Here is a 55,360-nt window from a genome sequence, read left to right as displayed (position 1 = left end):
TATCGGGCTCCTGTGGGTGCCGTTCTACAATGCGCGGGAGCCGGAGATCCTGGGCTTCCCGTTCTTCTACTGGTACCAGTTCGCCTGGGTGCCGCTGACCGCGCTGATCATCTGGATCGCCTATCGGAGCGTGCGCCATGACGACTGAGCTCGACGTCGTCGCCCTTTGCGTCTTCGCCTTCTTCTTCATCCTGGTCACCGTCATGGGCTTCATGGCCGCCCGCTGGAAGCGGGGCGAGACGCTGGCCCATATCGATGAATGGGGGCTGGGCGGCCGCAAGTTCGGCACCTGGGTCACCTGGTTCCTGGTCGGCGGCGACTTCTACACCGCCTACACCGTGATCGCGGTGCCGGCGCTGGTCTATGCCGTCGGCGCCTACGGCTTCTTCGCCCTGCCCTACACCATCATCGTCTACCCCTTCGTCTTCCTGGTGATGCCGAAGCTGTGGAAGCGGGCCAAGGAGCACGGCTACGTCACCGCCGGCGACGTGGTGTTCGGCCAGTACGGCTCGCGCGGGCTGGAGCTGGCGGTGGCCATCACCGGCGTCCTCGCCGTCATGCCCTATATCGCGCTGCAGCTGGTCGGCATGGCCGCGGTGATCAAGGCGCTGGGCCTGACCGGCGAGCTGCCGCTGGCGATCGCCTTCGTCATCCTGGCGCTCTACACCTACTCCGCGGGCCTGCGGGCGCCGGCGCTGATCGCCTTCGTCAAAGACATCATGATCTACATCGCGGTGCTGGCCGCGGTGGCACTGATCCCGTGGGAGCTGGGCGGCTACGGCGCCGTGTTCCAGGCCGCCGACGACGCCTTCAAGGCCAAGGGCGCGGGCGGCCTGCTGCTCGGCGACAGCCAGATGGTGGCCTATGCCACGCTGGCGCTGGGCTCGGCCCTCGCCGCCTTCATGTATCCGCATACCCTGACCGGCATCTTCGCCTCGGCCAGCGCCAACACCATCCGCAAGAACGCGGCGCTGCTGCCGGCCTATACTCTGCTGCTCGGCCTGCTGGCCCTGCTCGGCTATATGGGCCATGCCGCGCATCTGCAGGTCGCCAGCCCGAACGACGTGGTGCCGGCCCTGTTCCAGACGCTGTTCCCGAGCTGGTTCGCCGGCTTCGCCTTCGCCGCCATCGCCATCGGCGCCCTGGTGCCGGCGGCGGTGATGAGCATCGGCGCCGCCAACCTGTTCACCCGCAACTTCTGGAAGGCCTATGTCGACCCGGACGTGAGCCATGCCGGGGAGGCGCAGGTGGCCAAGGTCACCTCGCTGGTGGTCAAGGTCGGCGCGCTGCTGGTGATCGTGTTCCTGCCGACCCAGTTCGCGCTGGACCTGCAATTGCTCGGCGGCGTCTGGATCCTGCAGACCCTGCCGGCGCTGGTGTGCGGCCTGTATGTCGGCTGGTTCCGGGCCCCGGCGCTGTTCGCCGGCTGGGCCGTCGGCTTCTTCGGCGGCAGCTTCGTCGTCTGGTCCGACGGGCTGAAGCCGCTGCACGCGCTGAGCATCGGCGGCAGCACGGTCACGGTCTATGCCGGGCTGCTGGCGCTGGCCGCCAACATCGTGGTGGCGGTGCTGGTCAACCTGGTGGTGGCACCGCGGGTGGCGCGCGCCGCCTGAGGGCAGACGGTCCGAGAATAGATCGCTCCAGCGCGATCAGAAGAGGCAGTTGGATTTCGAGTTGTCTTTGCGTTGCCTCTCCCGCCTGGCGGGAGAGGTCGGGCGTCCGCAGGACGACCGGGTGAGGGCTGGTCCAGGCCTCGACGAACTCCCCTCACCCGGAGCCGCTTCGCGTCTCCGACCTCTCCCGCAAGCGGGAGAGGCAACAACTCAACGCCTTCCTATTCCGCCCGGCTCCGCCCCCGTGGCCTCGTCGCATCAGCGACCGAGGTCTTGGTGCGGCCGAGCAGCTCCATCAGCCGCTCGATCTCACCGGTCTCGAGGCCCGCCGTCATCTCGGCCACCCAGTCGCCATGCGCCGCGGCCATGGCGGCGAACTGGCGCTCACCCTCCTCCGTCAGCCGGATGACGTGCTTGCGCCGGTCTGCCCGCGACTGCTCGCGCGCCACCAGCCCGTTCTCGACCAGCCGCTCGACCAGCCCGGTCATGTTGCCGTTCGAGACCATCAGCCGCTGGCTGAGCTCGCCCAGGGTCAGGCCCTGGCGCATCTTGTACAGCTGCGCCATCAGGTCGAAGCGCGGCAGGGTGGTGTCGAAGCTCTCGGCCAGGCGGCGCCGCACCTCGCGCTCGATCATCGTGGTGCAGGTCAGAAGCCGCAGCCACAGCCGCAGCTCGACGCGGTGGTCCTTGGGCCGGTCGGCGACCGCGGTCTCGGCATCGATCATTCTGCGTCAATCCTGCACACGGGCCTTGGCCGCCCGATCTGCTTTAAGTTTAAAGTATAACCGCGGACGGCGCAGCCCCCGATGCCACGGCCTTCCAGAAGGGCGCCCGGCCGCTTCCGGAGCCAGCGGAGACCAGGGCCATGACCAGCAGGTGGATCGACATCCCGGCCGATGACGGCGGCCGGTTCCAGGGCTATCTGGCGGTGCCGGAGAGCGGCAGCGGCCCCGGCCTCCTGCTGCTGCAGGAGATCTTCGGCGTCAACGCCCATCTCCGCGCCGTGGCCGACCTGTATGCCGAGGAAGGCTATGTCGTGCTGGCGCCGGACCTGTTCTGGCGGCTGGAGCCGAAGGTCGACCTGGGCTATGTCGAGACCGACGTGGCCCGCGCCCGCGAGCTGCTGGGCCGCCTGGATATCGACCGTGCGGTCGCCGATTGCGGCGCTGCTTTAGGAGCGCTGCGCCGGCTGCCGGAATGCCGCGGCAAGATCGGCGCGCTGGGCTTCTGCCTGGGCGGGCGCCTGGCCTATCTGACCGCCGCGCGCCACCATGTCGACGCCGCGGTCAGCTACTACGGCACCGGGATGGGGCCGCTGCTGGGCGAGGCCGGGGCGATCCGCTGCCCGATGGTCTTCCACATTCCGGAGAAGGACCGCCACCTGCCGCCGCCGGTGCGCGAGGCGATCGCCGACGCCTTCGCCGGCCGCGACGACGTCCAGCTCTTCGTCTATCCGGGCGCCGAGCACGGCTTCAACGTGCCGGCCCGGGCGGCCTACGACAAGCCGGCCTCGCTGATGGCCCATTCCCGCAGCCTGGCCGTGTTCCGCGCCGCGCTGGGACCGAAATACGACCTGCCGGCGCTGTGGGAGCGGCACACCGAGCTGGAATTCGCCACCCGCGACGCCCGCGCCACCATGAAGACCATGGTGGCCGAGCCCTATGTGAACCACATCCCGACCATGACCGGCGGCGTCGGCCAGGACGACCTGTACCGCTTCTACGCCAACCATTTCATCCCGAAGACGCCGGCCGATACGAAGCTGGTCCCGATCAGCCGCACCGTCGGGGTCGACCGGCTGGTCGACGAGATGCTGTTCTGCTTCACCCACGACGTCGAGATCGACTGGATGCTGCCCGGCATCCCGCCGACCGGCCGATATGTCGAGATCCCGCTGGTCGCGATCGTCCGCTTCCGCGGCGACCGGCTGTACAACGAGCACATCTACTGGGACCAGGCGTCGGTGCTGGTGCAGATCGGCCTGCTGGACCCCGAGGGCCTGCCGGTGGCCGGGGTCGAGACGGCCAAGAAGCTGGTCGATGAGGGCCTGCCCTCCAACACCCTGATGGCCCGCTGGGCGGAGAGCGCGCCGGAGAGGAAAGCGTAGGAGGAGGGCCACTCGCCCTTCCTCCCTCCTGTCATCCTCGGGCTTGACCCGAGGCTCCGGGGGGCCGGTGCGCACCGGTCCCCGGATGGAGTCGTCGGCTTCGCCTTCGCCATGGCTGGGGCCGTATTTTCTTGACTTAATGTTCCTATTATGTTCTCATTCTGCAATGGCCGATGCCGACACCAGGACCGAGATTGTGCTCGCCGCCCCGCCGGGTCCGGACGATGACGCGATCCTGTCCGGCCTGATCGAGCTCAGCGCGGCGATGGCCCGGGCGTTCCAGGCCGAGGCCCTCGCCGCCCTGCAGGCCGACGACCTCGATCGTGCCTGCAAGGCCGAAACCCGTTTCAGCCGCCTCTTCCTCGGCATCCGCCGCGCCATTGCCCTGAGGGCCAAGCTGCGCCAGCAGCAGGAGGCCCGGCGCGCCGCCGACCAGGACCGGGACGACCAGGTGGCCCGGGCGGCCGACCGCCGCCGCCGCGTCGCCCAGGGCGTCACCGGCGCCATCGCGGCCGCGACCGCCGATCCCGACACGCGCGAACGGCTGACCGCCGATCTCTGGGACCGGCTGGCCGGCGACCATGCCGACGGCCGCGACGGGGCCGACAGGGCCCTGCCGATCGAAGACCTGATCCGCAGCCTGTGCCGCGCCCTCGGCATCCCGCCCGACCGGGCCGCGATCGCCGCGGCCGTCGCCGGGACCATGGAGGTGCCCGGGAAGGCCGGGACGGAGACCGCCGGACACGCACCCGCGCAGGGCTGGTTCCGTCCTTCGGATGCGCCCGTCGGCAGCCGGCCCCCGCCGAGTCCGGCGGGACCGGACAGCAGTTGAAGGATCAACAGCCCAAACCATAAGCCGTCATGGCGAGGCGCGCAGCGCCGTGGCCATCCAGCGGCTCGATCTCTGGATGGCCACGTCGGCTTCGCCTCCTCGCCATGACGGCTTGGGGTGGAGAGCAGGGTTGGGTTCGCTTGCCGCGAACCCAACCTCCGAATGCACCCGCCTGCCCAACTTTCCACACTCCCCTTCCCTTCCGGGAGGGGATAAGGGGAGGAGGCTGCGCGCCCCTTCCCGCCTGCGAGATTTTTCACCCTCACCTGTCATCCCCGCGAAAGGGGCAGCACGTGGATCGGGGTCGCGACGCGAACCAAGCTGCGAACGCGGCGCCGCCCGGCCCCGCCGCGATCGGCCATCGACAGCGGGACCGGTTTCGATGAGGATGGTGTGATCAGGGGGAATTTCTCGCACCGTCATTTCAGATGCGCATCCGTCATTTCATGCTGGGGATCGTTCTGGCCTCGCCGGCGGCCCTGGCCTCTCCGCCGTCCTTCATTCCGGCGGCACCTGACCGTTCCGACGATATCCTGGCGATCCGCGAGGCGGGGCCCGAGGCGGCTTTGCGGGCGCTGCGGCTGACCGCCGAATCCGGGGATGCCGAGGCGCAGATCCGGCTCGGCTATCGCACCGAGGCCGGTGACGGCGTCGACCGGGACCCGGCCGAAGCCGCCCGCTGGTACCGCCGGGCCGCCGAGCAGGGCAGCGCCCGCGGCCAGGCCTATCTCGGCGACATGTACCGGGACGGAATCGGGGTCGCCCGCGACGATGCCGAGGCGGTGCGCTGGTACCGCCTGGCGGCGGCCCAGGGCGATGATCGCGGCCAGACCTATCTGGGCTACATGTACCAGGACGGGCGCGGCGTCGGGCGCAGCGAGGCCGCGGCGGTCCGGCTGTACCGTCTGGCCGCCGAGCAGGGCTACATCCCGGCCCAGACCAGCCTCGGCTACATGCTGGAGAATGGCCGGGGCGCCGGCCAGGACTATGCCGCCGCGGCGTATTGGTACGGTCGCGCGGCCGATGCCGGATCCGCCGTCGGCCGGCGCCTGCTGGGGTCGCTGTACTATTTCGGCCACGGCGTGCCGCAGGACGACGCCGAGGCCGTGCGCCTGTACCGCCTGGCCGCCGAGCAGGGCAATGCCGAGGCCCAGACCAATCTCGGCTGGATGACCGAGGTCGGCCGCGGCACGGCGGAGGACGAGGCCGAGGCCGTGCGCCTCTACCGCCTCGCCGCCGACCAGGGGCTGGCCCGGGCGCAGACCAACCTGGCCTTCATGTACGACGCCGGCCACGGCGTTCCCCAGGACACGGCCGAGGCGGTGCGCTGGTACCGCCTGGCGGCGGCGCAGGACTACGCCCGGGCCGAGACCGAGCTCGGCGGCCTCTATGATTCCGGGCGCGGCGTGCCGGAGAACGACGCCAAGGCGATGCGCTGGTACCGCCTGGCCGCCAAGCAGGATTATGCCGAGGCGCAGAACAACATCGGCATCCTGTACGAGCTCGGCCAGGGCGTGCCCGCGGATGATGCCGAGGCCGCGCGCTGGTACCGCCTGGCCGCGGACCAGGGCTACCTGCATGCCCAGAGCAATCTCGGCTGGCTGTATGAGAGCGGCCGCGGCGTGGCCAAGGACGACGCCGAGGCCGCCCGCCTCTACCGCCTGGCCGCGGATCAGGGCCTGGCGCGGGCGCAGACCAATCTGGGCGACCTCTACCGCGACGGCCAGGGCGTGGCCCGCGACGATGCGGAGGCGGTGCGCTGGTATCGCCTGGCTGCCGACCAGGGCCTGGCCCGGGCCCAGGCCAATCTCGCCTGGATGTATGAACGCGGCCGCGGCGTGCCCGATGACGATGCCGAGGCGGCCCGCCTCTATCGCCTGGCCGCCGACCAGGGCCTGGCGCGGGCGCAGACCGATCTCGGCGACCTCTACCGCGACGGCCAGGGCGTGGCCCGCGACGATGCGGAGGCGGTGCGCTGGTACCGCCTGGCCGCCGACCAGGACTTCGCCCGCGCCGAGGCCAATCTCGGCTGGATGTATGAGCGCGGCCGCGGCGTGCCCGATGACGATGCCGAGGCGGCACGCTGGTACCGCCGTTCGGCCGAGCGGGGCTACGCCTATTCGCAGTTGCACCTCGGCCGGATGTACGAGCAGGGCCGCGGCGTGGCGCGAAGCGATCTCAAGGCCATCCGCCTGTATCGCCTCGCCGCCGACAAGGGCAATGCCGAGGCCGCCCGCAGCCTCGGCCGGTGCTTCCAGGCCGGGCGCGGCGTGATCCAGGATGACGGCCAGGCGCTGCGCTGGTTCCGCATCGCCGCCGACAAGGGCGACGCCGAGGCGCAGAACGAGCTGGGCATCGCCTATGAGACCGGCCGCGGTATCGCCCGCGACGAGACCGAGGCGGTGATCTGGTTCGCCCGCGCCCTGACCGACGGGGACGACACGCCGAAATACGCGGCCATGCTGCTCGGTGCCCGGTCGCCCGCGGCCAAGGCCGCGGCGGCGCTGCGCCTGCTGGCCGCGCTCGGCTATGCCGCCGCGGGCGGCGGCACCGGGGACGGCGTGGTCCAGGCGGCGGCCGAGGCCTTCCGCCGCGCCGAGGGCCTGCCGGCGGCCGACGGCGTCGACGACGCGCTGCTGGTGGCGCTGGCGCGGCGGGAATGGAAGGCCGCCCCGCCGTCCTGACGCACCGTTCCCGACATCGGTCGCGGACAGAATTCATGTAACCGCCGGCGCGGTCGGGCCGTACGGGTGTCGGGGGGACGTCGACGCTCCAGCGAGGACAGCATCATGAAGCGCAGCGCGATTGCGGGCCTGGCCCTGTTCGGGATCCTGTCGGCCCTGCCGGCCATGGCCCAGAGCCAGCCCCAGCAGCGCATCCGCGGCACCATCGAGGCGATGGACGGGCCGGTGATGACCATCGCCGCCCGCGGCGGCACCACCGCGACCGTCACCATGGCCGACGACGCCCAGGTGCGGACCATCGCCCCGGCCGACATCCACGACATCAAGCCCGGCACCTATATCGGCAGCGCCGCCATGCCGCAGGCGGATGGCAGCCTGCAGGCGCTGGAGGTGCAGGTGTTCCCGGAGAGCATGCGCGGCGTCGGCGAGGGCCAGCACCCCTTCGACCTGAAGCCGGGCAGCACCATGACCAACGCCACCGCCGGCGACGTCACCGGCACCGACGGGCGGGTGGTGACGATGCGCTACCAGGGCGTCGAGACCAAGCTGGTGGTGCCGCCCGACGTGCCGGTGATCACCTATGAGCCCGGCAATCGCAGCCAGCTGGTCAAGGGCGCCCATGTCATCGTCAGCGCGGTCAAGGCCGATGACGGGTCGCTGGTCTCGCACGCCGTCCAGGTCGGCAAGGACGGGCTGGTGCCGCCGATGTAAGAGACCGTCTGTAAATGCTACTGGCGCGGCCGTCTGACGGCGGTTTCTCCGCTTCCGGTGCTCACGCACCAAACGTGCGCTGCGCTCCGGTTCTCGAAACCGCCGCCAGCCGACTCACGCCAGCGCATTTCCAAACGGTCTCTCAGGCCGAACACCGCTCCCAACACCGTCATTGCGAGCGCAGCGAAGCAATCCAGGGGCCGATGCGAACCGGCCCCTGGATTGCTTCGTCGGCTTCGCCTCCTCGCAATGACGGTTCTTCGCGAGGGAGACGGGTCTGATCGTCAGCGTCAGATCAGCTTGCTGCGCCCCAGCTCGGCCTTCAGATAGGCGTAGAACACCGGGGCCGCGATCACCCCCGGCACGCCGAACGCCGCTTCCATCAGCAGCATGGCGATCAGGATCTCCCAGGCCCGGGCATGGATCTGGGTGCCGACGATCTTGGCGTTGATGAAGTATTCCAGCTTGTGGATGATGATCAGGAAGGCCAGCGACGCCGCGGCGACATAGACCGACAGGCTGAGGCTGATCACCACGATCACGGTGTTCGAGATCAGGTTGCCGATCACCGGCAGCAGCCCGACCACGAAGGTGACCACGATCATGGTCTTGGTCAGCGGCAGGTGGATGCCGAAGGCCGGCAGGACGCCGACCAGGTAGATCGCGGTCAGCACCGTGTTGAAGGCGGAGATCCGCACCTGGGCGAAGACGACGCGGCGGAAGGACAGGGCCAGCAGCCGCGCCCGCTCCCCCAGCGCCCGGGCCAGCGGGCCGCGCCCTGGCTTCTCGGTCAGGTCGGCGATGGCGATCATGCCGCCGATCACCAGCCCGATGATGATGTGGACCAGGATGCGGCCGACATCGGTGGTGATCCGCAGCAGGTCCCGCGCATGGTCGCGCAGCGACTGCGCAATCATGGTGTCGAGGTCCTGGCCGCTGTTCGGGATATAGGCGACGATCCAGGGCGGCAGCTGCTGGCTGGCCTGCTCCACCGCCTCGGCCATCTTCCGCATCACCGCGACCAGGCCCTGCGGCCGGTCGGTGAGGAACGAGATCAGCTCGATCGCGCCGAAGACCAGGGCCAGGCTGATCACCGCCGTCAGCAGGCCGAGGGCGATGATGCGGCCGATATTCGGCAGGAAGCCGAAGCGCCGGAACGCGGGCGCCACCACATGCACCAGCTCGTGGATCAAGAGCCCGGCGAGCAGCGCCGCGAGCAGCCCGAACCAGAGGGTGCCAAGCAGGGCCAGGCCGGCCAGGATCTGCGCCGAGATCTCGATGCGTCGCTCGCGCAGGGACGGGCCGGGAGCCGCAGGGACCACGGCCGCGCTTTCCTCGCTTCGGCCGGGTTGGAAATTCATGATCTCAAAGCCTGTTCTCGACGGGACTGCGCGCAGCGATAGGAGCGAGACTCCGTACCCTAACCGGACAAATGTCAATCAAACCCTTGGCGACATGATGGCGGCGCGGGATCGGAACCAAGATCAACCCGTCATGGCGAGCCCCGGAGGGGCGCGGCCATCCAGGGCCGCTCGCATCGGCCCCTGGATGGCCACGTCGCTTCGCTCCTCGCCATGACGGGTTTGGGTCGATCCATCCGTTTAAAGCTTGTACGCCGCCTTGGGCAGGCGGTAGGCGAGGTCGATCGCCACCTCCGCCGCCTCGTCCTCGTCCAGCCGGTGCTCGGCCACCAGCTGGGCCAGGTAGCGGCAGTCGATGCGGCGGGCCACGTCGTGCCGCGCCGGGATCGACGGGAAGGCGCGGGTGTCGTCGTTGAAGCCGACCGTGTTGTAGAAGCCGGCGGTCTCGGTCGCCAGCTCGCGGAAGCGCAGCATCCCTTCCGGGCTGTCGAAGAACCACCAGGGCGGGCCGAGCCGCAGCACCGGGTAATGCCCGGCCAGCGGCGCCAGCTCGCGCGCATAGGTGCTCTCGTCCAGCGTGAACAGGATCACCGACAGGTCCCGCTCATTGCCGAAGCGGTCGAGCAGCGGCTTCAGCGCGCGGACATAGTCGGTGCGGGTCGGGATGTCGGCGCCCTTGTCGCGGCCGAACTCCCGCTGCAGCGTCGGGTTGTGGTTGCGGAAGGAGCCGGGGTGGATCTGCATCACCAGCCCGTCCTCCAGGCTCATCCGCGCCATCTCGGTCAGCATCTGGGCGCGGAACAGCTCGGCATCCTGCGGCTCGAACCGACCGGAGACGATGGTCTCGAACAGCGTCACCGCCGGCACCGGGTCGAGATCGGCGGTCGCCGCAGTCGGGTGGCCATGGTCGGTCGAGGTCGCGCCCATCTGCTTGAAGAAGCCGCGACGCTGCTGCAGGGCCGCCAGATAGCCGCGCCAGGAATGCGTGTCCTCGCCGGTGATCTCGCCCAGCGCCTGCAGCCCGTCGCGGAAGCCGTCGAACTCCGGGTCCACCACCGGGTCGGGGCGGAAGGCGGTGACCACCCTGCCCTGCCAGCCGCTGTCGCGGATGGCGCGATGGTGGTCGAGCGGGTCGAGCGGCGATTCCGTGGTGGCGATGACCTCGAGATGGAAGCGCTCGAACAGCGCCCGCGGCCGGAACTCCGGCCGGGTCAGCCGGTCGGCGATGCGGTCGTAGATCCGGTCGGCGCTGGCCGGGGTCAGCCGCTCCTCCACCCCGAACAGGGTCTCGAAGGTGTGGTCCAGCCACATCCGGGTCGGGGTGCCGCGGAACAGGTGCCAGTGCTCGGCGAAGCGGCGCCAGATCGCGCGCGGGTCGGTCTCCACCGGCCCGCCGTCGCGGCGCGGCACGCCGAGATCCTCCAGCCGCACGCCCTGGCTGTAGAGCATGCGGAAGATGTAGTGGTCCGGGATGATCAGCAGCGCCGCCGGGTCCGGGAACGCCTCGTCCTTCGCGTACCAGGACGGGTCGGTGTGGCCGTGCGGGCTGATCAGCGGCAGCCCGGCGACCTCGGCATAGAGGCGCCGGGCGATGTCGCGCTGGGTCGGGTCCGGCGAGAACAGGCGGTCGGGATGGAGGCTCATGCCACGGCCTTCGGCTGCGGGCGCCAATCGGCGTATTTCGGGTGCTCCCGGCCGATCGGAAGCTCGATCGCGACGCCGGCCTCCGCGGAATGGAACAGGGCCGTCGCCAGCTCCAGCGACCGGCGCGCATCCTCCAGCGTCACCGGCAGCGGTCCGCCGCTCTCCAGCGCCGCGTGGTAGGCGCCGAGCTGGCCGGCGAAGCGCGACGGCACCGGCTGCCAATCCGCCAGGGCGCCGTCGATCCGCTGCTGGATCTCGGGCGAGGCCGGGATGATCTGCCAGGGCCCGTCGCCGGGGGCGTAAGGCTTGAGGCCGCTCTCGAAGGTCACGTTCTCGAAGCAGAAGCGCAGCCGGCTGATCTCGGCCTGCGAGCCGAGGGTGGCGGCGAGCGAGACCAGGGCGCCGTTCTGCATCACCACGCTGGCCACGGCGCAGTCCTCGACCTCGATCGGGTTCACCCGGGTCGCGGTGCGGCAGTAGACCGAGGCCACCGGCCCCAGCATCCAGGTCATGATGTCGTGCGAATGGATGGCGTGGGTCAGCAGCACGCCGCCCAGCTCGGTGTCCAGCCGGCCGCGCCAGGGCACGGAATAGTACTTCGCGCCGCGGTTCCAGTGCGTCTCCACCGTCGCCAGATAGGGCTTGCCGGCGATGCCGGCCTCGACGATGCGCCGGGCCCGCTGCAGCCCGTCGCCGTAGCGGTACTGGAAGATCGGCATCACCCGGCCGGGCGCCGCCGCCTCGGCCTGCACCACCCGGTCGAGATCCGCCAGCGACCCGACCAGCGGCTTCTCGCAGATCACCTGCTTGCCGGCCTCGAGCGCCGCCAGGATCTGGCCGATATGCACGGTGGGCGGGGTGCAGATGTCGATCACCTCGATCTCCCGCATGCGCAGGATCTCGTCGAAGCTGGTGGTCCGGACCGGGATGCCGAACTCGTCGCCGATCTCGGTCAGCCGCTCCGGGTTCAGGTCGCAGATCGCCTCGACCCGGAACTTGTCCGGATGGGCGGCATAGCCTTCGGCGATATGGCCGCGGCCGACGCCGAGGCCGATCACGGCCACGTTGTGGATCGCCATGGTCAGGCCCTCCCGCCTTCGGCCAGCGCCTGCGCCTGCAGGGCCAGCTCCATCGCCTTGAAGCAATGCGCCTGGGTCATCGCCGTCTCCGTCCGCTCCAGCACGTCGGCCACCAGCTGCCGGCCGAAGGGCAGCTCGACCTGGCTGCAGTCGATCCGCTGCATGCCCTTGCGGTCGACCAGGATCAAGTGGTCGGTGCCGTCCCGGCCGGTCGGGTCGACATATTTGCGCAGCTCGATGTATCCCTCGGTGCCGAGGATGGTCAGACGGCCGTCGCCCCAGGTCGGCAGCCCGTCCGGCGTGAACCAGTCGATCCGGATATAGCCGGTGGCGTCCGGGCTGCGCAGCAGCGCCTCGCCGAAATCCTGCAGCTCCGGGGTCTCCTGGTTGGCCCGGTTGGCGACCGCGGCCGACACCACCTCGACATCGAGCGTGCCGGCGAAGAACAGGAATTGCTCGAACTGGTGCGAGGCGATGTCGGTCAGGATGCCGCCGTAGCGGGCGCGCTTGAAGAACCAGTCCGGCCGGGTCTTGGCGTTCAGGCGGTGCGGCCCGAGGCCGACGGTGTTGATCACCTTTCCGATCGCGCCCGCCTGCACCAGTTCGCCCGCCTTCACGGTCGACCGGGTCTGGAAGTGCTCGGAATAGCAGATCGAGTAGATCTGCTTCGTCTCCGCCTGCACCCGCCGCACCTCGGCCAACTGCTCCAGCGTGGTCATGCCCGGCTTGTCGGAGAGGTAGTCCTTGCCGGCCCGCATCACGGCGATGCCGAGCGGCGCCCGGTCGGCCGGGATGCCGGCCGAGGTGACCAGCCGGATCGACGGGTCGTCCAGGATGGCGCGCGGGTCGGCGACCCGCTTCGCCTGCGGGTAGCGGGCCTGGAACGGGCCGGCGAGGTCGTCCTCCGGCGCGTGGAAGGCGACGAACTCGCCCCCCGCGCCGAGCAGCGCGTCGACCTGCCCGAAGATGTGGTTGTGGTTGATGCCGATGGCGGCGAAGCGGATGGTCATTCCCAAGTCCCGGTTCAGCGTTTCATGCCGGTGGTGGCGACGCCCTCGATCAGAAGGCGCTGGAAGAACAGGAAGAAGAAGAACACCGGCAGCAGGGTCAGGACGGACATGGCGAACAGCGCGCTCCAGTCCGACTTGCCGGTGGAATCGACGAAGTTCCTGAGGCCGAGCTGGACCGTGTAGGAGCCCATGTCGTTCAGGTAGATCAAGGGCGCGAAGAAGTCGTCCCAGGTCCAGATGAAGGAGAAGATCGCCGCGGTGGCCAGCACCGGCTTCGACAGCGGCAGGATGATCTTCCAGTAGATCTTCCACGGGCTGCAGCCATCCATCATCGCCGCCTCGTCCAGCTCGCGCGGGATGCCGCGGAAGAACTGCACCATCAGGAAGATGAAGAACGCGTCGGAGGCCAGGTATTTCGGCACCACCAGCGGCAGGAAGGTGTCGACCCAGTCGAGGCTGAGGAACAGCACGTATTGCGGGATCAGGGTCACGTGGTAGGGCAGCATCAGCGTGCCCAGCATCAGCGCGAACCAGAAGCCGCGGCCGGGGAAGCGCAGCCGGGCGAAGGCGAAGGCGGTCAGCGAGCAGGCGAAGACATTGCCGACCACCGACAGCCCCGAGATCACCGCCGAGTTCCAGAAGAACTGGCCGAAGCTGATGTCCAGCCCGCTCCAGCCCCGGACATAGGCGTCGAGGCTGAAGCTGTCCGGCCACAGTGAGGCCGAGGAGAAGATCTGGCTGTCGTCCTTGAACGAGCTGGCGAGCATCCACAGCAGCGGATACAGCATCGCCAGCGAGCAGGCGCACAGCGCGATGTGGATCAGGAGCGACCGCGACAGCGGCCGGCGGACCTGGCCGAGGGCGACGTCACTCATCGTAATGCACCCAGTAGCGCGCCGAGAGGAAGGAGAAGGCGGTGAACAGCGCGATGATCACGACCAGCACCCAGGCCAGCGCCGAGGCGTAGCCCATGCGGAAATTGCTGAAAGCCTCCTGGTACAGGTACAGCGTGTAGAACAGAGTCGAGTCGATCGGCCCGCCGGTGCCCTCGCTGATGATGAAGGCCGGGGTGAAGGCCTTGAACGCCTCGATCGTCTGGATCACGGCGTTGAAGAACACCACCGGGGTCAGCAGCGGCAGGGTGATGCGCCAGAACTGGTGCCAGCGCTTCGCCCCGTCGATCGACGCCGCCTCGTACAGGTCGCGCGGGATCTGCCGCAGGCCGGCGAGGAAGATGATCATCGGCGACCCGAACTGCCAGACGCTGAGGATCACCAGCGTCGACAGCGCGTAGCTGGGGTTGGAGATCCAGCTGGGCCCCTGGATGCCGAAGATCGCCAGCGCCTGGTTGATCAGCCCGTTGCCGGCGAAGAGCTGCCGCCACAGCACGGCGATGGCGACGCTCGCGCCCAGCAGCGACGGCAGGTAGAACAGCGCCCGGTACACCGGCAGGCCGGCGATGCCCTTGTTCAGCAGCATCGCCACGCCGAGGGCGAAGGCCAGCTTCAAGGGCACCGCGAACAGCACGAACAGGAACGTCACCTTCATCGAGGACAGGAACTTCGGATCGGCCGTGGCGATCCGGACGTAGTTCGCCGCCCCGATCCAGCGCGGGTCCTGCAGCAGGTCGAAATCGGTGAAGGACAGGTAGAGCGAGACCAGGATCGGCCCGGCGGTCAGGCCGATGAACCCGATCAGCCACGGCGTGAGGAACATGTAGCCCGAGAGGGTGCGGGACGTGAGCCGCCGCCTCCCACGCGCCCGTTCCGCCCTGCCTGAGGCCTGCACCGCAATGGTCATTGGCGTCACCCGCGATCGAGAATGCTGTTGGCTTCGTCGACGAACTGCTTCGCACCGTCTGCCACCGACGCCTGCTCGAACGAGATCAACTCGTTCACCCGCTTCTGCAGGAAGGCGATCTCGCCCGCGCCCTTGGGCGCCGAGGGCGGCAGGGGGCCGACCTTGTCGGTGATGAAGGAGATGTAGTCGAGCGCGATCTTGTTCTGCGCGTCGAGCGTCGGCCCCACCACGTCGCGCAACGCCTTCGAGGCCGGCACGCCGCGCTCGACGCCGAGCACCTTCCCCGCCTCGGGATCGGTCACGTAGTAGTTGACCACGCGCACCGCCTCCTCGGCGACCTTGCTGCGGGCGCTGATGCTCCACAGCATCGACGGCTTCAGGTACTGGCCCGGCTTGGCGCCCTGCCCGCCGCTGGGCTGCATCGTCATGTTCAGCTTGGTCTTGACCAGCGCCTGATGCGCCACGAGCTGGTTCGAGTTGGTGCTGATCGCCGCGGCCTTGCCCAGCGCCAGCATGCTGCTCTCCGGCGCGTTCTTGTCCAGCGCCTGGACGTCGGCCGGCGGCACCGCGCCCTTCTGGCGCAGCCCATGCCAGAAGCCGAACCAATCCTCCATGTCCTTGGCGTCAAAGCCCAGCCGGCCCTCGGCGGTGTACAGCGACTTGCCGCGCTGGCGGGTCCAGCAGTCGAGCGACGGCTCGACGCCGCCGGCATCCTGCATGCCCCAGTAGCCCGGCTTCTTCTGGGCGACGCGGCCGGACCACTCACCCCATTGCGTCCAGCTCCAGTCCCATTGCGGCTCCTCGAGGCCGAGCTGCTTGATGGTCTCGGCGTCGTAGACCCAGGCGGTCGAGTTGTTGCCGAGATTGACGCCGTACAGCTTGCCGTCGACCCGGCCGCAATCGATCGCGTCCTTGCCGAAATCCTCGATCTTCAGGATCGACGGCATGAACTCGTCGAACGGCAGCAGCGCCCCGCGCCGCGCGTATTCGACGATATAGCGGTAGTCCATCTGGATCAGGTCGGGGGCGTTGCGGCCCGCGGTCTGGGTGGCCAGGCGCGGCCAGTAGTCGGGCCAGCCCAGCGTCTCGCCGTTGATGCCGATGCCGCTGTGCCCGGCCTCGTACAGCTTGTTGACCGCGTTGGTGCGGTCGGCCCGCTCCTTCGAGCCCCACCAGAACATGCGCAGCCGCGTGTCCTGGGCCAGCGCCGGCATCGAAAGGCCGGAGGCGGCCAGCGCGCCCAGGGCGGCCCCCGCCTTCAGCACCTGCCTGCGATTCGTGATCAGCGTCGCCATCTCGTGTTCCTCCTCTGGTTCGCGCCCCTTCTCCCGAAGGCGCTGGTCGTTGTCCCGCGTCAGCCGCGGCCGGGCATCGCGGCCGTGCCGCCTCCCGGCGGCGGCCCGCTGCTGCCTTTGATGAAGGGAATGGTCCCGGTCCCCCGGGAGGCCCTGCGCGACGCGATCCCCGCCGCCCCCGCGGGACGGGCCAGCCCGGACACGGCGAGACCGGCGACGCCGGTCCCGACCTCCAGGGCGTGCCTGCGGGTCAACCGCAGCGGCGTCATCGCGTTCCTCCTGTTGCCCCGCCCCGTCGGTCGGCGCGGCGCTGCAAGCGGTGGTCGGTTGGTGCCTGAGGCAGGCCTTCGACCGAAGGCCGGCGAGACGATGTTATAACCAGTTGGTTACAAGCTAGATCGATGCGATGATGGCTGTCAACACGAACCCCGGCGGCGGCGCTGCGTCGCCCCCGGCCCTGACCGAGGCCGCCCAGACGTGAGCATCAGCGACGAGACCATCGACGCCCCGACGAAAGATACGCCGAAACGCACCGCCACCAAGGCCGTGCGCGACCCGGAACGCACCAGCGCGGCGATCCTCGCCGCCGCGGTGAAGGAGTTCATGGAGAAAGGGTACAGCGGCGCGCGCATCAACGAAATCGCCAAGCGCGCCGGCGCCAACAAGCGCATGCTGTACCACTATTTTGGCGACAAGGAAGCCCTGTACCTGGCGGTGCTGGAAGGCGCCTATGTCGCCATCCGGTCGGCCGAGAGCAAGCTGCATTTGGCCGACCACGACCCGGTCGACGGCATCCGCGAGCTGGCGCTGTTCACCTGGCGCTACTTCATCGAGCACCCGGAATTCCTGAGCCTGCTGCAGACCGAGAACCTGATGAAGGCCAAGCACCTGAAGCGCTCGGCCCGCATCTTCGACCTGCATTCGCCGCTGGTCGCGGTGATCTCCGACCTGCTCAAGCGCGGCGCGGCCAAGGGCGTGTTCCGGGCCGATGCAGACCCGGTGAAGGTCTATGTCAGCATCGCCTCGCTGGGCGCCTTCTACCTGTCGAATCGGTACACCCTGTCGACCATCTTCCGGCGTGAGCTGACCGAGCCCAAGGCCCTGGCCGAATGGGGTGAGCACATCGCCTCGATGATCCTGGCGTCGCTGCGCCCCTGATCCCGGCCCCGATCGGTACCGCGGCCTCTTGACGCGCAGGGCCGTTCCGTGGTCGGCTAGTAACCAGTTGGTTACAATCATGGCCGGGAATTCCGCCCGTGCCGCAAGGGGAGGGAAGCATGGCCACCCAGCGCCTCGGGCTCATCATGCACGGCGTCACCGGCCGCATGGGCTACAACCAGCATCTGGTGCGCTCGATCTGCGCCATCCGCGACCAGGGCGGCGTGGTCCTGCCGAATGGCGACCGGGTGATGCCCGACCCGATCCTGGTCGGCCGCAACGCCGAGAAGGTCGAGCAGCTGGCCAAGCGCCACGGCATCGCGCGCTGGAGCGACAATCTGGACCAGGCGCTGGCCAACCGCGACGACACGCTGTTCTTCGACGCCGGGTCGACCCAGATGCGGGCCGAGCTGCTGACCCGCGCCATCGACGCCGGCAAGCATGTCTATTGCGAGAAGCCGATCTCCGAGACGCTGGAGGTGGCGACCAAGCTGGCCCGCCACGCCGATGCCCGCGGCATCCGCCACGGCGTGGTCCAGGACAAGCTGTTCCTGCCCGGGCTGCAGAAGATCCGCATGCTGCGGGATTCCGGATTCTTCGGTCGGATCTTCGCGGTGCGCGGCGAGTTCGGCTACTGGGTGTTCGAGGGCGACTGGCAGGCCGCGCAGCGGCCGAGCTGGAACTACCGCAAGGGCGATGGCGGCGGCATCATCCTGGATATGCTGTGCCACTGGCGCTACGTGCTGGACAACCTGTTCGGCGAGGTGAAGTCGGTCAGCTGCCTCGGCGCCACCCACATCCCGGAGCGGGTGGACGAGAACGGCAAGCGCTACGCCGCCGATGCCGACGACGCCGCCTATGCCACCTTCCAGCTCGAGGGCGGCGTGATCGCCCATATCAACTCCTCCTGGGCGGTGCGGGTGCGGCGCGACGACCTGGTGACCTTCCAGGTCGACGGCACCCATGGGTCGGCGGTGGCCGGGCTGACCCGCTGCTTCACCCAGCACCGCGTGAACACGCCGCGGCCGGTGTGGAATCCGGACCAGCCGCAGACCATGAAATTCCTCGACCAGTGGGAAGAGGTGCCGGACAACACCGTCTACGACAACGGCTTCAAGGCGCAGTGGGAGGATTTCATCCGCCACGTCGTCGCCGGCACGCCCTGGAAGTTCACCCTGTGGGAAGGCGCCAAGGGCGTGCAGTTGGCCGAGGCCGGGCTGCAGAGCTGGGCCGAGCGGCGTTGGGTCGACCTGCCGGCGCTGGAGCGCTGAGCCATGGCCGCCCTCACCCTTCCCCGCTCCGGCGGCGGTCTTGAAACCTACGCGATCCGCAATGCGCCGCTGCCGATGCCGGCGCCGGGCAGCGCCCCGGCCTTCAACCGGGTGGCCTATGCCGCGGCGCATGTCGTGGCCGATCCGCTGGCCGACAACGATCCCTGGCTGGACGCCGCGGTCGACTGGGACCGCACCATCGCCTTCCGCCACTATCTCTGGGACCTCGGCCTCGGCGTGGCCGAGGCGATGGACACCGCCCAGCGCGGCATGGGGCTGGACTGGCCGACCGCCAAGGCGCTGATCGGCCGGGCCCTGGCCGGGGCGAAGGAGCGGCCGGGCGCGGTGATCGCCTGCGGCGCCGGCACCGACCACTTGCCCCCCGGCCCCGGCGTTACCATCGCCGACGTGATCGCCGCCTATGAGCAGCAGATCGAGGCGGTGGAGGGCCTGGGCGGAAGGGTGATCCTGATGGCCAGCCGGGCCCTGGCCGCGGTGGCCAAGGGTCCGGACGATTATGTCCGGGTCTATGGCCGGATCCTGGGCCAGGTGAAGCAGCCGGTGATCCTGCACTGGCTGGGCGAGATGTTCGACCCGGCCCTGGCCGGCTATTGGGGCGACGCCGACCACGACCGGGCGATGGACACCTGCCTGGCCGTGATCCGCGACAGCGCCGCCAAGGTCGACGGCATCAAGATCTCGCTGCTGTCGAAGGAGAAGGAGATCGCGATGCGCCGCCGGCTGCCGGCGGGCGTGCGCATGTACACCGGCGACGACTTCAACTATGCCGAGCTGATCGCCGGCGACGCGCACGGCTATTCCGACGCGCTGCTCGGCATCTTCGACGCCATCGCCCCCGCCGCCTCAGCCGGGCTGGCGCGGCTGACCGCGGGGGACGAGGCCGGGTTCCACGACATCCTGGCGCCGACCGTGCCGCTGAGCCGGCACATCTTCAAGACGCCGACCCGCTTCTACAAGACCGGGGTCGTGTTCCTGGCCTATCTGAACGGGCTGCAGGATCATTTCCTGATGGTTGGCGGCCAGCAGAGCACCCGGTCGCTGCCGCATCTGGCCGAGCTGTTCCGCCTGGCCGACGCCGCCCGCGTGCTGCGCGACCCGGACCTGGCGGTGCAGCGGATGCGCAAGGTCCTGGCGCTGGGCGGGGTGGAATGAGGCCGTGACCGCCCCTCGTCTGCGCGTCGTCGAGGCCCGGCTGCATGAGCGGCCGGTGCGGTTCCGGCTGCCCTTCCGCTTCGGCGCCGCCACCGTCACCGCAGCACCGCAGGCTTTCCTGCGGCTGACGGTCGAAGCCGCGGACGGCCGCCGGGCCGAGGGCCAGGCCGCCGAGCTGATGGTGCCGAAATGGTTCGACAAGGACCCGGCCCTGACCGAAGCGCAGAATTTCGACCAGTTGCGCCGGTCGCTCGCCCTCGCCCGCCCGTTCTACCTGGAGGAGCGGCCGGCCCCCGCCTTCGCCCTGAGCGCCGCGGTCGAGCCGCGCCAGCACGCCGCCTGCGCGGCGGAGGGGCTGGGCGGGCTGATCGCCTCCTTCGGCCTCGCCCTGTTCGACCGCGCCGTGATCGACGCGCTGTGCCGGATCGAGGGCATCGACGCGGTCACGGCGGTGCGCACCAACCGGATCGGGCTGACCGCCGCGACCGCGCCGGATCTCGGCGATTTCGACCTCGGCCTGTTCCTGGCCGGGCTGGCGCCGGCTGACAGCCTGCACGCCCGCCACACGGTCGGGCTGGCCGACCCCATCACCACCACCGAGATCGCCGAGTCCCTGGATGACGGGCTGCCGCAGAGCCTGGAGCAGGCGGTGGCCGCCTATGGCCACACCCATTTCAAGCTGAAGCTCAGCGGCCAGGCCGAAGCGGACCTGGACCGGCTGCGCCGCATCGCCGCCGTGCTGGACCGGCTGCCCGACTACCGCGTCACCCTGGACGGCAACGAGCAGTTCGCCGAGGCCGGGCCGGTGGCGGAATTCTGGGACCGCCTCGGCGCCGATCCCGCCCTCGCCCGGCTGCGCTCCGCGGTGCTGTTCCTGGAGCAGCCGATCGCCCGTGCCCGCGCGCTGGCCGAGCCGATCCATGCCCTGGCCGAGCGCGTGCCGGTCGAGATCGACGAATCCGACGCCAGCATCGACGCTTTCCCGCAGGCCCGTGCCCTGGGCTATCGCGGCATCTCGTCGAAATCCTGCAAGGGCTTCCACCGGGCGCTGCTGAACCGGGCGCGGATCGCCAGATGGAGCGCCGAGGACGGCATCCGCTACTTCCTGTCGGCCGAGGACCTGACCACCCAGGGCGGCGTCGCCCTGCAGCAGGACCTGGTGCTGGCCGCGCTGGGCGGCGCCGGCCATGTCGAGCGCAACGGCCACCACTATGTCGACGGCATGGCCGGCGCCCCGGCGGCGGAGCAGCGCGAATTCCTGGCCGCCCATCCGGACCTCTATGCCGATTCCCGCGGCCGTGCCCGGCTGAGCATCCGCGGCGGACGCCTGGCCATCGGCTCGGTGCTGGCCGCGCGCGGCCTGGGCACCGCCCTCACCCCCGACTGGTCGGCGATGGCCGACGGACCGACGGAGATCTGATCCATGGCTGAAGGTCTGTCGATCAACCTCGCCACCGTGCGCCAGCAATGGGACATGCGCCAGGCGGCCGAGGCCTGCCTGGGCCATGGCATCACCGCGATCGCCCCCTGGCGCGACCAGGTGCAGAAGATCGGCCTCGACGAGGCGGCGCGGATCGTGCGCGACAATGCCTTCAAGGTCACCGGCCTGTGCCGCGGCGGCATGTTCCCGGCCGGCGACCCGGAGGCGCGGAAGGCCGCGATCGACGACAATCTGCGCGCGGTCGATGAGGCGGCGGCGCTGGGCGCCGACTGCCTGGTGCTGGTGGTCGGCGGGCTGCCGGCAGGGTCGCGCGACATCGGCGCCGCCCGGCAGATGGTGGCCGACGGCATCGCCGCCATCCTGCCGCATGCCCGGGCCAGCGGCATCCCGCTGGCGATCGAGCCGCTGCACCCGATGTACGCCGCCGACCGCGCCTGCGTGAACACGCTGAAGCAGGCGCTGGACATCTGCGACCTGCTGGGCGAGGGCATCGGCGTCGCCATCGACGTCTACCATGTCTGGTGGGACCCGGAGTTGATGCCGCAGATCGCCCGGGCCGGCGCCGAAGGCCGCATCCTGGCGCATCACATCTGCGACTGGCTGGTGCCGACCACGGACCTGCTGCTGGACCGCGGCATGATGGGCGACGGGGTGATCGACCTGCGCGGCATCCGCGCCGCGATCGAGGCCGCCGGCTTCACCGGCCCGCAGGAGGTCGAGATCTTCTCGGCCGAGACCTGGTGGAAGCGCCCGGGCGACGAGGTGCTGAAGACCTGCGTCGAGCGTTATCACTCGCATTGTACCCTGTAACGGGGTCTGGAGGCGGAAATGGGCAAGACGAGGGTCGCGCTGGTCGGGACCGGCCATCGCGGCGCCGGGACCTGGGGCCGGGAGCTGCTGGCCCAGGTCGGCGACGTGGTCGAGATGGTGGGTCTGTGCGACCAGAACCCGCTGCGGCTGGAGCGGGCGCGGGCGGCGATCGGCCTCGACGCGCCGGTGTTCACCGATCTCGGCGCCATGCTGCGCGAGACCCGGCCGGACCGGCTGATGGTGTGCAGCCGCGACAGCGTGCATGACGAGCACATCGTCCAGGCGCTGGAAGCCGGCGTCGACGCGATGACCGAGAAACCGATGACCACCACGGCGGAGAAGTGCCGCCGCATCCTGGAGGCGGAGAAGCGCACCGGCCGCCGGGTCGACGTCACCTTCAACTACCGCTACGCCCCGACCTCGCAGCGGATCAAGCAGTTGCTGCTGGACGGCGCCATCGGCGACGTCGTGTCGGTCGACTTCCACTGGTATCTCGACACCAAACACGGCGCCGATTACTTCCGCCGCTGGCACGCCTATCGGGCCTATTCCGGCAGCCTGTTCGTGCACAAGGCCACCCATCATTTCGACCTGCTGAACTGGTACCTGGCGTCGGAGCCCGAGGAGGTGTTCGCCCGCGGCGAGCTGCGCCATTACGGCCGCAAGGGCCCGTTCCGCGGCACCCGCTGCAAGGACTGCGCCCGCGCGGGGGAGTGCGACTTCCACTTCGACATCTCGTCCGACGCCTGGCTGGAGATGCTGTACGAGGACCCGTCGCGCGAGGACGGCTATGTCCGCGACGCCTGCGTGTTCCGCGAGGACATCGACATCCCGGACACGATGTCGGCGGCGCTGCGCTACCGGAACGGCGTCCAGGTCTCCTACTCGCTCAACACCTTCATGCCGATCGAGGGCCACCACCTGGCCTTCAACGGCACCAAGGGGCGGATCGAGGTGCGGCAATACGAGCGCCAGCCCTGGACCGTGCCGCCGGCCGACGAGATCCTGCTGATGCGCAACTTCGGCGCGGTCGAGCACATCTGGGTGCCGCAGGAGCATGGCGGCCATTGGGGCGGCGACCCGAAGATGCAGGCGATGCTGTTCCGGCCGGGCATCCCCGACCCGCTGGGCCTGCGCGCCGACGCCCGCGCCGGGGCGCTGGCGGTGCTGTGCGGTGTCGCAGCGCTGGAGAGCATCGACAGCGGCCGCAGCGTCGCCGTGGCGCCGCTGCTGCAGGGCTGACCCGCGGCCCCTTCCCGCATGGCCGGAGTTCCGCCATCCTGCCGGCCCTGTGGGAGGAAGCGGACCGTGATCGATCTCGACACCAGGCCGGTGGGGCGCGCATGAGCCCGTCCGCCGACATCGCCGCGGCGAAGGCCTCCGGCAGCGCGCCGCTGCTGGGGCTGCTGCTGCTCTGCTCCTTCCTCTGGGCCACCGCCTATCTGCTGATGAAGGTGCTGGGGACCGACATCGCCCCGGTGCCGCTGGCCGCCATCCGCGGCCTGATGGGCGGCGGCCTGCTGGCGGTGTGGCTGCTGGCCCGCGGCCAGACCATCCTGCCGCGCGGCCGGGAATGGCGCGACTGGATCGTGCTGGGCGTCCTGCAGGGCATCATCCCGAACACGCTGACCGCCTATGCCCTGGCCGACACCGAGGCCGGGCTGGCGGCGCTGATCGCGGCGTCGAGCCCGCTGATGGTGGCGGTGCTGGCGCATCTGCTGTTCAGCGACCAGCGGCTGGCCGGCCGGCGCGCCGCCGGCGTCCTGGTCGGCTTCGCCGGCATGGCCATCCTGCTGGGCCCCGCCGCCTTCGCCGGCACCTCCGCCGGGCTGTTCGGGCCGCTGGCGATGGCGGCGACGGCCGCCAGCTACGCCTTCGGCGTGATCTATGTCCGCAGCATCCCGTCGCCCCAGCCGGTGCGGCTGGCGCTGGGCCAGCAGGTCTTCTCCGGCCTGCCGAGCATGGTCGCGGTGCTGGCCGTCACCGGCCCCGCCGCCTTCGCCGCGGTGCCGTCGCACGCGCTGGCGCTGCTGTTCTTCGGCATCTTCTCCACCGCCGTGCCGATCGCGCTGTACATGCAGATCCTGCGGGTGGCCGGGCCGACGCTGGGGTCGATGAACGCCTATCTGACCCCGGTCTGGACCGTGCTGCTGGGCGTGCTGGTGCTGCACGAGACGGTGGCCCTGAACGAGGTCGCCGGCGGGCTGGTGGTGCTGGCCGGCATCGCCATCGTCTCCTCCGCCAGCCGCCGCGGCCCGGCGGCGAGCGCCGCCCGCCCCTGACCGGCGGCGCGCATCACCGCAGCCCCCGGAGCCGCGGCAGGACGCAGAGCAGGATCGCGGCGGAGCAGAGCACGGCCACGACCAGGGTGCCCCGTTCCACCATCTCGATCACGGCGCCGAGCCAGAGCATCCCCAGATCCATGGCGGCATCTCCGACGGTGTCAGTCCCGGGCGGCGCGGCACAGCGCCCAGAGATAGGGGGCGGCACAGAGCAGGATGCCGCCGAGCCAGAGCATGGCGAAGATCATGATGCGTCCTTCCAGCATTCCGATGAAGCCGGACATGGTGGCAGCGCCCGCACCGGCGGCCGCCCCTGGCGGGCGGGCGCTCAGAACCGGTAGCCGACCGCCAGCCCGACGGAGGGCTGCACCTCGCTCTCGGTGATCGGGCTGTCCGCCGCGTCGCCGAGCAGGACGCCGACGCCGACATTCGCCGTGGCGAACCAGCTCTCCGAGATCGCCCAGTTCAGGCCGACGCGGAAGTCGACGCTCTTGAACCCGGCCCCGGCGTCGTAGCGCTCCAGCCCCGATTTCCGCGACTGCGACGACGAGACGCCGAAGAAGCTCTGCATGTAGTCGTCATTGGCCCAGGTGGCGGAGACGCTGGAGGACAGCGTCCAGCTCTCGGACAGGGGCACCTTCACCGACACGTCGGGCCGGACCAGCACGCCCTCGCTGCCGCCGAAATCCTTGCTGACGTCGAGGCCGAGCTGGACCATGCCGAAGGAATAGGAGCCGAAGACATGGCCGCGCGCGGCCGCGTCGATGTCGCCCAGCCCCCGCAGATGATCCTCGTCATCCTCGTCTCGCCCCGGCGCGAGGCCGACCGACACGCCCAGCCGCAGCGCGTCGGTGCGGACGACGTTGACGCCCAGCCCGCGCCCCATCTCGAGGAAGACCCGGTCCCGCCAGTTGATCGAGACGAAGGGCAGCGGCGATACCGAGAACTTGTCCGAGCCCTCGTAGCTCGGCCGGACCAGGGCGCCGCCGCCGAGCACGAAGCTCCAGTCGCCGCGGCCGGCATCCGGGGCCTCCTGGGCCACCGCCGGCATGCCGGTGACGGCCAGGATCACGCCGGCGCCGGCCGCGCGAAGAATTCGCCCCGAAGACGCGAGGGCGGTCAACGAAGACACTGACATGCGATTCATCCCGTGGCTCGATGGAGCCGCGAGAGTAGAAGCCGGCCGGATGGACGGGTTTTAAGTTCTGTTAAGAGATGTTGCCGCGACCCGCAGCCCCGCGAGCCAACGGATCGGTGGGCGGCAGCGAGATGCGGACGACCAGGCCGCGCGGGGCATGGTCGAGCAGCTCGATCCGGCCGCCATGGCCGCGGACGACATCGCGCGCGATCGACAGGCCGAGCCCGAAGCCCCGGCCCGCGCCCGCCGGCCGCGCGTCATCGCCCTTGAAGAAGGGATCGAACACCTTCTCGCGCAGCGGCGCAGGGATGCCCGGCCCGTCATCCGCCACCGCGATCTCCGCCGCACCACTCGTCCCGGCGCGAAGGCTGACCCGGACCGTCGATCCGTGCTGGATCGCGTTGTCCACGATATTGCTGACCGCCCGGCCCAAGGCGTTGGGCCGGCAGACCCGGACCAGACGCGACGGCCCGGCATAGGCGACGTCATGGCCGACATCGCCGAATTCGGCGCAGATCGTCTGCAGCAGGCTGGGCAGGTCGGCCCGCGACATCGGCTCCTCGCGGAGGCCGGGCCGCAGATACTCCAGCGTCTCGTCCAGCAGGCCGCTGATCCGCACCACCTCGTGCAGGATACCGTCCCGCAGCTCCGCATCGCCGATCCGCTCGGCGCGCAGCCTCAGCCGGGTCAGCGGCGTCCGCAGGTCGTGGCTGATGGCCGCGAGCATGCGGGTCCGGTCGTCGATCAGGGCACGGATGCGGGTGCGCATGTCGTTCAATGCATCGGCGACCTGGCCGATCTCGCGCGGCCCCCGGCGATCGATCAGGCGGTCATCGTCGGGCGAATGGCCGAAGGATTCGGCCGCACGCCCCAGCGCCGATAGCGGCGCGATGATCCAGCGCACCGCATAAACCGACAGGAACACGACGAAGACCAGCATCGTGATGATGATCAGGACGGTGGGCCGGAGGATGAACCGCCACAGGCTGGACAGGGTGGGGGCCGCGAACACCAGGGCGGACCGGTCGTCGAGCTGCACGATCAGGCCGTCCCCGGCGCCGGGGTGGAAGTCGGCGCTGCGCACCTCGATGTCCCAGAGGGTCCTCAGCTGAAACGCGATCACGCCGGTCGCGAACGGCATCGGCGCATCCGCGGGGCGGGCCGTGAACTCCGCCGACGGCACCCGGACGGCGCTGAAACCGGCCCGCCGGGCGACGTCGAGGATCTTGTCGAGCTCCTCCAGGGTCTCGGCGGTCTGGGCGATCTGAATGACCTTGCCGATCCCCGTCGCCGAGAGCGAATCCCCGTCCCGCGCATCGGGTTCCCGGAAGAACAGGAACAGGATGGCGCTGGTCAGCCCGATGCCCAGCAGCACGGACACGGCGAAGATCCCGGTGATCTGGACGGCGATGCTGTGCGGGATCAGGCGGGAGGGGAACCGCATCAGGCCGGCTCGACCCGCTCGGTGAACATGTAGCCGCCGAGGCGCACGGTCTTGATGAAGCGCGGATTGTCGGGATCGGGCTCGATCTTCTGGCGGATGCGGCTGACATGGACGTCGATGCTGCGCTGCACCGGGCTGGCCAGGCCGCTATGGGTCAGCTCGATCAGCTGGTCGCGCGACAGCACTTGGCCGGGGTGGCGGCACAGCGCCGCCAGCAGGTCGAACTCGACGCTGGTCATGGCCACCTGCACCCCGTCGGGGTCGTGCAACTGGCGCGAGGCGGGGTCGATCCGCCACCCGGCGAAGCGCAGGGACCGGGCGCGGCCGGCGTCGCGGCCGCCCTGGACGCGCCGGAGCAGCGCCCGGATGCGGGCCACCAGCTCGCGGGAATCGAACGGCTTGGGCAGGTAGTCGTCGGCCCCGATCTCCAGCCCGACGATCCGGTCGACCGCGTCGCCGCGCGCCGTCACCATGATGATCGGGATCGCCGAGGCGGCGCGGAGACGGCGGCAGATGCTGAGCCCGTCCTCCCCCGGCAGCATGATGTCGAGCACCACGAGATCGACCGGGACCAGGCGCAGCACCGCATCCATCTCGCCCGCATTGGCGACGGCGGAGACGGTGAAGCCGCTCTCGGCGAGAACGCCCTGCAGCATCCGCGAGATCTCGAGATCGTCCTCGACGAGGAGGACATGCGGCTGTGCCTCCGGGCGCGCCGCTGCGGCGGTCGGCATGGTCTTTTTGGGTCCGGCCATGGCCCATTGTCTCAGCGGGCCGACGGCCGATCATCCGTCCAAATGTTATTTTTTGTAAACGCCGCTTCGGGCGCCGGGACGGCGCGCGCCGCGCATTTTGCACCGTCCGCTTCACAGCCATTGAAGATTATGGGTCATTCTCTTCAGGGAAGCGGGATCGCATCCTCGGGGCCAGACACCGAGGGAACCCTCATGAAGATCATCGTCATCGGCGCCACCGGCACGATCGGGTCGGCCGTCGCCGCCGCGCTGGAGCCGCGGCATGAGGTGGTGCGGGCGTCGCGCCATGGCGTCCCGGCCGTGGACATCGAGGACCGGGGCTCGATCGCTGCGCTGCTGGCCGCGGCCGCACCGGTCGACGCCGTGGTGTGCTGCGCGGCCAGCGCCCGGATGGCGCCGATCGACGCGCCGGACGAGGCGTTCCTGGATGGCCTGCACGGCAAGCTGCTGGGCCAGGTGGCGCTGCTGCGGCTGGCCCTGCCCCGGCTGCGCGACGGCGGCTCGGTCACCCTGACCGCCGGCACCTTCGACCCGCCGATGGCCGGCGCCGCCTTCGGCGCCCTGGTCAATGCCGGGCTGGAGGCCTTCACCCGCGCCGCGGCGCTGGAGCTGCCGCGCGGCCTGCGGATCAACGCCGTCACCCCCGGCTGGGTGCGCGAGACGCTGCAGGCGATGGGCCGGGATGGCGGCACGCCGGCCGCCGAAATCGCCCGCACCTATGTCGAGGCGGTGGAGGGCCCCTTCACCGGCCGGGTCCTGGTGCCGGGCGCGCGCTGACATTACTGCCAGGATCTGGCAGCATGGCCGCCTCGACCAGGAGGGGCCGTGTCGCGATCCGAACGCCTGCTGGGGCTGATCCAGGTGCTGCGCCGTCACCGCCGGCCGGTCAGCGGGCGGGCCCTGGCGGCCGAGACCGGGGTCAGCCTGCGCACGCTCTACCGCGACATCGCCACGCTGCAGGCCCAGGGCGCCGACATCGAGGGCGAGCCGGGGCTGGGCTATGTGCTGCGGCCCGGCTTCATGCTGCCGCCGCTGATGTTCTCGGAGGACGAGATCGAGGCGCTGGTGCTGGGCTCGCGCTGGGTGGCGCGGCGCGCCGACGATCGGCTGGGCGATGCCGCCCGCAACGCCCTGGCCAAGATCGCGGCGGTGCTGCCCGAGGATCTGCGCGAGAGCCTCGACGCCAATACCCTGCTGGTCGGCCCCGGCCAGCCGATCGCCGGCGGCGGCATCGACCTCGCGACGGTGCGCCAGGCGATCCGCGGCGAGCGCAAGCTGGCCATCGCCTATCGCGGCCCGGAGGGGGCGGAGACGCGGCGGGTGATCTGGCCCTTCGCCCTCGGCTTCTTCGACCAGGTCCGAATGGTGGTGGCGTGGTGCGAGCTGCGCCAGGGCTTCCGCCACTTCCGCACCGACCGGATCGTCGAGCTGGCGACCATCGAGGCGCGCTATCCGCGCCGCCGCCAGGCCCTGCTGAAGGAGTGGCGTGAGAGCCAGGGCATCGCTCTGCGCAATTGACTGCTGCCGGAAACTGACAGCATCGGCGCGCATCCTTGGCCTGTCACCGCACCTGGAGAGCCCGATGCCGATCCCCAGCTACACCCTGCTCTATGTCGACAACCCGCCGGCCAGCGCCGCCTTCTATGCCGGGCTGCTGGGCCGCGAGCCGGTTGAATCCCAGCCCACCTTTGCCCTCTTCGTCCTCGAGGGCGGGGCCAAGCTGGGCCTGTGGTCGCGCCACACGGTCGAGCCGGCGGCGACCGCGGCCGGCGGCGGCGGCGAGATCGGCTTCAGCGTCGCCGACGCCGCCGCGGTCGAGAGCCTGCACGAGGCATGGCGCGGCCGCGGCCTGCCGATCCTGCAGCCGCCGACCACGATGGATTTCGGTCACACCTTCGTCGCCCTCGACCCCGACGGCCACCGCCTGCGGGTGTTCGCGCTGACGGAATAAAGACGCGGCATTCAGTTGCCTCTCCCGTTTGCGGGAGCTTTTCAAACGCCCCTCCCTCGCCGTCATTGCGAGGAGGCGAAGCCGACGAAGCAATCCAGGGGCCGGTTCGCACCGGCCCCTGGATTGCTTCGCTGCGCTCGCAATGACGATGGCGAGAATTCCGAAAAGATCTCGCCTGTGGGAGAGGCCACGCAAACCAAACCCTTCGCACTGGGTCTCGACAAACCCGGCGCCGGCTGGTCGAGTAGCGGATCGCACCCGGCCGGCGGCCCGCCGGGGCGACGGGATCCGGGGCCGTGGAACACGCCCGTGACCGACCTGTCCCAGCTCTCCGCCGCCGCCCTCGGCCGCCTCTACCTCTCCGGCGCCGCCGACCCGGTCACCGCGACCGAGTTCTTCCTCGACCGCATCCGCGCCTGCCCGGACAGGGCGATCTTCCTGCTGCTGACCGAGGCGCGGGCGCGGCGCGAGGCCGAGGCCAGCCTGAAGCGCTACCGCGCCGGCCGGCCGCTGGGGCCGCTGGACGGCGTGCCGCTCGCCTGGAAGGACCTGGTCGACCTGGAGGGCACGGTCACCACCGCCGGGGCCGAGGTGCTGCGGCACGCCCCGCCGGCCAGGGCCGACGCGCCGATCGCCCGCCACTTGGCCGCCGCCGGCATGGTCAGCCTGGGCAAGGTCAATCTCAGCGAGTTCGCCTTCTCCGGCCTCGGCATCAACCCGCATTACGGCACCCCGGCGAACCCGTTCGACGCCGCCACGCCGCGGGTGCCCGGCGGCTCCTCCTCCGGCTCCGCCGTCGCGGTGGCGCGCGGCCTGGCGCCCTGCGCCATCGGCACCGACACCGGCGGGTCGGTGCGCATCCCCGCCGCCTTCAACGGGCTGGTCGGCCTGAAGACCTCCGAGGGCCGGATCGACAAGAGCGCCGTCTATCCGCTGTCGCAGACCCTCGATTCGGTCGGCCCGCTGGCCCGGACGGTGGAGGACTGCATCCTGCTGGACGCGGCGCTGCGCGGCGCCGTCGCCACCGACATCCGCCGCGCCGAGCTGTCGGGCCTGCGGCTGGTGGTGCCGGAAAATGTGGTGTTCGACCAGGCCGAGGACGGCGTGGTCGCCAATTTCGAGCGGGCGCTGGCGGTGCTGGCCGCCGCCGGGGCCAAGGTCGAGCGCCGGCGCATCCCGATCATCGACGAGATGTTCGCGGCCGGCGCCGCCCATGGCTCGCTGACGGGGGCGGAGGCTTACGCCTTCCACCGCGAGCTGATGGAGGGGCCGGACGCCGCGCGCGTCGACCCGCGCATCACCTCGCGCATCGTCAACGGCAAGCGGATGACGGCGCTGGACCTGCTGGCGATCCAGGCCATGCGCCGGCGGCTGACCGCGGCCCTGGCGGCGGAGCTGGACGGCGCGCTGCTGGCCTTCCCCACCGTGGCGCATGCGGCGCCGGAGATCGCGCCGCTGGAGGCCGATGTTGACCTGTACCACCAAGTCAACCTGCGCACCCTGCGCAACACCATGATCGGCAACATCCTGACCCTGTGCGGCCTGGCCCTGCCGACCGGGCTGGACGGGCGCGGCCTGCCGACCAGCCTGCTGCTCTCCGCCCCCGCCGGCGACGATGCCCGGCTGCTGGCGATCGGCCTGGCCGCCGAGGCCGCCGGCATCGACCAGCGCGACTGAGAGATCGTTTGGAAATGCGCTGGCGTGAGTCGGCTGGCGGTGGTTTCGAGAACCGGAGCGCAGCGCACATTTGGTGCGTGAGCACCGGAAGCGCAGAAACCGCCGTCAGACGGCCACGCCAGTGCATTTCCAAACGATCTCTGAAAGGCCCGGCCAAGTCCCCCTCGGCCGGGCCCTTCTCCCCTCCTCCGCCCCCCGACGGAGAGGATCAGACCGCGCTGAAGCTGCGGTCGATGGTGGACGCGACATCGACCCGGTCGCGCAGGATGCCGAACTCCACCGTCAGGTCGGCGGCGCGCTGCAGCTCTGCCACCACCGCGTCGTCGAGGGCGACGAAGCCGACCTGCTGCTGCTCGGTCGACCGCTGCACCACCGCCTCCGGGATCTTGGAGAGTCCGGCGTAGTAGCGGGCGTATTCGGCCGGATGGGCGCGGACCCAGGCGCGGCCGGCGCTGAGCCGGCCCAGGAAGTCCTGCAGCGCCGCATGCTTGGCCGCGATCGCGTCGACATGGGCCGCGACCAGGGTGATGGTCGGCGACAGGCCGCGCCCGTCGGCCACCACCCGGGCGCCGCGCTCCAGGATCTCGGTGGAGACATAGGGCTCCCACACCGCCCAGGCGTCGATCGCGCCGGCCGCCAGCGCCGACCGCGCCTCGGGCGGCGGCAGCAGCACGATCTCGACCTCGGACGGGTCGATGCCGGCCTGCTTCAGCGTCGCCAGGATCAGGAACTGGCCCCAGCCGGCGCGGGTGCCGGCCACCCGCTTGCCCTTCAGGTCCGGCACGCCCTGGATCGGCGAGTCCGACCGCACCAGGATCGCCTGGGTGCGCGGGTCGGCCCGGTAGGCGCCGATGGCGCGCAGCGGCGCCCCGGCGGCGAAGACGGTGAAGAAGGACAGGTCGCCCATCATGCCGACATCGAGCGCGCCGGCGTTCAGCGCCTCCAGCAGCGGCTGCGCCGCCGGGAACTGCTTCCAGTCGATCCGGTAGGGCAGGTTGTCCGCCTGGCCCGAGACCTCGACCACCGAGCGGTTGCCGAACAGCTGGTCGCCGACCTGCAGCACCGTCTCCTCGGCATGTCCCGGGCGGGCCAGCGCCAGCAGCGGCAGGCCGAGGGCGAGGCGCAACAGGTCGCGGCGGCTGAGCGTGCTGTGCATCGGCATCAATCCAGCAGGTCCGGCTCGGCCGCGACGATCCAGTCCCACAGCGGCTTGAAGCTGAGGGCGCCGCCGGTCGGGCCGCCGATCCGGTCGTAAGTGAACTTCGCCGTCTCATGGTCCAGCACGATCGGCGTGCCCGCGGCCTCGGCCAGCAACTGGGCGTGGGCGGCGTTGTCCATGGCGATGTACCACCACACCGCCGCCTCGACCGACGGGCCGGCGGTGAGGAAGCCGTGATTCTGCAGGATCACGGCCTTCCTGTCGCCCAGCGCCCCGACGATGCGCTGGCCCTCCTCCGCCTCCAGCACCACGCCGTGGAACTCGCCATAAAGCCCGTGGTCGCCGTAGAAGGTGCAGGAATCCTGGGTGATCGGGTCCAGGAGCCGGCCCAGCGTCGACCAGGCCTTGCCGTAGGTCGAATGGGTGTGGGCGGCGGCGATCACGTCCGGCCGCGCCTTGTGGATCGCGGCATGGATGACGAAGGCAGCCTCGTTGATCGGCTGACTGCCCTCGACGATCTCGCCATGCTCGTTCACCAGTTGCAGGTCGGAGACGCGGATCTGGCCGAAATGCTTGCCCAGCGGATTGACCCAGAAATGGTCGGTCAGCTCAGGGTCGCGCGCGGTGATGTGGCCCGCCAGGCCCTGGTCGAAGCCGCGGCGGGCGAAGATGCGGAAGGCCGCCGCCAGGCGCTGCTTGCGGTGCAGCCGCTCCGCCTCCAGCGAATTGTGCTGCGGCAGGGTGAAGAAGTCCCGGGCCCGGGTGGCGACGGTGGCTTGGCTCATGGGGTCGGTCCTCGCGGGGGAGTCAGGCGCTCTTGGCCAGCAGGTCGCCGTAGCGGCGGTCGAACAGGGGGGCGACGTCGATCGGGCCGGGCACCAGCCCGAGCTCGCTGAAGGTGTCGGCGACGGCCTGGACCGAGGCGACGGCGTCGTCGGTCACCGGCTTCAGGTCGTTGGGCTGGCTGGCGTTGCGCAGTTGGCCCAGCACGATGTCGCGCGGCACGCCGATGGCGTCGCTGAAGATCGTCGCCCAGTCCTCGAGATGGGCCTGCTGCCAGGCCCAGGCCCGCTTGATGCGCAGCAGATAGTCGCCGATCGCGGCCGACAGCTGCGGGTCGTCCAGCGCCTCGGCCCGCGCCGCGTAGATGTAGTTGCCCGAGAGATAGCCATTGGCGGTGACCAGCACCCGGGCGCCGGAGGCGGCGATGGTGATCGGCACGGAGTAGCCGTAGATCGCCCAGGCGTCGATCGCGCCCTGGTCGAAGGCGGCACGGCCATCGGCCGGGGTCAGGGGCACGCCGGTGATGTCGGCGAAGGACAGGCCGGCCGTCTTCAGGATCCGCGCCAGGTAGTACTGGGTGGTGGTGGCGCGGACATAGCCGACGCGCTTGCCGGCGAGGTCGGCCGGCGTGCGGATCGGGCTGTCCTTCGGCACCAGGACGACCTGGTTGTTGACGTCGTCGGCGATGATCGCCACCGCCTTGATCCGGGCGCCGGAGGCGGCGGCGAAGACCGGCGGGATCTCGCTCATCGACCCGACATCGATGGCGCCGGCATTCATCGCCTCGACGATGACGTTGCCGGAAGCGAATTCGCCGAAGGTCAGCGTGTAGGGCGTGCCGATCTGCCCGGCGGCGCGCAGCAGGTTGTCCTCGCGGCCCTTGTACTTGGCGGCGCGCAGGGTGACGCCGGCCTTGGCCTGGGAAAGGCCGGGCGCCAGCGCCAGGAGGCCGGCGCCGCCGGCCAGAAGCGAGCGGCGCGACAGGAGGAAGGGCACGGGCGCTCCTTGCGGTGAGCGTGCGATGCGGCGATGCCGGGATTCGATGTGGATTATGAGAATATACAAAACTTATTGAGTCAAACTTAATTTTTTGCTTTCTACTTTTGTTATTTTGACTCGAACCAACATCTCTCCGTCATTGCGAGCGCAGCGAATCCATCCAGGGGCCACAGCGAGCGGCCCCTGGATGGATTCGTCGGCTGCGCCTCCTCGCAATGACGGCGGGGGCGTTTCCTACCCCGCCCGGAACGCACCCTCCGACACGATGCTGCCGAGGGGCTTGCGGCCGCTGGGCACTTCGCGCTCCTGCAGCTTCTCCGGCAGCGTCGCCTTGTCGCCGAGCCGGCCGATGGCGATGGCGGCGTCGGCGGCGTAGTCCGGCGGCAGGCCCAGATGCTCCCGCGCCTTGTCACGGTCGAAGCCGGACATGCCGTGGGTGTGCCAGCCGGACAGCAGGGCCTGCAGCGCGAAATTCGACCAGGCGGCGCCGGCGTCGAAGGAGTGGGTAAGAAGCTGGGTCTCGCCCTTGCCGGGCTGGTCAAACTTGGTCTTCGACGCGACGATCACCAGCGCCGCCGCATGCTGCGCCCAGCCGCGGTTCCATTCGTTCAGGATGTCGAGGAAGACCGGCCAGCGCTCGCTGCCGCGGCGGGCATAGATGAAGTGCCAGGGCTGCGAATTATACGCCGAGGGCGCCCAGCGTGCCGCCTCGAAGAAGCGCAGCAGCTCCGCCTCCGGGATCGCCTCCTCGGTGAAGGCGCGCGGCGACCAGCGCCGCAGGAACAGGGCATCGATGTCGTGCTCGGCCACGCGGCCGTCGAGACTGGTCATGGCGACTCCAAAGCCGATCCCGTTCGATCGGCGGGGCTGCGGCGGATCGGAAAAGCCCATTGTCATACCGGCCAAAGCAACGTCAAAACAAATTACTCCTGTGCAATCATCCGGCATCGCTATTGTGTGACACCGATCCGAACCACTGTCCCGGCATCGAGAGTTCGGAATAAAATCTAGCCAGATCAGCCCATTACATATTATACATATATTATATGGTATTTAATTCAGAATCACATTGACTGACGCATATGGTGGGTCATTATCTACAACTCAGCGGCGCCCGCCGTCACCCTTTCGCATCCGGCAACAGGACATCGCCTTGGCCACCCTCTCGCTGACCCAGCCTGCCGGCGGCTTCACGGCCCGGATCGAGCGGTTCCGCCGCTTCATCCCGCCGCTGGTGATCGTGCTGCTGTGGCAGGCCGGCTCCTCCGCCGGGCTGATCCCGCCGCGGTCGATCGCCTCGCCCGCCACCATCATCGTCACCTTCTGGACGCTGCTGGCCTCGGGCGAGCTGCTGCAGCACCTGCTGGTCTCGCTCGGCCGGGTCAGCGCCGGCCTGGCCATCGGCGTCACCACCGGCGCCGCCCTGGCGCTGGTCGCCGGGCTGTCGAAGCGCGGCGAGGACCTGGTCGACGCTATCATGCAGATGCTGCGAACCATGCCGTTCCTGGCGCTGGTGCCGCTGTTCATCCTGTGGTTCGGCATCGGCGAGACGCCGAAGATCGCGCTGGTCGCGCTCGGCTCGGCCTTCCCGATCTATCTGACGCTGTTCGCCGGCATCCGCGGCGTCGACGCCAAGCTGGTCGAGGCCGCCAGCGTCTTCGGCCTGTCGCAGCGCGAGCTGATCCGCCAGGTGATCCTGCCCGGCGCCCTGCCCTCCGCCCTCGTCGGCCTGCGCTACTCGCTCGGCTCCGCCTGGCTCAGCCTGGTGATCGGCGAGCAGATCAACGCCTCCAGCGGCATCGGCTACCTGGTGATGACGGCGCGCGACTTCCTGCGCACCGACATCATCTTCGTCGGCCTGATCGTCTACGCCCTGCTCGGCCTCGGCGCCGACCAGCTCGTCCGCGCGATCGAGCGCAGCGTGCTGCGCTGGCGCCCCAGCTTCGTCAAGGCCTGAGCTTCGCAAAGGATGCGCCCCGTGCCCCTCTCCGTCGCCCGCCAGATCGCCGACGCCGCCCCGCAGGACCGCCCGGATATCGTCCGTATCCGCGGCCTGACCCGATCCTTCGGCGGCCCCAACATCCTCGACCATCTCGACCTCGACATCGCCGACGGCGCCTTCGTCGCCCTCTTGGGCCGCAGCGGCTCCGGCAAGTCGACGCTGCTGCGCACCCTGGCCGGGCTGGATCCCGCCCCTTCCGGCACCGTGACGGTGCCGTCGGAGCGCACCGTGGTGTTCCAGGAGCCGCGGCTGCTGCCGTGGAAGAGCGTCTGGCGCAACGTCGCGCTGGGGCTGCCCGGGGCCGGCGCGCGCGACCGTGCCGTCGCGGCGCTGCAGGAGGTCGGGCTGTCGCACCGGATCGACGCCTGGCCGCTGACCTTGTCGGGCGGCGAGGCCTCGCGCACCGCCCTGGCCCGAGCCCTGGTGCGCGAGCCGCGCCTGCTGCTGCTGGACGAGCCTTTCGCCGCGCTGGACGCCCTGACCCGGATGAAGATGCAGGGGCTGGTCGGGTCGCTGTGGCAGGCGCATCGCCCGGCGGTGCTGCTGGTCACCCACGATGTCGACGAGGCGCTGCTGCTGGCCGACCGGGTGCTGGTGCTGGCCGACGGCCGCATCGCCACCGACATCCCGATCGCGCTGGACCGCCCGCGCCGCCACGGCGACCCCGGCTTCGTCCGGCTGCGCGCCCGGCTGCTGGCCGATCTCGGCGTCGACGAGTTCGAGGGCGAGGCGGCGCCGGTTGCCCATCGTCCCGCCGGGCGGCCCGTGCCCGCCGGCCATCCGGTTGCTGCCCCGGCCGGAGCCTGAGGCGATGGCCCGGCCGGACCAATTGCGCAGCATCGATGCGCCGCCGACCCTGGCGGACACGGTGGCCGCCCTGGCCGGGGAGTTTTCCCGGACGGCGGCGGAGCATGACCGCAACGGCGCCTTCCCCTTCGCCAATTTCGACCGGCTGGCCGAGGCAGGTCTGCTGGCCCTGGTGACGCCGCGGCGCTTCGGCGGCCTCGGCGGCGGGCTGCGGGACGCCGCCGCGGTGATCGGCGGCATCGCCCGGGGCGAGCCGTCCACCGCCCTGGTGCTGTCGATGCAGTATCTGCAGCACGCCTCGATGGAGGAGCGCGGCTGGCCGGCGCCCCTGGCGGAGCGGCTGGGCCGTGAGGCCGCCGCCGGCGTGTCGCTGATCAACGCCCTGAGGGTCGAGCCGGAGCTGGGCACGCCGGCCCGCGGCGGCGTGCCGGCGACGGTGGCGCGGCACACGCCGGAGGGCTGGCGCGTTTCCGGCCACAAGATCTTCGCCACCGGCATCCCGATCCTGTCCTGGCTCGCGGTCTGGGCCGTGACCGACGAGGCCGAGCCGCGCGTCGGGACGATCCTGGTGCCCGCGAAGTCGCCCGGCATCCGCGTGGTCGAGAGCTGGGACCAGCTCGGCATGCGCGCCACCAACAGCCATGACGTGATCCTGGACGACGTGCCGGTGCCGCTGGACCACGCGGTCGACCTGCGCCCGCCCGAGGCCTGGCGCGTGCCGGAGCCGGTGAAGTCGGCCTGGGGCGCGGTGCTGATCGGCGCCCTCTATGACGGCATCGCCCGCGCCGCCCGCGACTGGTTCGTCGGGTTCCTGAAGACCCGCGCCCCGGCCAATCTCGGCGCGCCGCTGGCCACCCTGCCGCGAATGCAGGACGCGGTCGGCGAGATCGAGGCGAGGCTGGCGGTCAATGCCCGCCTCCTGGCCAGCGCCGCCCGCGACGTCGATGACGGCCGCCCGCCCTCCCCCAATGAGAGCGGCATCGTCAAGCTGACCGTCACCGGCAACGCCATCGCCGCGGTCGAGGCCGCGGTGCGGCTGACCGGCAATCCCGGCCTGGCCCGGGCCAACCCGCTGGAGCGGCATTACCGCGACGTGCTGTGCGCCCGCATCCACACGCCGCAGGACGATTCCATCCGCCTCGCCGCCGGCCGCCTGGCCCTCGGCCTCTGACATCGCTTCGAGGATTTCGCCATGAGCGTCGAATTCATCGGTTTCATCGGCACCCGCGACTTCTCCGAGACCCGCCCCGCCAGCGGGCCGGTGATCGACGTGCCCTATATCGAGACCGTGGCCCGGGCGCATGAGGCCGCCGGCTTCGACCGCGCCCTGGTCGCCTTCCACTCGACCTCGCCGGAAAGCATCCTGGTCGCCGGCCATGCCGCCACGGTGACCGAAAAGCTGGGGCTGATGATCGCGCACCGGCCCGGCTTCACCGCCCCGACCCTGGCGGCGCGGCAATTCGCGACGCTGGACCAGCTGACCGGCGGCCGCGTCGCCGTGCACATCATCACCGGCGGCGACGATGCCGAGCTGCGCCAGGACGGCGACTTCCTGACCAAGGACGAGCGCTACGCCCGCACCGACGAATATCTCGGCATCCTGCGGAAGATCTGGACCAGCGACGCGCCCTTCGACCATGAGGGGGCGCATTACCGGTTCGAGCGCGGCTTCTCGACCGTCCGGTCGGTGCGGCCGCCGCACATCCCGATCTATTTCGGCGGCGCCTCCGACGCGGCGATCCAGGTGGCCGGCAAGCATGCCGACATCTACGCGCTGTGGGGCGAGACCCACGCCCAGGTGCGCGAGCTGACCGGCCGGGTGCGCGCTTCCGCCGCGAAGCACAGCCGGCAGCTGCGCTTCAGCCTGTCGCTGCGGCCGATCCTGGCCGACACCGAGGAGAAGGCCTGGGCCCGCGCCGATGCGATCCTGGAGCAGGCGCGCGCGGTGCAGGACAGGACCGGCTACAAGCGCACCGCCGACCCCGCCAATTCCGGGTCGCTGCGCCTGCTGGAGGCGGCCGCGCAGGGCCCTCGGCTGGACAAGCGGCTGTGGACCGGCATCGCCGCCCTGACCGGCGCCAAGGGCAACTCGACCGCGCTGGTCGGCACGCCGGAGCAGGTGGCCGACGCGCTGCTGGACTATTACGACCTCGGCGTCACCACCTTCCTGATCCGCGGCTTCGACCCGCTGGACGACGCCATCGACTATGGCCGCGAACTGATCCCGCTGACCCGCAAGCTGGTCGCCGACCGGGTCCGCGCCAGCGCGACGGCGGCGGAGTGAGACATCGGATGGGCCGGAGCCACCCCCTCACCCGAAATCGCTGCGCGATTTCGACCTCTCCCCTGGGGAGAGGTAAAGGGGCCGCAGCTCCTGTTCCCCTCTCCTTGGGGAGAGGGAGGGGCCCGTCGCGTTGGCGACGGGAGGGTGAGGGGGTGGCTCGGTGCCGAATGAGATGGGAGTTCCTGTCATGAAGCGCATCCTGGCCGGGCTCGTCCTGGCCCTGGCGATCACCGGCACGGCCAACGCCGAGACCGTGCTGCGGGTCGGCGACCAGAAGGGCAATGCCCGGTCGGTGATGGAGGCGGCGGGCGTGCTGTCCGACCTGCCCTACCGGGTGGAATGGAGCGAGTTCCCGGCCGCCGCGCCGCTGCTGGAGGCACTGAACGCCGACGCCATCGATGCCGGCAGCGTCGGCGACGCGCCCTTCACCTTCGCCGCCGCGGCCGGGGTGCCGGTCAAGGCGATCGCCGCGATCCGGTCGAAGCAGGACGGGCTGGCCATCGTCGTGCCCAAGGACTCGCCGGTACAGGGCCTGCAGGACCTGGCCGGCAAGACCGTCGGCACCGGCCGCGGCTCGATCGGCCACCAGCTGATCCTGGCGGCGCTGGAGAATGCCGGGCTGAAACCGGACGCGGTGACCATCGTCTTCCTGCTGCCGGCCGAGGCCAAGGCCGCCCTGTCCAGCGGCGCCATCGACGGCTGGTCGACCTGGGAGCCCTACACCTCGCAGCTGGAACTGCAGGAGGGCGCGCGGCGTGTGGTCACCGGCGTCGGCATCACGCCGGGCTTGAGCTTCCTGGTCGCCCGGCCGGATGCGATCGAGGCCAAGCGCGCGGCGCTGCAGGATTTCGTCGGCCGGCTGGCGAAGGCGCGAAGCTGGGGCACCACCAACTATCCGGCCTATGCCGGGATCTGGAGCAAGCTGGTCGGCCTGCCGCAGGAGGTGGCGCTGCAATACCTGTCGCGCCAGGCCGTGCGGCCGGTGGCGATCGACGACACCGTGGTGGCGGACGAGCAGAAGACCATCGACCTCTATTTCCGCGCCGGGCTGATCCAGACGCAGCTGGACGCGAACACCGTGCTGGACCGCTCGTTCAACGACCCGGTGCTGGCGGAGCTGGCGAAGAAATGAGCCTCGACACCCTGCTCGCCTTGGCTGCGGCCGGGCTGGAGCCCCTGGAAGAACGCCACCCGCCGGTGACCGACGACGCCTTCCGCGGCGCCATGCGCCACCTGGCGGGGGCGGTCAGCATCGTCACCGCCGGGCTGGGGGCGGAGCGCAACGGCCTGACCGCCACCTCGGTGGTGTCGCTATCGGCCGACCCGCCGACCGTGCTGGTCTGCGTCAACCGCTCGGCCTCGGCCTGGCCGCTGCTGGTCCGGCACGCCCATTTCGGCATCAACGTGCTGGCGGCGTCGCAGCACCCGATCGCCGACCGCTTCGCCGGCCGCAACGGCGAGAAGGGCGAGGCCCGCTTCGCCGGCGCCCGCTGGATCCGGCTGGCCAGCGGCGCGCCGATCCTGGCCGACGCGCTGGTCGCCTTCGACTGCACGCTGGAGGAGCGGATCCAGCGCCACTCCCACGACATCCTGATCGGCCGGGTGCAGGCGCTGCATGGCGCCGGCGGCACCGGAGGTGCCCCCGGCACGGATCCGCTGCTGTACTGGCGCGGCGCCTATGGCGCGATCCGCCCGCCCGCCTGAGATCCCGTCTTGCGGCTGGGGAAGTCGCCGACGACATGATAGGACAGGGGTGGAGCCGAACCCGGCGCAGCCATCCCGGTCCTGAGGACAGCCATGAGCCGCGAGAGCTACAAGACAGCCCTGATCGTCGGCACCGGCAGCGGGCTCAGCGCCTCGCTGACCCGGCTGCTCAGCCGCCAGGGTATGCGCGTCGCCGTCGCCGCGCGCGACACCGACAAGCTGAGGCCGCTGCTGGAGGAGACCGGCGCCGCCGGCTTTGCCGCCGACGCATCGGACGCCCAGGCGGTGGCCGGGCTGTTCGACGCCGTGCAGCAGCGCTTCGGCGGCGACCCGGATGTGGTGGTCTACAACGCCAGCGGCCGGCTGCGCGGCCCGCTGGCCGATTTGAACCCGGCCGAGGTGCAGCGGGTGCTGGCGGTCACGGCCTTCGGCGGCTTCCTGGTCGGCCAGCAGGCGGCGCGGCGGATGCTGCCGAAGAAGCGCGGCGCCATCCTGTTCACCGGCGCCTCGGCCAGCGTCAAGGGCTATGCCCGCTCGGCCCCCTTCGCCATGGGCAAGTTCGCGCTGCGCGGCCTGGCCCAGAGCATGGCGCGCGAGCTGGCGCCGCAGGGCATCCATATCGCCCATGTCGTGATCGACGGCCAGATCCGCGAGGCCGGGCGCGAGGACCCGCCGGCCAAGCCGGACAGCACCCTGGACCCCGACGCCATCGCCCAGAGCTATGTCGACCTGCTGCGCCAGCCGCGCAACGCCTGGAGCTGGGAGATCGAGCTGCGGCCCTGGGTGGAGACCTTCTGACATCCCGAGCACCGGAGGGCCCATGGACACGATCGGTTGGCTGATCCACACACTGGAGAGCCGGTTGCCCGAGGGGCCCGAGGAACGCTGCGAGCCGCCGCGCCGCACCCGGCCGGCGGCGCCGCGCCTGCTGGACCGGGTGCGGGCCGCCATCCGGCTGCCCCTGCCCCGCTGACGACCGAGGTTCTCCTATGCCGGACGCCCTGACCCCGCCGGGCCTTGCCCCCGAATTCCTCGCCGGCCAGGCGCTGCTGCGCGAGAGCGGCATCGTCCAGGCCGACGTGCTGGCGACGCCCATCGTCGTCGCCCGCGGCCATGCGGCGACGCTGCAGGCCTTCCTGAACCAGGACGCGCCGCCGCTGGCCCGGGTCGAGGAGCATGTGCTGGCCGAGCTGCCGGTGCCGGTGCGGGTGCGGGTGTACTATCCGGACGGCGCGTCCGGCCCGCTGCCGGCCTATCTGCACGCCCATGGCGGCGGCTTCGCGCTGGGCGGCATCGACTCGCTGGACCGCTGGAAGCGCGAGGTCGCGCGCGACGCTCGGGTGGTGGTGGTCGGCCTGGACTATGCCCTGGCGCCCGAGCACAAATTCCCGACCGCGCGCGACCAGGCCGTGGGCGTGGTGCAGTGGCTGCGCGCCAATGCGGCCACGCTGGGCATCGATGCCGGGCGGATCGGCATCGGCGGCGATTCCGCCGGCGGCAACCTGGCCCTGGCCACGCTGCTGCGGCTGCGCGACCTTGGCGAGACGCTGCCGTCCTTCGGCGCCCTGGTCTACGGCATGCTGTCGGCGAACCACGACACGCCGTCGCATCGCGATTTCGGCGACGGGCGCTACGGCCTGTCGACCGCCAAGCTGGAGTGGTTCTGGACCCAGTATCTGCGCGACCCGGCGCTGCGCGACGACCCGCAGGCGGCGCCGCTGACCGCCGATCTGGGCGGCCTGCCGCCGCTGCTGCTGCTCGCCGCCGCGCTCGACCCGCTGCTGGACGACACGCTGGCCCTGGACCAACGGCTGAGCCGGATCGGCGCGACGCACAGCCTCAAGGTCTATCCCGACATGCCGCACGGCTTCCTGGCCCAGACGCGCCTGCTGTCCCGGGCCCGCGAGGCCCGTGACGACGTGGTGGCGGCGCTGAAGCGCCATCTTGTCTGACAACCCGGCCGCCGCCATGGACAAGGCAGCGGCGGTTGACTATCGATAGCCTCATCGATCGGCCGTCTGGTCATCAGCGGACAGAGAAGAGGCATCAGATGAGCGACGCGGACATCGCAGTCGTCGGCTTGGCCGTCATGGGCCGGAACCTCGCCTTCAACATGGCGGAGAAGGGCTTCCGGGTGGCGCTGTACAACCGCAGCCAGGAGAGGACCGACGAGGCGATGGCCCTGGCCGGCCCGCTGGCCGACCGCCTGGTGCCCTGCCGCACGCCGGAGGAGTTGGTGGCGGCGGTGCGCAAGCCCCGCGCCATCCTGCTGATGGTGCAGGCCGGCACCGCCGTCGACGAGACCATCGCCCGGCTGCAGCCGCTCTTGGAGAAGGGCGACGCCCTGATCGATGCCGGCAACGCGAACTTCCACGACACGGTGCGGCGCGAAGGCGCGCTGGACAAGGCCGGCCTGGCCTTCCTCGGCGTCGGCGTGTCGGGCGGCGAGGAAGGGGCCCGCCACGGCCCGTCGATCATGGTCGGCGGCAAGCCCGAGGTTTATGGCCGGGTCGACAAGATCTTCACGGCGATCGCCGCCAAGTTCGAGGGCACGCCGTGCTGCGCCCTCTTGGGCACCGACGGCGCCGGCCACTTCGTCAAGACCATCCACAACGGCATCGAATATGCCGACATGCAGATGATCGGCGAGGTCTACGGCCTGATGCGCCGCGGCCTGGGGCTGACGCCCACCGAGATCGGCGACGTGTTCGAGCGCTGGTCGAAGGGCCCGCTGTCCTCCTACCTCGTCGACATCACCGCCACCGTGCTGAAGACCACCGATCCCAAGACCGGCAAGCCGCTGGTCGACGTCATCGTCGACAGCGCCGGCCAGAAGGGCACCGGCCGCTGGTCGGCGATCGAGGCGCTGGCGCTGGGCGCCCCCGCCTCCTCGATCACCGCGGCGGTGGAGGCGCGCGGCGTCTCGGCAGAGCGCGCCCTGCGCAAGACCCTGTCCGAGCGCTTCCCCGGCGCGGCCCAGAAGCTGACCCTGGCCGGCAACCGCGAGGCGGCGATCGAGCTGCTGGAGAAGGCTCTCCTGGCCGGCAAGATCCTGGCCTACACCGAGGGCTTCGCCATCATGTCGGCGGCGTCGCGCGAATATGGCTGGAAGCTGCCGCTGGCCGAGGTGGCGCGGATCTGGCGCGCCGGCTGCATCATCCGCTCGACCCTGCTGGACCGCATCGCCTCGGCCTATGACGAGACGCAGGACCTGGAGACGCTGGTGCTGGCGCCGGGCCTGACGCCGCTGTTCGAGGGCGCCGCCGGCGCGCTGACCGAGGTGGTGGCCGAGGCCTTCCGCCACGGCCATGCGGTGCCGGCCCTGTCGGCCGCGACCTCGCGCTGGCTGGCGCTGCGCCAGCCGCGCTCGACCGCCGACCTGACCCAGGGCCAGCGCGACTTCTTCGGCGCCCACGGCTTCGGCCGCATCGACGCCGAGGGCCAGCACCACGGCCCCTGGAGCCAGGCGCAGGGCTGATCGACGGTCGGGCCGGAACCGCTCCCTTTGAGTCCCCCCTCCCCTCGCGGGAGGGGGTTAGGGGGAGGGGGTTCCCGCGGCGAGCACCGGCCTACTCTGACCGGTACGATCCTACGCATTCGCGCGCGGACGCGCGCAGACCCCTCCCCCTACCCCCCTCCCGCAAGGGGAGGGGGGACTATAAAAGCTTGTTCCGGTGAATGACGGTGCCGGGTATGGCTCGGCTACAGATCGTCCCGGATGCACGCCTTCACATGCCCCGGCGCGACCTCGCGCAGCGGCGGCACCGCGGTCGCGCACTCCGGCAGAGCATGCGGGCAGCGGGTGCGGAAGACGCAGCCGCTGGGCGGGCTGATCGGGCTGGGGATGTCGCCCTGCAGCAGGACGCGCTCGCGCCGCACCGTCGGGTCCGGCACCGGCGCGGCGGAGAGCAGCGCCCGGGTGTAGGGGTGGCGCGGCGCGGTGTAGAGCGACCGGGCCGGCGCCGACTCCATGATCCGGCCGAGATACATCACGATCACGCGGTCGCAGAGATACTCGACCACCGACAGGTCGTGGGCGATGAACAGCACGGTCAGGCCCAGATCGCGCTGCAGGTCCTGGATCAGGTTCACCACCTGGGCCTGGATCGACACGTCGAGCGCCGAGACCGGCTCGTCCGCCACGATGAAGCTGGGCTCCACCGCCAGGGCCCGGGCGATGCCGATGCGCTGGCGCTGGCCGCCCGAGAACTCATGCGGGTAGCGGGTGATCGCATCCGGCCGCAGCCCCACCCGGCGCAGCAGCTCGGCGATCCGCTCCGGCCGCTGCCGGCCCCGCGCCAAGCCGTGGATGGTCAGCGCCTCGCCGACGATCTCGCCCACCGTCATGCGCGGATTCAGGCTGGCGTAGGGGTCCTGGAAGACGATCTGCATCTCGCGCCGATAGGCCTGGAAGGCCGCGCGAGACAGCTTGAGGATGTCGGTGCCGGCGAAGCGCACCGACCCGGCCGTCGGCTCGGTCAGCCGCAGCACCGACCGGCCGGCCGTGGTCTTGCCGGAGCCGGATTCGCCGACCAGCCCGACCACCTCGCCGCGCTTCAGCGAGAAGGACACGTCCTCGACCGCGCGGACATGCTGCCCCTTCTTGCCGAACAGCCCGCCGCCGACCGGGAACCAGGTGCGCAGCCCCTCGACCTCGAGCAGGGTCTCGCCCGGCGCCGGCAGGGCGATGGCGCTGCGGCGGTCCGCGGGACCGGCCCGGTCCTCGACCGTTCCCAACCTCGTCATGGCGAGCCCCGCAGGGGCGTGGCCATCCAGGGCAGCTCGCAACGGCCCCTGGATGGCCACGTCGCTTCGCTCCTCGCCATGACGGTGTTGGGATAGACGGGGTTCCCGGTCCTGCGTTTCCTCACCATGCTCATGCCAGCTCGCTCCAGCGGATGCAGCGCGACATGTGCCCGCCGCCGGTGTCGGTCAGCGGCGGCACCGCGGCGGCGCAGGCGTCGACGGCGTGGCGGCAGCGCGGCGCGAAGGCGCAGCCGGGCGGCAGCTTCTTCGGGCTCGGCACGTTGCCGGGGATCGCCTCCAGCCGCCGCGCCTCGCCGCGGTCGACCGCCGCGTAGTCGGTGCGCGGCACGCTGTTCAGGAGGCCGATGGTGTAGGGGTGGCGCGGCGATTTGAAGATCTCGACCACGCCGCCCTCCTCCACCACCCTTCCGCCATACATCACCGCCACGCGGTCTGCCATCTCGGCCACCACGCCGAGATTGTGGGTGATGAACAGGATCGACATGCCGATCTCGGCCTGCAGCCGGCGCATCAGATCCAGGATCTGGGCCTGGATGGTGACGTCCAGAGCGGTGGTCGGCTCGTCGGCGATCAGCAGCGCCGGGCGGCAGCACAGCGCCATGGCGATCATCACCCGCTGGCGCATGCCGCCGGACATCTGGTGCGGATAATCCTTCAGCCGCCGGCGCGCGGCCGGGATGCCGACCAGCTCCAGCATCTGTGCCGCCGTCTCCATCGCCTGGCGGCGGCCCAGCCCCTGATGCAGCGCCACCGCCTCGGCGATCTGGTCGCCGACCGGATAGACCGGGTTCAGCGACGTCATCGGCTCCTGGAACACCATGGCGATGTCGTTGCCGCGGATGCCGCGCATCTCGGCCTCCGACAGCCTGGCCAGGTCGCGCGGCCGGCCGTCGCGGCCGGTGAACAGCATCTCGCCGCCGGCGATGCGGCCCGGCGGGGTCGGGATCAGGCGCATCAGCGACAGGCTGGTGACGCTTTTGCCCGAGCCGGATTCGCCGACCAGCGCCAGGGTCTCGCCGCGGCCGATATGGAAGGTGACGCCGTCGACCGAGCGGATCGGGCCGTCATCGGTGTCGAAGACGGTCTTCAGATCCGTCACCGAGAGCAGGATGTCGGCGGCTCCCGCCATCAGGCGCGCGCGGCGCGGATGGTCGCCCGCACCCGGTCCGGATCGGTGACCGTGTTGGTGTATTCGCGCTCCAGATCGGTGCCGCCCATGCCGACATCGGCGTTGCGGAAGACCATGCCGCTCGGCTCCTGCCGCAGGGCAGCGAAGTGCATCTCCTGCAGCCCGGTGGCGCGCCGCACCTCGGCGATATTGGCCTCGTCCAGGTCGCCGCAGCCCATGATGACGATGCGGTCGCCCGCCTGCTCCACCGACCGCTTCAGGATGGCCAGGCCGGCCATGGCGTCCGGCCGCTGGCCCGAGGTCAGCACCCGGTCGACGCCGCAGCGGATCAGCGCCTCCAGCGCCTCCTCCGCGTCGCGGGTCATGTCGAAGGCGCGGTGGCAGGTGACCTTCATCGGCCGCGCCGCCTGCACCAGCCGTGCCGTGCGGTCCTCGTCGATCCGGCCGTCGGCGGTCAGGCAGCCGATGACGATGCCGGGCACGCCGAGCTCCCGCAGCGCCTTCACATCGGCCAGCATGCTGGCGAATTCGGTGTCGCTGTACAGGAAGTCGCCGCCGCGCGGCCGGATGATGACGTGGAACGGGATGCGGGCGCGGGCCTTCACCTCCAGTATGGTGCCGATGCTGGGGGTCAGCCCGCCCTCGATCAGGCTGGCGCAGAGCTCGACCCGGTCGGCCCCGCCCTCCTGGGCCGCCAGGAACCCGTCCAGGCCTTCGACGCAGATCTCGATCAGGGGGGTGGTCATGGACGGGACTTTCGCTGCGAGGGTCATCGGCCGAGGGCCTTGAGCGACCGGGCGGACCAGACCGGCCGGGGCTGCCAGTCGAAACCGCGGTCGAAGGGGAAGGTCGGGCGGGTGGTGCGGTGGCGCGGCAGGTGCTCGACATCCTGGTCGACCACGCCGGGCGACAGCGCCATCAGGTTCGGGTTGGCGATCGGCGCCAGCTCCGGCGACAGGTAGCCGGACTTGACCACCAGGATCGACACCTCGGCCGGGTGCGCGCCCAGCCGGGTGAAGTCGGCGATGGTGTGGAACGGCCGGCGCCGGGCGGTCAGGACGACGCAGATGCCGCTGATACGGACCAAGGCCTGACGGTCGGCGACATCGACGCCCGGATCGAGCACCAGCACCTCGGCCTCCGCCTCGACCGGCTGGCTTCCTTGGGTATCGAGCGTCGCGCCGATGCTCAGGCGCAGCCGGGCGCCGGCGCCGGCGGCAAAGCAGGCCTCGGTGGCCGGTCGGTCGGTGATGCCGGCGATCAGCACGTCCTGCGCATCCCGCGCCAGCAGCGCCCGCAGCAGGTCGGCGCGGTCGCCGACGCCGCCACCGGTCGGGTTGTCGCCGGAATCGGCCAGGATCACCGGCCGCGTGGCCGAGCCGACGGCCCACTCCACGCACTCGTCGACGGTGCCGGTGCGGCTGCCGAAGACGAAGTCGTCGCGCGCATCCCAATAGGCCCGGGCCAGGCGCGTGCCCTCGCGCTCCATCGCCACCGGATCGGTGCCCGTCATGATGATCGCGGCGGTCGCCCGCGGCTCATCGGCCCAGACATAACCGACCATCATCGAGGCATCGAGGATGCCGTCGACGGCGTCGACCGCCGGCAGCTGCGCGTAGAGCGACTTCGCCGGCTCGTCCACCGTGCTGGTGCGCTCGCCCGGCCACAGCACCGGCACCGGCACCCACAGCAGCAGCGGCGTCACGCCCGCGGTCAGCCGCTGCATCAGCATGCTGACGGCGCGGCGCTTGGTCTCCTCCACATCGATATGCGGCGCGGTGCGGTAGGTCGAGAACATGTCGAGCGCGTCGATGATGCGCTGGCTGACATTGCCGTGCAGGTCGTAGCTGGCGCTGATCGGGCAGTCCGGCCCCACCGCGGCGCGGGCGGCGGTGATCCAGTCGCCCTCCGCATCCTCCATGCCCTCGACATTCATCGCGCCGTGCATGGCGAGGTAGAGGCCGTCGATCGGGCCGAGCGCCGTCAGCCGCTCCAGGAACTCCGCCTTGAACGCCTCATAGGTGGCGCGGGCGACCGGGCCGCCGGGGATGGCGCGGGCATGCAGCGTCGGCAGGAAGGTGGCGTCGTAGTCGCGCAGCATGGCGAAGGACGGGTCGGCGGTCAGGGCGTCGCCGCGCAGCACGCGGAAATCCGTCTCGGTCGCCAGGACCGGGCTGTAGGTGCTGCATTCGGTGTGGATGCCGCCGACGGCAATGCGCGGGGGAGATGCCATGTCTTCAGCCTTCTTCGGCGCGGGTCAGGAACTTCTGGGCGGCGATGCTGGCGGCGCCGCGGGCCCACAGGTCGCGGGTCGCCTCGTGGAAGCGGATGGTGGTCGAGGCGGCGAGGCGCGGCAGCACGTTCGCCTCGATCGCCTGCCGTGTGACGGTGCGGAACAGCGGGCCCATGGCGCCCTCGACATCGACGATCAGCACGAATTCCGGGTCGTTGACCTGGATCACATGGGCGATGGCCAGGCCCAGCGCCGCGCCGGCCCGGTGCAGGATGGCGATGGCGTCGGCATGGCCCTGCGCCGCCAACGCCTCGATCTCCGCCATCGTCGACGCGTCGAGGCCCCTTGCCCGCGCCTGGGCCAGGATCGCCTGGCGCGGCGCCACGGTGTCGAGGCAGCCGCGCTTGCCGCAGCGGCAGGGCAGCCCGCCCGGCTCGATCGTGCAATGCGCGATCTCGCCGGCGCCGCCGCCGTGGCCGCGATACAGCGCCCCGTCGACGTAATGGGCACAGCCGATGCTGTCGCCGAAGGTGACGGTGGTGAAGGTGCGGTAGTCGCGCGCCAGCCCGTACAGCCGCTCGCCGGTGGCGACGGCGTTGGCGTCGTTCTCCAGGAAGGTCGGCACACCGGTCGCCTGCTCCACCACCGCCGCCACCGGCAGGTCGATCCAGCCGAGATTGGTGGAGTGCAGGCAGCGGTCCTGGCCGTGGTTGACCAGGCCGGACAGGGCAACGCCGATACCGCGCAGCCTTTCGGCCGACACGCCGGCTTCGCCCAGCAGATGCGGGATCGCCTCGCGGATGGCCACGGCGATCGCCTGGGGATCGTTCGACCAGGGCGCCGTGCGCTGGCCCAGCACCGCGCCCTGCAGATCGGCCAGCACCAGCGTCACCGGCTCCTCCACGATCGAGGCGCCGATGAAATAGCCATGGGTCGGGTTCAGCCGCAGCAGGATCGACGGCCGGCCCTGGCGCGACGGGGCCGTCTCGCTCTCCTCCAGCGCGCCGTCCTGGATCAGCTCGCGGCTGAGCCCCGTGATCGCCGCCTTGCTGAGCCCGGCCAGGACCGCGAGCTCGGACCGGCTCAGCGGCCCGTGATCGGCCACGGCCTGCAGCAGCGAGCGTTTGGAGGGGTTGGCCATTCGCCTCGGTTTCCGGTGCGTTCGACTTGACAGTTAGTTTAGAAATTGAATTTAATCAAGCCGAAGGCTTCATCAATCTAACAAAGTCGGCGGGCATCCGGACCGATTCAACCAACGGGGGACGAGATGGCATTTGTGATTGACCGGCGCGGCGCGCTGGCCCTGGGCGGATCGTTCGGGCTGGCGGCGCTGCTGCGCGGCCACGGCGTGATGGCCGCCGACGCTTCGCAGATCGTGATCATGCAGAGCGAGGCGCCGCGCAGCATGGATCCCGCGGACCAGACCGCGACCTACACCTCGGCCCTGCTGGAGCCGATGTATGAGGGCCTGACCGGCTACAACGAGAAGATGGAGCTGGTGCCCGTCCTGGCCACGAAGTGGGAGGGCGACGCCACCGGCACCACCTGGACCTTCACCCTGCGCCAGGGCGTCAAGTTCCATGACGGCGAGCCCTGCGACGCCGACGCGGTGATCGCCAGCTTCGCCCGGCACCTTGACGAGAAGCGCGGCCTGGCCGCCAGCGGCCGCTTCCGCGCCGTGGTGGGCAAGGTCGAGGCCACCGGCGCGGACACCATCCGCTTCACCCTGAAGCGCCCCTACCCCGCCTTCCTCAAGCTGCTGGCCCAGGCCTCGGCCTCGATCGTCAGCCCGAAGGCCGACAAGGCCGGCACGCTGGGCCGCGCCGCGGTGGGCACCGGCCCGTACAAGCTGACCGAGTACAAGTCGGGCGAGTATGTGCTGGAGGAGGCCAATGCCGATTATTGGGGCGAGAAGGCCCCGACCAGGAATTTGAAGTGGATCTGGACCCAGGAAGCGGCGGTCATGAACATGGCCGTGCAGACGGGCGATGCCGACATCGTCGTGCCGCTGCCGCCGGTCTTCGCCGCGCCGATCAAGGCCAACCCGGAGCTGGCGCTGATCGAGGGCAACCCGACCTCGGTGTTCTGGGTGGCGCTGAACTGCAAGCTGGCGCCGCTGGACGATGTCCGCGTCCGCCAGGCACTGAATTTCGCCACCGACCAGGCCGGGCTGGTCAGCAACCTGCTCTACGGCTTCGGCCTGCCGGCGAACTCGCCGCTGTCGCCCGCCGTGTTCGGCTATGACAAGACGGTCGAGGGCTACAAATTCGACATCGCCAAGGCCAAGGCCCTGCTGGCCGAGGCCGGCCATGCCGACGGCATCACCATCACCGTCGCGGTGCAGGAGCCGGAGGCGAGCATCGCCGAGATCCTGCAGGGCATGTGGGCCCAGGCCGGCATCACCCTGACGATCCAGCGGATGGAGAGCGGCGTGTGGACCGCCGCCGCCTTCGGCAAGCCGGAGGAGAAGGCGGCCCAGGGCGTGCACAGCGTCATCGCCTCCTGGTCCACCGGCACCTTCGATGCCGATCTGCAGTTGAAGCCGCTGTACTACACCGACAGCTGGTCGCCGAAGGGCGCCAATCTCGGCTTCTACAGCAATGCCGAGCTGGACGGCATCCTGGACAAGGCCGGGTCGTCGACCGACGACGCCGAGCGCAAGACCCTCTACGCCAAGGCGCAGCGCATCATCGTCCAGGATGCGGCGCATGTGCTGCTGTACTACCCGAACGACCTCGCCGCCGCCCGCGCCGAGGTGAAGGGCGCCTGGCTGCAGCCCGGCGGCGAGATCGTCCCGGAACGCGCGACGAAGGCTTGATGTCGACGACGTTCAAAACCACCGAAGCTTTTCGCGTTGCCTCTCCCGCTTGCGGGAGAGGTCGGAGACGCGAAGCGGCTCCGGGTGAGGGGAGTTTGTCGAGGCCCGGGCCAACCCTCACCCGGTCGTCCTGCGGACGCCCGACCTCTCCCGCCAGGCGGGAGAGGCGACGCGCTCTGTTCGAGGCGTCCGCCGCATGAAGGCCTATCTCACCCGCAAGCTGGTGGCGCTGCCGCTGATCCTGCTCGGCGTCTCGTTCCTGATCTTCGGCGCCGTGCGGATGCTGCCGGGCGATCCGGCGCGGATCATGGCCGGGCCGCAGGCGACCCAGGACGCGGTCGACGGCATGCGCACCCGCCTCGGCCTCGACCAGCCCTTCCTGGTGCAGTACGGGCTGTTCCTGAGCCAGGCCGCGCAGGGCGATTTCGGAGAGTCGATCAAGTCGAAGAAGCCGGTGATCGACGAGATCGCCGAGCGCTTCCCGAACACGCTGTGGCTGGCGGTGGTCAGCTACGCCATCGCCATCCTGGTCGGGGTGGCCGCCGGCATGCTGGCCGCGGTCTACCGCAACCATTGGCCGGACCAGGCGGTGATGATCGCCGCCATCGGCGGCGCCTCGGTCGCCAATTTCTGGCTGGCGCTGATGATGATGAACCTGTTCGCGGTGCAGCTGAAATGGCTGCCGCTGCTGGGCGCCGGCGGCTGGCAGAACTACGTCATGCCGTCGATCGCGCTGGGCCTGCTGCCCGCCGCGCTGATCGCCCGCATGACCCGGTCGAGCATGCTGGAGGTGATCGGCCAGGACTATATCCGCACCGCCCGCGCCAAGGGGCTGGGGCCGCGCGTCATCTACCGCAAGCACGCGCTGCGCAACGCGCTGATCCCGATCGTCACCATCGTCGGGCTGAATTTCGGCGGCCTGCTGGGCGGCGCCGTGGTCACCGAATCCGTGTTCAACTGGCCCGGCATCGGCCGGCTGCTGGTCGATTCCGTGCGCTATCGCGACTATCCGATCATCCAGGGCGTCACCCTGCTGACCGTCACCGCCGTGGTGGTGGTGAACTTCCTGGCCGACCTGCTGATCGCCGCCATCAACCCCCGCATCCGCTTCGACTAGGACCATGACCAGCATCGCCGACAGCGACGACCTTCCGGCCGCCCCGTCCCGGGCGAAGCGGCTGGGCCGCATCCTGCGCCGGCACAAGAACCTGACGATCGGCGGCGCCATGGTGCTGCTGCTGGTGCTGGCCGGCCTGCTGGCGCCGCTGATCGCGACCCACGACCCGACCCAGCAGTCGCTGGCGACGGCGCTGCGCCCGCCTTCGGCCGAGCACCTGTTCGGCACCGACCAGTATGGCCGCGACCTGTTCTCGCGCATCGTCTACGGCGCCCGGCTGTCGCTCCTGGAGATCGTGCTGGGCGTCGGCATCGCGCTCGCCGCCGGCATCCCGCTGGGCCTGCTGGCCGGCTATTCCGGCGGCAAGGTCGACCAGATCGTGATCTGGTTCATGGACATCCTGTTCGCCTTCCCGGGCATCGTGCTGTCGATCCTGATCGTCAGCATCCTCGGCACCAGCCTGGTCAACCTGATGATCGGCATTGCCGTGTTCTCGATCCCGGTCTATGGCCGGCTGTCGCGCAACCTGGCGCTGGCGCTGAAGCAGGTCGAGTACACCGAGGCGGCGCGGGCGCTGGGCGCGGGCCTGTGGCGCATCCTGTTCCAGCACATCCTGCGCAACGCGCTGGGGCCGATCATCGTGCAGGCGACGCTGACCGCCGGCACGGTGGTGCTGACCGCCGCCAGCCTGTCCTTCCTCGGCCTCGGCGCCCAGCCGCCGACGCCGGAATGGGGCGCGATGATGAGCGACGGCCGCAACTTCCTGGGCGTCAACATCTGGCTGTCGCTGTTCCCCGGCCTCGCCATCACCTTCTCGGTGCTGGGCTTCAACCTGTTCGGCGACGGGCTGCGAGACCTCTTGGATCCGCGCCGCTAGAGGAATTCGGCCGCCGTCACGGCCACCAGCGCCGCGGCCATGGCCAAGTTGATGATCCGCGCGACGACCGGATCGCGCAGCCAGCGCGACAGCGAAACGCCGGCCAGCAGCCAGGCCAGGTGGATCAGCACGATCATCAGGCTGAGCAGCGCGATCTTCACCGCGGCGTCCAGGCCGCTGTCGCCGGCGATCACGGTGGTGCCGGCGAAGATCGCGGCGATGGCGAAATAGGCCTTGGGGTTGGCGACCGCCAGCCCGAACCCGCCGGCGACGCCGGGCGCCCGCGCCGCCGCGTCCCGCCCGCCGAGCGGCGGGGCGGTGGCGATCTTCCAGGCGAGAAAGAGGATGTAGATGGCCGACAGCACGCCCAGCACCAGGAGCCCGTGCGGGATCGCGGTGACCAGGGCAACCAGCCCGGCCGCCACCGCCAGCAGCACGGCGATGGTGCCGGCGATCAGCCCGACGGCATAGGGCAGCGACCGGCGGATGCCGAAGGAGGCGCCGACCGCGGTGAGGCTGATGGTCGACGGGCCGGGGCTGCCCATGACCACGGCGGCGGCCAGGAACAGCGCGGCCAGCGGGCGCCACAGCCCCGGATCGGCAAGGGAGGTGTCCATGCCGCGAGGCTAGCGGGCGCCCCGGAGCCGGTCTTGCACGCCGGTGCTGTGGTCAGCTCCGCCCCTTGCCCCGGCCGGAGAGGCTGCGAAAGGTCACCGACCAGCGCGTCGCCTCCATCTCCGGGATCGAATGCTCCCAGCCATGCCGCGCCTCGCCGGAGAGGTGGTAGGCGGAGCGCGACGCCAGCGGCACCGACCGGCGGTCGAAGCCGCCCTCCGCCCGGCGGCGGCGGAAGCGCAGGATCGCGGCGGCGCCGAGCGACACGCCGACGACATGCTCGAACACCGGCCGGTCCTTGTGCCAGCCGATGCCGGCGCCGGGGTCGTAGCGGATCAGGAGCGCCTGGGCGAGGTCGGAGGGTCCCAGCCCGGCGAAGCGAGCCGCCTTCTCCCGCAGCGGCAGCAGCCAGCCCGGGATCGGCTCGGCCGGCCGGAAGCTGCCGTTCTCGAAATCATAGCGCCAGCCGAAGGTGGCGGTCAGGCGCCGGCCCTCCCAGCCCTGGTAGCGGAACGGCGACAGCTCCGCGGCGTCGATCGCCGCGGTCAGCCGCCCTTCCTCCTCCGGCGTGACCATGTCCGCGACGGTCGACAGGCCGGCGAGCGGCGGCGGGCCGAACAGGTCGGGCTGCACGGGGGATCTCCCTGGTTGATCCCCATAGATATGGCCCTTCGCGTGCAGCCCGGCAAAGGCGGTGCCGTCCCCCTCACCCGAAATCGCTGCGCGATTTCGACCTCTCCCCGGGGGAGAGGTGAAGGAGCGCCGACCTTGTTTCCCTCTCCTCGGGGAGAGGGAGGGGCCCGCCGCGTTGGCGGCGGGAGGGTGAGGGG

The 55,360-nt window shown here is 70.6% G+C and carries 54 protein-coding genes (1 of these 54 cut by a window edge); 30 read left to right on the top strand and 24 right to left on the bottom strand.

Annotated features, from left to right (window positions below; all coding sequences use genetic code 11):
- Together BWR60_RS14310 and mctP are read left to right on the top strand one after the other, a co-directional pair.
- Positions 1-148, top strand: partial view of a DUF3311 domain-containing protein gene (locus BWR60_RS14310; RefSeq protein WP_034839302.1) — the 3' portion only. 50 nt of this gene lie to the left of the window's left edge; the window shows 148 of its 198 coding nt (coding positions 51-198); its start codon lies beyond the left edge, outside the window; the stop codon is at positions 146-148.
- Entirely contained in the window at positions 138-1,613 is a 1,476-nt protein-coding gene (mctP, locus tag BWR60_RS14305) for a monocarboxylate uptake permease MctP (RefSeq protein WP_088151702.1), read from the top strand. The genes BWR60_RS14310 and mctP overlap by 11 nt, the downstream gene beginning before the upstream one ends.
- Positions 1,614-1,834: 221 nt before the next feature.
- Here mctP and BWR60_RS14300 read toward each other — a convergent pair whose 3' ends face one another.
- Entirely contained in the window at positions 1,835-2,338 is a 504-nt protein-coding gene (locus BWR60_RS14300) for a MarR family winged helix-turn-helix transcriptional regulator (protein WP_088151701.1), read from the bottom strand.
- A gap of 140 nt (positions 2,339-2,478) precedes the next feature.
- On the opposite strand from BWR60_RS14300, the gene BWR60_RS14295 reads away from it, so the two are divergent.
- The 4 genes from BWR60_RS14295 to BWR60_RS14280 all read left to right on the top strand — a co-directional run bounded on the left by BWR60_RS14295 (position 2,479) and on the right by BWR60_RS14280 (position 7,947).
- A complete protein-coding gene (locus BWR60_RS14295) occupies positions 2,479-3,720 on the top strand; it encodes a dienelactone hydrolase family protein (RefSeq protein ID WP_088151700.1) in 1,242 nt (413 codons plus the stop codon).
- Positions 3,721-3,916: 196 nt separating this feature from the next.
- Positions 3,917-4,552: a hypothetical protein gene (locus tag BWR60_RS14290; protein ID WP_144445620.1), complete on the top strand. Its 636-nt coding sequence runs from the start codon at positions 3,917-3,919 to the stop codon at positions 4,550-4,552.
- Between the two features lie 446 nt (positions 4,553-4,998).
- Positions 4,999-7,236, top strand: a complete 2,238-nt coding sequence (locus tag BWR60_RS14285) for a tetratricopeptide repeat protein (protein ID WP_179221771.1) — start codon at positions 4,999-5,001, stop codon at positions 7,234-7,236.
- A 105-nt stretch (positions 7,237-7,341) separates the two neighbouring features.
- Complete coding sequence (locus tag BWR60_RS14280; RefSeq protein ID WP_088151697.1) at positions 7,342-7,947, top strand: DUF5666 domain-containing protein; 606 nt, start codon at positions 7,342-7,344, stop codon at positions 7,945-7,947.
- A gap of 290 nt (positions 7,948-8,237) precedes the next feature.
- Here the strand turns inward: BWR60_RS14280 and BWR60_RS14275 are convergent, their stop codons facing one another.
- From BWR60_RS14275 to BWR60_RS14245, 7 genes are all read right to left on the bottom strand, one after another.
- The gene (locus BWR60_RS14275; protein WP_218823491.1) at positions 8,238-9,269 is read right to left on the bottom strand and encodes an AI-2E family transporter; all 1,032 of its coding nucleotides are present in this window, start codon (positions 9,267-9,269) and stop codon (positions 8,238-8,240) included.
- A 279-nt stretch (positions 9,270-9,548) separates the two neighbouring features.
- Positions 9,549-10,952, bottom strand: a complete 1,404-nt coding sequence (uxaC, locus tag BWR60_RS14270; protein WP_088151695.1) for a glucuronate isomerase — start codon at positions 10,950-10,952, stop codon at positions 9,549-9,551.
- Complete coding sequence (locus BWR60_RS14265) at positions 10,949-12,031, bottom strand: Gfo/Idh/MocA family protein (RefSeq protein WP_088151694.1); 1,083 nt, start codon at positions 12,029-12,031, stop codon at positions 10,949-10,951. Before BWR60_RS14265 ends, uxaC begins: the two co-directional genes overlap by 4 nt.
- 2 nt (positions 12,032-12,033) lie before the next feature.
- Positions 12,034-13,041 carry a Gfo/Idh/MocA family protein gene (locus BWR60_RS14260; RefSeq protein ID WP_088151693.1) on the bottom strand — a complete coding sequence of 336 codons (1,008 nt, stop codon included), beginning with the start codon at positions 13,039-13,041 and terminating at the stop codon, positions 12,034-12,036.
- Between the two features lie 14 nt (positions 13,042-13,055).
- Complete coding sequence (locus tag BWR60_RS14255) at positions 13,056-13,916, bottom strand: carbohydrate ABC transporter permease (protein WP_088151692.1); 861 nt, start codon at positions 13,914-13,916, stop codon at positions 13,056-13,058.
- Positions 13,909-14,757: a carbohydrate ABC transporter permease gene (locus tag BWR60_RS14250; protein WP_230983053.1), complete on the bottom strand. Its 849-nt coding sequence runs from the start codon at positions 14,755-14,757 to the stop codon at positions 13,909-13,911. Before BWR60_RS14250 ends, BWR60_RS14255 begins: the two co-directional genes overlap by 8 nt.
- A gap of 89 nt (positions 14,758-14,846) precedes the next feature.
- Positions 14,847-16,136: an ABC transporter substrate-binding protein gene (locus BWR60_RS14245; protein WP_088151690.1), complete on the bottom strand. Its 1,290-nt coding sequence runs from the start codon at positions 16,134-16,136 to the stop codon at positions 14,847-14,849.
- A gap of 477 nt (positions 16,137-16,613) precedes the next feature.
- On the opposite strand from BWR60_RS14245, the gene BWR60_RS14235 reads away from it, so the two are divergent.
- From BWR60_RS14235 to BWR60_RS14205, 7 genes are all read left to right on the top strand, one after another.
- A complete protein-coding gene (locus BWR60_RS14235) occupies positions 16,614-17,294 on the top strand; it encodes a TetR/AcrR family transcriptional regulator (protein ID WP_088151688.1) in 681 nt (226 codons plus the stop codon).
- Positions 17,295-17,413: 119 nt separating this feature from the next.
- Positions 17,414-18,565 (top strand): Gfo/Idh/MocA family protein, encoded by a 1,152-nt coding sequence (locus BWR60_RS14230; RefSeq protein WP_179221770.1) that lies wholly within the window; start codon positions 17,414-17,416, stop codon positions 18,563-18,565.
- Positions 18,566-18,568: 3 nt separating this feature from the next.
- Positions 18,569-19,738, top strand: a complete 1,170-nt coding sequence (locus tag BWR60_RS14225) for a dihydrodipicolinate synthase family protein (RefSeq protein WP_088151687.1) — start codon at positions 18,569-18,571, stop codon at positions 19,736-19,738.
- A gap of 4 nt (positions 19,739-19,742) precedes the next feature.
- Positions 19,743-21,158, top strand: a complete 1,416-nt coding sequence (locus BWR60_RS14220; RefSeq protein ID WP_088151686.1) for an enolase C-terminal domain-like protein — start codon at positions 19,743-19,745, stop codon at positions 21,156-21,158.
- 3 nt (positions 21,159-21,161) lie between these two features.
- Positions 21,162-21,989: a sugar phosphate isomerase/epimerase family protein gene (locus BWR60_RS14215; RefSeq protein WP_088151685.1), complete on the top strand. Its 828-nt coding sequence runs from the start codon at positions 21,162-21,164 to the stop codon at positions 21,987-21,989.
- 18 nt (positions 21,990-22,007) lie between these two features.
- Entirely contained in the window at positions 22,008-23,231 is a 1,224-nt protein-coding gene (locus BWR60_RS14210) for a Gfo/Idh/MocA family protein (RefSeq protein WP_088151684.1), read from the top strand.
- A gap of 101 nt (positions 23,232-23,332) precedes the next feature.
- Positions 23,333-24,271, top strand: coding sequence for a DMT family transporter (locus BWR60_RS14205; protein ID WP_088151683.1), 939 nt, complete (start codon positions 23,333-23,335; stop codon positions 24,269-24,271).
- A 13-nt stretch (positions 24,272-24,284) separates the two neighbouring features.
- On the opposite strand, the gene BWR60_RS38670 is transcribed toward BWR60_RS14205, so the two are convergent.
- The 5 genes from BWR60_RS38670 to BWR60_RS14190 form a co-directional block, all read right to left on the bottom strand.
- On the bottom strand, positions 24,285-24,413 hold the full coding sequence (locus BWR60_RS38670) for a hypothetical protein (RefSeq protein ID WP_275542384.1): 129 nt from the start codon (positions 24,411-24,413) through the stop codon (positions 24,285-24,287).
- 19 nt (positions 24,414-24,432) lie between these two features.
- Positions 24,433-24,555 carry a hypothetical protein gene (locus BWR60_RS38665; protein WP_274519180.1) on the bottom strand — a complete coding sequence of 41 codons (123 nt, stop codon included), beginning with the start codon at positions 24,553-24,555 and terminating at the stop codon, positions 24,433-24,435.
- A gap of 44 nt (positions 24,556-24,599) precedes the next feature.
- Positions 24,600-25,409 carry a MipA/OmpV family protein gene (locus BWR60_RS14200; RefSeq protein WP_179221769.1) on the bottom strand — a complete coding sequence of 270 codons (810 nt, stop codon included), beginning with the start codon at positions 25,407-25,409 and terminating at the stop codon, positions 24,600-24,602.
- 70 nt (positions 25,410-25,479) lie between these two features.
- Positions 25,480-26,853, bottom strand: a complete 1,374-nt coding sequence (locus BWR60_RS14195) for an ATP-binding protein (RefSeq protein WP_088151681.1) — start codon at positions 26,851-26,853, stop codon at positions 25,480-25,482.
- Positions 26,853-27,608: a response regulator gene (locus BWR60_RS14190; protein ID WP_230983052.1), complete on the bottom strand. Its 756-nt coding sequence runs from the start codon at positions 27,606-27,608 to the stop codon at positions 26,853-26,855. Before BWR60_RS14190 ends, BWR60_RS14195 begins: the two co-directional genes overlap by 1 nt.
- 192 nt (positions 27,609-27,800) lie before the next feature.
- Between BWR60_RS14190 and BWR60_RS14185 the strand changes: the two genes are divergently transcribed.
- From BWR60_RS14185 to BWR60_RS14170, 4 genes are all read left to right on the top strand, one after another.
- Complete coding sequence (locus BWR60_RS14185) at positions 27,801-28,385, top strand: short chain dehydrogenase (protein WP_088151680.1); 585 nt, start codon at positions 27,801-27,803, stop codon at positions 28,383-28,385.
- A 48-nt stretch (positions 28,386-28,433) separates the two neighbouring features.
- Positions 28,434-29,126, top strand: coding sequence for a helix-turn-helix transcriptional regulator (locus BWR60_RS14180; RefSeq protein ID WP_088151679.1), 693 nt, complete (start codon positions 28,434-28,436; stop codon positions 29,124-29,126).
- Positions 29,127-29,190: 64 nt separating this feature from the next.
- Positions 29,191-29,559: a VOC family protein gene (locus BWR60_RS14175; RefSeq protein WP_088151678.1), complete on the top strand. Its 369-nt coding sequence runs from the start codon at positions 29,191-29,193 to the stop codon at positions 29,557-29,559.
- A gap of 309 nt (positions 29,560-29,868) precedes the next feature.
- A complete protein-coding gene (locus BWR60_RS14170; RefSeq protein WP_088151677.1) occupies positions 29,869-31,236 on the top strand; it encodes an amidase in 1,368 nt (455 codons plus the stop codon).
- Positions 31,237-31,444: 208 nt separating this feature from the next.
- Here BWR60_RS14170 and BWR60_RS14165 read toward each other — a convergent pair whose 3' ends face one another.
- The 4 genes from BWR60_RS14165 to BWR60_RS14150 all read right to left on the bottom strand — a co-directional run bounded on the left by BWR60_RS14165 (position 31,445) and on the right by BWR60_RS14150 (position 35,008).
- Entirely contained in the window at positions 31,445-32,392 is a 948-nt protein-coding gene (locus BWR60_RS14165) for an ABC transporter substrate-binding protein (RefSeq protein WP_218823490.1), read from the bottom strand.
- Positions 32,393-32,397: 5 nt separating this feature from the next.
- The gene (locus tag BWR60_RS14160) at positions 32,398-33,180 is read right to left on the bottom strand and encodes a class II aldolase/adducin family protein (RefSeq protein WP_088151675.1); all 783 of its coding nucleotides are present in this window, start codon (positions 33,178-33,180) and stop codon (positions 32,398-32,400) included.
- A gap of 22 nt (positions 33,181-33,202) precedes the next feature.
- Positions 33,203-34,174, bottom strand: coding sequence for an ABC transporter substrate-binding protein (locus BWR60_RS14155; RefSeq protein ID WP_088151674.1), 972 nt, complete (start codon positions 34,172-34,174; stop codon positions 33,203-33,205).
- A gap of 237 nt (positions 34,175-34,411) precedes the next feature.
- Positions 34,412-35,008, bottom strand: a complete 597-nt coding sequence (locus BWR60_RS14150; RefSeq protein ID WP_088151673.1) for a nitroreductase family protein — start codon at positions 35,006-35,008, stop codon at positions 34,412-34,414.
- A gap of 322 nt (positions 35,009-35,330) precedes the next feature.
- On the opposite strand from BWR60_RS14150, the gene BWR60_RS14145 reads away from it, so the two are divergent.
- The 10 genes from BWR60_RS14145 (at position 35,331) to gndA (ending at position 44,452) form a co-directional block, all read left to right on the top strand.
- Positions 35,331-36,134 carry an ABC transporter permease subunit gene (locus BWR60_RS14145; RefSeq protein ID WP_179221768.1) on the top strand — a complete coding sequence of 268 codons (804 nt, stop codon included), beginning with the start codon at positions 35,331-35,333 and terminating at the stop codon, positions 36,132-36,134.
- 12 nt (positions 36,135-36,146) lie between these two features.
- Positions 36,147-36,986 carry an ABC transporter ATP-binding protein gene (locus BWR60_RS14140; RefSeq protein ID WP_088151672.1) on the top strand — a complete coding sequence of 280 codons (840 nt, stop codon included), beginning with the start codon at positions 36,147-36,149 and terminating at the stop codon, positions 36,984-36,986.
- 4 nt (positions 36,987-36,990) lie between these two features.
- Positions 36,991-38,157 carry an acyl-CoA dehydrogenase family protein gene (locus BWR60_RS14135; RefSeq protein ID WP_088151725.1) on the top strand — a complete coding sequence of 389 codons (1,167 nt, stop codon included), beginning with the start codon at positions 36,991-36,993 and terminating at the stop codon, positions 38,155-38,157.
- Between the two features lie 21 nt (positions 38,158-38,178).
- Positions 38,179-39,270, top strand: coding sequence for an LLM class flavin-dependent oxidoreductase (locus tag BWR60_RS14130; protein WP_088151671.1), 1,092 nt, complete (start codon positions 38,179-38,181; stop codon positions 39,268-39,270).
- Between the two features lie 187 nt (positions 39,271-39,457).
- Complete coding sequence (locus tag BWR60_RS14125) at positions 39,458-40,402, top strand: ABC transporter substrate-binding protein (protein WP_088151670.1); 945 nt, start codon at positions 39,458-39,460, stop codon at positions 40,400-40,402.
- Positions 40,399-40,974 carry a flavin reductase family protein gene (locus BWR60_RS14120; RefSeq protein ID WP_088151669.1) on the top strand — a complete coding sequence of 192 codons (576 nt, stop codon included), beginning with the start codon at positions 40,399-40,401 and terminating at the stop codon, positions 40,972-40,974. Before BWR60_RS14125 ends, BWR60_RS14120 begins: the two co-directional genes overlap by 4 nt.
- Positions 40,975-41,067: 93 nt before the next feature.
- Complete coding sequence (locus tag BWR60_RS14115; protein ID WP_088151668.1) at positions 41,068-41,772, top strand: SDR family NAD(P)-dependent oxidoreductase; 705 nt, start codon at positions 41,068-41,070, stop codon at positions 41,770-41,772.
- A 22-nt stretch (positions 41,773-41,794) separates the two neighbouring features.
- The gene (locus tag BWR60_RS37045) at positions 41,795-41,947 is read left to right on the top strand and encodes a hypothetical protein (protein ID WP_179221767.1); all 153 of its coding nucleotides are present in this window, start codon (positions 41,795-41,797) and stop codon (positions 41,945-41,947) included.
- Positions 41,948-41,963: 16 nt separating this feature from the next.
- Complete coding sequence (locus BWR60_RS14110; protein ID WP_088151667.1) at positions 41,964-42,926, top strand: alpha/beta hydrolase fold domain-containing protein; 963 nt, start codon at positions 41,964-41,966, stop codon at positions 42,924-42,926.
- Positions 42,927-43,024: 98 nt separating this feature from the next.
- On the top strand, positions 43,025-44,452 hold the full coding sequence (gene gndA / locus BWR60_RS14105) for an NADP-dependent phosphogluconate dehydrogenase (protein WP_088151666.1): 1,428 nt from the start codon (positions 43,025-43,027) through the stop codon (positions 44,450-44,452).
- 224 nt (positions 44,453-44,676) lie between these two features.
- On the opposite strand, the gene BWR60_RS14100 is transcribed toward gndA, so the two are convergent.
- From BWR60_RS14100 to BWR60_RS14080, 5 genes are all read right to left on the bottom strand, one after another.
- A complete protein-coding gene (locus BWR60_RS14100) occupies positions 44,677-45,720 on the bottom strand; it encodes an ABC transporter ATP-binding protein (protein ID WP_088151665.1) in 1,044 nt (347 codons plus the stop codon).
- 130 nt (positions 45,721-45,850) lie between these two features.
- Complete coding sequence (locus BWR60_RS14095) at positions 45,851-46,870, bottom strand: ABC transporter ATP-binding protein (protein ID WP_088151664.1); 1,020 nt, start codon at positions 46,868-46,870, stop codon at positions 45,851-45,853.
- On the bottom strand, positions 46,870-47,616 hold the full coding sequence (locus BWR60_RS14090; protein ID WP_218823489.1) for a copper homeostasis protein CutC: 747 nt from the start codon (positions 47,614-47,616) through the stop codon (positions 46,870-46,872). Before BWR60_RS14090 ends, BWR60_RS14095 begins: the two co-directional genes overlap by 1 nt.
- A 23-nt stretch (positions 47,617-47,639) precedes the next feature.
- Positions 47,640-49,103 carry a M81 family metallopeptidase gene (locus tag BWR60_RS14085; RefSeq protein ID WP_088151662.1) on the bottom strand — a complete coding sequence of 488 codons (1,464 nt, stop codon included), beginning with the start codon at positions 49,101-49,103 and terminating at the stop codon, positions 47,640-47,642.
- Between the two features lie 4 nt (positions 49,104-49,107).
- Complete coding sequence (locus BWR60_RS14080; RefSeq protein ID WP_088151661.1) at positions 49,108-50,244, bottom strand: ROK family transcriptional regulator; 1,137 nt, start codon at positions 50,242-50,244, stop codon at positions 49,108-49,110.
- 126 nt (positions 50,245-50,370) lie between these two features.
- Here BWR60_RS14080 and BWR60_RS14075 point away from each other — a divergent pair, with 126 nt between their 5' ends.
- The 3 genes from BWR60_RS14075 (at position 50,371) to BWR60_RS14065 (ending at position 53,915) form a co-directional block, all read left to right on the top strand.
- A complete protein-coding gene (locus tag BWR60_RS14075; RefSeq protein WP_088151660.1) occupies positions 50,371-51,921 on the top strand; it encodes an ABC transporter substrate-binding protein in 1,551 nt (516 codons plus the stop codon).
- A gap of 196 nt (positions 51,922-52,117) precedes the next feature.
- The gene (locus BWR60_RS14070) at positions 52,118-53,038 is read left to right on the top strand and encodes an ABC transporter permease (protein WP_088151659.1); all 921 of its coding nucleotides are present in this window, start codon (positions 52,118-52,120) and stop codon (positions 53,036-53,038) included.
- Positions 53,039-53,042: 4 nt separating this feature from the next.
- Positions 53,043-53,915, top strand: a complete 873-nt coding sequence (locus tag BWR60_RS14065) for an ABC transporter permease (RefSeq protein WP_088151658.1) — start codon at positions 53,043-53,045, stop codon at positions 53,913-53,915.
- On the opposite strand, the gene BWR60_RS14060 is transcribed toward BWR60_RS14065, so the two are convergent.
- Together BWR60_RS14060 and BWR60_RS14055 are read right to left on the bottom strand one after the other, a co-directional pair.
- A complete protein-coding gene (locus tag BWR60_RS14060; protein WP_088151657.1) occupies positions 53,912-54,532 on the bottom strand; it encodes a LysE family translocator in 621 nt (206 codons plus the stop codon). The genes BWR60_RS14065 and BWR60_RS14060 overlap by 4 nt on opposite strands.
- 52 nt (positions 54,533-54,584) lie before the next feature.
- Positions 54,585-55,163 (bottom strand): alpha-ketoglutarate-dependent dioxygenase AlkB, encoded by a 579-nt coding sequence (locus BWR60_RS14055; protein WP_218823488.1) that lies wholly within the window; start codon positions 55,161-55,163, stop codon positions 54,585-54,587.
- Positions 55,164-55,360 lie beyond the last annotated feature (197 nt).

Source organism: Inquilinus limosus (assembly GCF_002195995.1).
Taxonomy (GTDB): Bacteria; Pseudomonadota; Alphaproteobacteria; order DSM-16000; family Inquilinaceae; genus Inquilinus; species Inquilinus limosus_C.
This window is presented reverse-complemented; position numbering and strand designations above follow the sequence as displayed.

What these genes read in the sequence shown, in the direction of transcription:
- BWR60_RS14250 (WP_230983053.1), bottom strand. Translation starts at nt 14,757, where the DNA reads ATGTTCCTCACGCCGTGGCTGATCGGGTTCATCGGCCTGACCGCCGGG.
- BWR60_RS14130 (WP_088151671.1), top strand. Translation starts at nt 38,179, where the DNA reads ATGAGCGTCGAATTCATCGGTTTCATCGGCACCCGCGACTTCTCCGAG.
- BWR60_RS14185 (WP_088151680.1), top strand. Translation starts at nt 27,801, where the DNA reads ATGAAGATCATCGTCATCGGCGCCACCGGCACGATCGGGTCGGCCGTC.
- BWR60_RS14300 (WP_088151701.1), bottom strand. Translation starts at nt 2,338, where the DNA reads ATGATCGATGCCGAGACCGCGGTCGCCGACCGGCCCAAGGACCACCGC.
- BWR60_RS14265 (WP_088151694.1), bottom strand. Translation starts at nt 12,031, where the DNA reads ATGGCGATCCACAACGTGGCCGTGATCGGCCTCGGCGTCGGCCGCGGC.
- BWR60_RS14190 (WP_230983052.1), bottom strand. Translation starts at nt 27,608, where the DNA reads ATGGCCGGACCCAAAAAGACCATGCCGACCGCCGCAGCGGCGCGCCCG.
- BWR60_RS14090 (WP_218823489.1), bottom strand. Translation starts at nt 47,616, where the DNA reads ATGACCACCCCCCTGATCGAGATCTGCGTCGAAGGCCTGGACGGGTTC.
- BWR60_RS14115 (WP_088151668.1), top strand. Translation starts at nt 41,068, where the DNA reads ATGAGCCGCGAGAGCTACAAGACAGCCCTGATCGTCGGCACCGGCAGC.
- BWR60_RS14200 (WP_179221769.1), bottom strand. Translation starts at nt 25,409, where the DNA reads ATGTCAGTGTCTTCGTTGACCGCCCTCGCGTCTTCGGGGCGAATTCTT.
- gndA (WP_088151666.1), top strand. Translation starts at nt 43,025, where the DNA reads ATGAGCGACGCGGACATCGCAGTCGTCGGCTTGGCCGTCATGGGCCGG.
- BWR60_RS14080 (WP_088151661.1), bottom strand. Translation starts at nt 50,244, where the DNA reads ATGGCCAACCCCTCCAAACGCTCGCTGCTGCAGGCCGTGGCCGATCAC.
- mctP (WP_088151702.1), top strand. Translation starts at nt 138, where the DNA reads ATGACGACTGAGCTCGACGTCGTCGCCCTTTGCGTCTTCGCCTTCTTC.
- BWR60_RS14245 (WP_088151690.1), bottom strand. Translation starts at nt 16,136, where the DNA reads ATGGCGACGCTGATCACGAATCGCAGGCAGGTGCTGAAGGCGGGGGCC.
- BWR60_RS14085 (WP_088151662.1), bottom strand. Translation starts at nt 49,103, where the DNA reads ATGGCATCTCCCCCGCGCATTGCCGTCGGCGGCATCCACACCGAATGC.
- BWR60_RS14195 (WP_088151681.1), bottom strand. Translation starts at nt 26,853, where the DNA reads ATGCGGTTCCCCTCCCGCCTGATCCCGCACAGCATCGCCGTCCAGATC.
- BWR60_RS14285 (WP_179221771.1), top strand. Translation starts at nt 4,999, where the DNA reads ATGCTGGGGATCGTTCTGGCCTCGCCGGCGGCCCTGGCCTCTCCGCCG.
- BWR60_RS14255 (WP_088151692.1), bottom strand. Translation starts at nt 13,916, where the DNA reads ATGAGTGACGTCGCCCTCGGCCAGGTCCGCCGGCCGCTGTCGCGGTCG.
- BWR60_RS14060 (WP_088151657.1), bottom strand. Translation starts at nt 54,532, where the DNA reads ATGGACACCTCCCTTGCCGATCCGGGGCTGTGGCGCCCGCTGGCCGCG.
- BWR60_RS14065 (WP_088151658.1), top strand. Translation starts at nt 53,043, where the DNA reads ATGACCAGCATCGCCGACAGCGACGACCTTCCGGCCGCCCCGTCCCGG.
- BWR60_RS14165 (WP_218823490.1), bottom strand. Translation starts at nt 32,392, where the DNA reads ATGCACAGCACGCTCAGCCGCCGCGACCTGTTGCGCCTCGCCCTCGGC.
- BWR60_RS14160 (WP_088151675.1), bottom strand. Translation starts at nt 33,180, where the DNA reads ATGAGCCAAGCCACCGTCGCCACCCGGGCCCGGGACTTCTTCACCCTG.
- BWR60_RS14210 (WP_088151684.1), top strand. Translation starts at nt 22,008, where the DNA reads ATGGGCAAGACGAGGGTCGCGCTGGTCGGGACCGGCCATCGCGGCGCC.
- BWR60_RS14110 (WP_088151667.1), top strand. Translation starts at nt 41,964, where the DNA reads ATGCCGGACGCCCTGACCCCGCCGGGCCTTGCCCCCGAATTCCTCGCC.
- BWR60_RS14215 (WP_088151685.1), top strand. Translation starts at nt 21,162, where the DNA reads ATGGCTGAAGGTCTGTCGATCAACCTCGCCACCGTGCGCCAGCAATGG.
- BWR60_RS14150 (WP_088151673.1), bottom strand. Translation starts at nt 35,008, where the DNA reads ATGACCAGTCTCGACGGCCGCGTGGCCGAGCACGACATCGATGCCCTG.
- BWR60_RS38670 (WP_275542384.1), bottom strand. Translation starts at nt 24,413, where the DNA reads ATGGATCTGGGGATGCTCTGGCTCGGCGCCGTGATCGAGATGGTGGAA.
- BWR60_RS14100 (WP_088151665.1), bottom strand. Translation starts at nt 45,720, where the DNA reads ATGACGAGGTTGGGAACGGTCGAGGACCGGGCCGGTCCCGCGGACCGC.
- BWR60_RS14135 (WP_088151725.1), top strand. Translation starts at nt 36,991, where the DNA reads ATGGCCCGGCCGGACCAATTGCGCAGCATCGATGCGCCGCCGACCCTG.
- BWR60_RS38665 (WP_274519180.1), bottom strand. Translation starts at nt 24,555, where the DNA reads ATGTCCGGCTTCATCGGAATGCTGGAAGGACGCATCATGATCTTCGCC.
- BWR60_RS14295 (WP_088151700.1), top strand. Translation starts at nt 2,479, where the DNA reads ATGACCAGCAGGTGGATCGACATCCCGGCCGATGACGGCGGCCGGTTC.
- BWR60_RS14075 (WP_088151660.1), top strand. Translation starts at nt 50,371, where the DNA reads ATGGCATTTGTGATTGACCGGCGCGGCGCGCTGGCCCTGGGCGGATCG.
- BWR60_RS14230 (WP_179221770.1), top strand. Translation starts at nt 17,414, where the DNA reads ATGGCCACCCAGCGCCTCGGGCTCATCATGCACGGCGTCACCGGCCGC.
- uxaC (WP_088151695.1), bottom strand. Translation starts at nt 10,952, where the DNA reads ATGAGCCTCCATCCCGACCGCCTGTTCTCGCCGGACCCGACCCAGCGC.
- BWR60_RS14140 (WP_088151672.1), top strand. Translation starts at nt 36,147, where the DNA reads ATGCGCCCCGTGCCCCTCTCCGTCGCCCGCCAGATCGCCGACGCCGCC.
- BWR60_RS14120 (WP_088151669.1), top strand. Translation starts at nt 40,399, where the DNA reads ATGAGCCTCGACACCCTGCTCGCCTTGGCTGCGGCCGGGCTGGAGCCC.
- BWR60_RS14280 (WP_088151697.1), top strand. Translation starts at nt 7,342, where the DNA reads ATGAAGCGCAGCGCGATTGCGGGCCTGGCCCTGTTCGGGATCCTGTCG.
- BWR60_RS14260 (WP_088151693.1), bottom strand. Translation starts at nt 13,041, where the DNA reads ATGACCATCCGCTTCGCCGCCATCGGCATCAACCACAACCACATCTTC.
- BWR60_RS14070 (WP_088151659.1), top strand. Translation starts at nt 52,118, where the DNA reads ATGAAGGCCTATCTCACCCGCAAGCTGGTGGCGCTGCCGCTGATCCTG.
- BWR60_RS37045 (WP_179221767.1), top strand. Translation starts at nt 41,795, where the DNA reads ATGGACACGATCGGTTGGCTGATCCACACACTGGAGAGCCGGTTGCCC.
- BWR60_RS14095 (WP_088151664.1), bottom strand. Translation starts at nt 46,870, where the DNA reads ATGGCGGGAGCCGCCGACATCCTGCTCTCGGTGACGGATCTGAAGACC.
- BWR60_RS14125 (WP_088151670.1), top strand. Translation starts at nt 39,458, where the DNA reads ATGAAGCGCATCCTGGCCGGGCTCGTCCTGGCCCTGGCGATCACCGGC.
- BWR60_RS14225 (WP_088151687.1), top strand. Translation starts at nt 18,569, where the DNA reads ATGGCCGCCCTCACCCTTCCCCGCTCCGGCGGCGGTCTTGAAACCTAC.
- BWR60_RS14205 (WP_088151683.1), top strand. Translation starts at nt 23,333, where the DNA reads ATGAGCCCGTCCGCCGACATCGCCGCGGCGAAGGCCTCCGGCAGCGCG.
- BWR60_RS14175 (WP_088151678.1), top strand. Translation starts at nt 29,191, where the DNA reads ATGCCGATCCCCAGCTACACCCTGCTCTATGTCGACAACCCGCCGGCC.